Genomic DNA, 55939 nt, shown 5'->3' on the forward strand with positions numbered 1-55939 from the left:
GCGCACGATCTGGTTCAGCTTCACCGATGCCGACCTCAATAATCTCAGTGACTACGAATTCATCGGGTTCGAGAATTATCTCGCCAGTTACGACGGCGAGTGGCTCGGGCTCCTGACCGATCCGGACTGGTGGCAATCCGTTTGGAACACGGTGTGGTTCACTCTGGTCTCCGTGTCCATCGAGACCGTGCTCGGGATCGTCGTGGCGCTGATCCTCAACGCCGCTTTCCCCGGCCGGGGCCTCATGCGGGCCATCATCCTCATCCCCTGGGCGATCCCAACCATCGTGTCCGCCAAGATGTGGAACTGGATGCTGCATGACCAGTTCGGCGTCATCAACGACATGCTCCTGCGCGTCGGCCTGATCGCCGCGCCGGTCACCTGGACGGCGAATGCGGACACGGCTCTCTGGGCCGCCGTCGCGGTAGATGTCTGGAAGCACACCTCCTTCATGGCCCTGCTCATCTTGGCTGCCCTTCAGATGCTGCCGCAGGACATCTATGAGGCCGCGAAGGTGGACGGCGTTTCCCCCACCCGCGTGTTCTTCCGCATCACCCTGCCGCTGATCAAGCCGGCGCTGCTGGTCGCGGTGATCTTCCGCTCGCTCGATGCGCTTCGCGTCTTCGACCTCATCTACGTGCTGACTTCGAACTCGCGGGACACGGCCTCCATGTCGATCTATGCGCGCCAGCAGCTCGTGGATTTCCAGGAGGTCGGCTTGGGCTCCGCCGCCTCCACGCTGATCTTCCTCATCATCGCCCTCATCGTCGTCATTACCCTGGCGGCGGGACGCGTGCGCCTCGGGGAGGATCCGCGATGAAAATCCTCCCTCGCATCGGGTTCTGGCTGCTGGTGATCCTCATCGGAGTCTTCGCGCTCTTCCCGCTCTATTACGCGATCATCTCGTCCTTCCGTTCCGGCGCCGCGCTGTTCACCATCGCCTATCTGCCGGAGCGGTTCGATGTCTCGAACTACATCGCCGTCTTCGACCGCCAGCCCTTCGGCCAGAACATACTCAACTCGATCATCGTCGCTGGCTCCGTCGTGGCTATCTCGCTAAGCCTCGGTATGACGGCAGCCTACGCCTTCGGACGTATCGCGTTTCGCGGCCGGGCGCTCTTGCTCATGACCATTCTGGCCGTCTCCATGTTCCCGCAGGTGGCCGTGCTGTCCGGCATGTTCGAGCTGATCCGCAGCCTCGGGCTCTACAACACCCTGCCGGGCCTGATCCTCGCCAATCTCATGCTCACCCTTCCCTTCACGATCTGGGTGCTCACCACTTTCATGCGCGAGCTGCCGAAGGAAATCGAGGAAGCGGCGTTCGTCGACGGGGCGACGCCCTGGATCGTCGTGCGACGCGTATTCCTGCCGCTCATGGCCCCGGCCGCGGTCACGACGGGTCTCCTCGCCTTCATCGTGTCGTGGAACGAGTTCCTCTTCGCCCTCACCTTCACCCTGACCAACGAGCGCCGCACCGTACCACCCGCCATCGCGCTCATGACCGGCTCGACAGCCTATGAACTGCCCTGGGGCACGATCATGGCGGCGTCCGTCATCGTGACGGTGCCGATCATCGGCCTCGTGCTCGTGTTCCAGCGCAAGATCGTGGCGGGCCTCACGGCCGGCGCAGTGAAAGGCTAATCCGGGAAGACATGTATGGCTGATGTAGTCCTCAAGAATGTCCAGAAATCCTTCGGTCGAGCGAAGGTCATTCACGGAGTGGATCTCGACATCCGCGACGGTGAGTTCGTGGTCTTCGTCGGCCCCTCCGGCTGCGGAAAGTCGACCCTGCTGCGCCTTATCGCCGGCCTTGAGGACATCACGGCAGGCGATCTCTTCATCGGCGGCGAGCGGGTGAACGATCTGGTGCCGGCCAAGCGCGGCATCGCCATGGTGTTCCAATCCTACGCGCTTTATCCGCACATGAACGTCTACGACAACATGGCCTTCGGGCTGGAACTTGCGAAGTCCTCGAAACAAGAGATCGACCGAAAGGTACGCGAAGCCGCGCGTCTGCTGCAGATCGAGCAACTCCTCGACCGCAAGCCGCGCCAGCTGTCTGGTGGTCAGCGCCAGCGCGTCGCCATCGGCCGCGCCATCGTGCGCGACCCGAAGGTTTTTCTGTTCGACGAGCCGCTCTCCAACCTCGACGCGGCTCTGCGCGTGCAGACCCGCATCGAGATCGCCAAGCTCCACAACGATACGCGCGCAACGATGATCTACGTGACGCACGATCAGGTCGAAGCGATGACGCTCGCCGACCGGATCGTGGTTCTCAACGCCGGCCGCATCGAGCAGGTGGGCACGCCACTCGAGCTCTATCACCGGCCGGCGAACCTGTTCGTGGCCGGCTTCATAGGTTCGCCGCAGATGAACTTTCTCGAGTGCCAGGTTGCCGGCGTCGGACCGGGCGAGGTGCTGGTGAGCCTGCCCGGCGGCGGCAGCCTGTCCGTGCCTGTCGAGCCGGACGGCGTGCAGGCTGGGGACGCCGTCACCCTGGGCATCAGGCCGGACCATGTCAGGATCGGCCCGGAGGGAGCGCTGACGGGCCGGGTCGAGCTGGTGGAGGAGCTGGGCGAGAATCACCTGCTCTACGTGGATGCGGGCCAGGGCCGGCGCCTCACCGTGCGCGAGCCCGGCGACGCGCGGCATGAGGCGGGCTCAAGCGTCTCCCTCGACCTCGCGCGCGACTTCTGTCACCTGTTCCGGCACACGGGCGAGGCGCTGCGGCCACAGGCAGATGCCACGACACCTACCTCTCCCAACCTGACCAGCAGCGCCGCTTAACCCAAAGTGCCATTCCCGGCCGGAGCGCAGCGGAGGGAAAGGGAATCCATAGCGCTGAGCGTGAGTGTGGATCCCCTTCCCGCATTTCGTGCGCCGGGGACGACACGGAGTGCGCTCGACGCCAGCCAACTTCCTCTATACTGCCTGTGATCCGCGAGGCTGGTGAGGAGGCTGCCATGATTTCCAAGGACGACGAACTGGTCGCCTTCATCGACGGCTTGCCTCCGCGCGCGCGCCTCATGGGGCTCGACCTCGGCACCAAGACCATCGGCCTCGCTCTGTCCGACGTGGAGCGCCGGATCGCGACGCCGCTCGAGACGATCAAGCGCGTGAAGTTCACGCCCGACGTGGGCCGGATCAAGGATCTCGCCGCCCGCTACGAGGTCGGCGGCCTCGTCTTCGGCTTGCCGCTCAACATGGACGGCACCGAGGGGCCCCGCTCGCAAGCGACCCGCGCCTTCATCCGGAACATGAAGCCGCTCCTCCCCTTGCCCGTTCTGTTCTGGGATGAGCGCATGTCCACCATGGTGGTGACCCGCACCCTTCTCGATGCGGACACATCCAGGGCCAAGCGCGCCGACGCTGTGGACAAAATGGCCGCGGCCTACATCCTGCAAGGGGCTCTCGACCGTTACGAGCGGATCGCAAGCGACGCGGCGGATGCCGAGGACGAGGCCGCCGCAAGAGCAGGCCTCGACATGGAAACGCCGCCCGGAGGCGGCGCGATGGAGTGAGCACAACCGCCGGGTGGCTTGCTAAGCTATCCCCGGCGGGTCCTTTGTCGACCAATCAGAAAACGACGAAATCCTTGTAAGTCATCTTCAGGTTCTTATCGAGGATCGCAAACTGTTGCGCCGCCTTCGATCCCGTTCCATCCGGATCATAGGCAAGCGCGCCTGTGCTTTTGTCATAGAGGATGCGGTCACTTCGATCATGAGCCTTCGACCCGGCCCAGAAGGCACCTGACGAGATCACGCCGTTCGACGAGGCGGAAACCTTGAAGATGCCCTTCCAGAGCATGATCATGTCGTACTTCAGGTTGAAGTCCATCACGGTGTCGATGGAAGAATTCGACAGCTTGGACTCGAAGACGAAAAAGTCATAGCCCGCCCCACCGGTCATGGTGTCACGGCCGAGGCCGCCGCTCATGAGGTCGTTGCCGCTGTCGCCATAAATCGTGTCATTGCCTGAGAAGCCATCGATCACATCGTGGCCGCCAGCACCTCGAATGACGTCGTTGCCGGCACGCCCGTCAATGATGTTCGTCTTGCTGTTGCCGGTGATCGTATCTGCCCCGGATGTACCCACAGCATTGCCATTCGGATCGAGCCTAATTCTGAGCATTTATATTTCCTCTATCGCCACTTATCCTGATGGGAATTCATATGCTGTCGTAATAAAATCTACATCACCAAAAAGTAACCATATAACAAATTAGGCAATGCAAATCGTCCTGATCTGCGAATATTTGCATCATTGCTCATAAAGTCTCTTTGCGATCAAGATCTTTAGGATCTGCCTCTTCGGCAAGCTGTGCGGTTTCGCACGCTGCGGCCGTCTGAATCACTACGGAAGGGATAGCCTTAGGGGAAACTCTGATCGGCAATGCCGTCCGCTTGAAATGCCGGAGTGCATATGTCTGGATCAGACGCGCCAAAGTGCCGGACATACAGCGATTTCGAGGCTTGACGCAGCAATAAAAGCCCCCTATCTCAGCGCCACCACGAACGCTGATGGTCGGATACGAGCTTCGCCCCAGGGAAAAGCTTCGAAATTCCCAGACAAATCAGCAGCTTCGGTGGGGGATAGTTTAATGGTAGAACAGCGGACTCTGACTCCGTTAGTCTTGGTTCGAATCCAGGTCCCCCAGCCATTATGATTAGCCCGCGAGTTCAAGGACTTAGCGGGTTTTTTCATGCCTTGTTCGGCCAAAAATGCATTGTCTGGATTTCACCCAATTCCAACGCATTCCGAATTGCAACCTCCAGCTCCATGCAACACAGGCTTATGACCTGTGACCCGCCGTTTAAACACGGAGAAGAATGGATCATGCGCCCTCACTACAGCGGCCGCTAGGCGCTACTGATATGTGAGAAGACACCTCAAAGGGCATCATTGCCGCCTTGGCAGTTTCAGATTATGGATCGAAGCTCGCAGTTTACCTTAGGTAAGGCAACGTCAATTGGCTAAGTTCACCTGGTCTGGAAACAGTGGGTTCCATCTCTACGATTTCAACCTCAGCTGGCTCGCCGAAGCAGACAGCTACGAGCGTTCGTCGACAAGCTTCAAGGCCCTCTACGGGCAACTCAAGCGCTCTTGGGACAAGTTCGAGGGTTATGGCTTCATCTATGATGCCGAAGGCATTCCCACCGGCGGGACTGTCACCGGCTACACGGGTGTTGAAGGTGGCCGCAAAACCGCATCTCTCACCGGGGTCAAAATCTCGGTGACGAAGCTTGTCGATGCCGCTTCGACCTACTCGACCGGCGATGATCTCAGGGTCCTGCAGTCGGCACTATCAGGCCGCGACCAGATTACAGGCAGTCGCTACGATGACAATCTGAGCGGGTTTAGCGGAAACGATACCCTGACCGGCGGCGGCGGCGCGGACTGGCTTTCCGGCGGCAAGGGAGCCGATCGGTTCGTATTCAGGGCAGTTTCAGAGTCCAAAGGCTACGACAACGACTACATCATCGACTTCTCGCGATCTCAGGGCGACAAGATCGATCTCTCGAAGATCGATGCCAGGACTGCGGTTTCCGGCAATCAAGCCTTCACATTCATCGGTACGGCGGAATTCTCGAGCAGCAAAGGCGAGCTGCGCTACGATGAATTCGGTGGTGATGCCTATATTGAAGCCGATATTAACGGGGACGCAGTCGCCGATTTCGAGCTGACTCTCGCAAATGTCTTTGTGATCACAAAGAGCTACTTCATACTCTGAAACAGAACGGAGGGCGCACTATCGAGCGCCCTCCGTTAGCCTAAATGATGATGCCTCACTAAGTGAAAAGTTGAAACGAGTAATCACCGAGACCGCTGTCTCTTAACCTCAGCCTAATTGGCAAAGACAGGCTCAAACGTGCTTTTGAGCGGGTGCGGGTTCCAGTCTCTGTTTGAGGCCGGCGTCTCCCGTGACTCAACCGACCACCGCCGCTCGAATGCCTCGGCCGCTTGCTGATCCTTGACCCCGATCAGCCCGAAACCGGTACGGATCTGGAAGAAATCGTAAGCTGTGCCCTGGTTCTCAAGCCAGCGAACGACCTGAAGCTTAAGCGCTCTCTTGCTCCCGTTCCAGACATCCCAATCATTGACCAGGAAAACGAAGGGCCAGAGCCGGACATAGGCCTCGACTTCGTAGCAGGTCGCCGATGCCAGCTCCTCATCGCGTGTGGAAGCGGCAATAGCCTCGATGATCTTCTCCAACTCCATCACTGCCTCACCTAACGTTCGTCACATAGGGTGGTGCGGTCGAACCGGATCCCGGCGCCGCATAACGACAGGCATACCTCACATTAGGTAAACGATAGGTCATATGGGCAGTTCCAAAGGGATAGCGCTTGAAAGATAAGAGACTCGCGCTAGCGGCGGTATGCTCCCGCTTCTATGGGTCTGGAGGCCCGCCGGTTATCACTTTGGTCTGGGAATAACCGTTCAAACGCAAAGCAGCCTGCGCCATCTGTATGCTGTTCAAACCCATGGGGCATCGTCTTCAGCGGCCTCGCTGAGTTGCGCCGCAGACTGTACACTCGATAATTTGGAGTGCCCAAGAAGCTTTCCGAAGCGTGGCTCATGAAAACCCCTGACCCGAACTCGGCCGGCGATCAGGCCAACATGGATCGGCATCGAAGTGGTTGGAGTGATGGATCAGACGGGAGCTCTTGCGCGCTGGCTGGCCGATGAGGCGCCGCACGAGACTGTGCAGGGGCTGTTCGCCGGCTTCTGCGAGGAAATCGTGCGCTCCGGCATTCCCGTGTGGCGCGCCTCCCTAGGACTGGAGGTGCTGCATCCGGAGGTGAGCGGCTGGCAGCATGTCTGGACGAGCGAGAGCCTGTCGATGCGGGAAGCCGACCGGGCGACGGCGGCCACATCGCCGTCTTACCTCAACAGCCCGACCCGGATCGTCGATGAAGCCGGACGGCCGTTCCGCCGGCGGCTCAAGGCGCCCTGCCCCGACATGCCGCTCCTTGAGGAACTGCGCCTCGCTGGAGGGACGGATTACGTCATGTATCCCCTGCCCTTCCTGGACCGGACCCGGACCGCCGTGATCTCCTTCGCCACCCGGGATATACAGGGCTTTGACCCGGCATCGCTCGACCGGCTCGAACACGCCGTGAAGCTTATCAGCCCATATCTGGAGCGGCATGTTCTGCGCCGCATCGCGGTCGACCTTCTCGACACCTATGTCGGCCCGCGCACAGGGCAGCGCATCATTGAGGGCCGGGTGGATCGCGGCGCTGTCGAGATGATCGAGGCGGCGATCTGGCTTGCCGACCTGCGGGGCTTTACGCTCCTGTCCGAACAATCACCCATCCCGGCAGTGCTGACCCATCTGAACACCTGGTTCGGCATCATCGGCGAGGTGGTGGAGGCGCATGGTGGCGAGGTGCTCAAGTTCATTGGCGATGCCGTGCTGGCGATCTTTCCGACTTCGGCTGAAGGCGACCGTAGGGCGGCCTGCCGCAAGGCGCTGGCGGCCGCACAAGAGTTCTGCCGGAGGTCTGAGGCCGAGAATACTCTGCGCCGCACTTCCGGCCATCCGCCTCTGGAGCACGGCCTCGCGCTGCATGTGGGCGAGGTGGCCTATGGCAATGTCGGGGCCTCGCACCGGCTCGATTTCACGGTGATCGGCCCGGCCGTGAACCGAGCCAGCAGGCTCCTGGATCTGGCCAAGCGCTTGGACCGGTCCGTACTCGTCTCGCACGCCCTGGCCCGGGATGTGGATCATCCTCTGGTCGATCTCGGACGCTACCGGCTGCGAGACGTCGAGAAGCCCCAACGGATCTTTACCTTGCCTGCCCCGGAGCACCTCGTGAGGCCGGATCATGAGACCTGATAGCTCCCGTCACCCTCACCCAATCGCCAATGGCCTCTTCTGCTACGTCGAAGCGCACAAGTTCAGCTGTTAGTCGCATATAGGCGAGGTTGACACCGGCTCGTCCTGCCACACCTAAGCAACCGATGTTAATCTTACCGAGAGCTGTGTTTTGATGAGGCGAGCGCTGAACCGCAGAGCTGTGCCCGATGATCCCGTCGACAGGGGCCTCATCGCTACTGCTCTCGTGGCCGCCCTGACGGCGTTCCTCATTTGCTGCCAGCTCCCCTGACGTCAGGCTGTACGCCGGAAGCAGCGCGGCGCTCCACCCATCCCCGCCGAACGACGACGACGCAAAAGTGGATACCCTTTTGCCCTAGCCCTCCCGTTGGGACGTTCAGGGCCGAAAGCGGTTATCATTTCATGAAGTGAGCCGACTACTCACAACGTGAGCACCGATATGCGTTTTTCGACTTTGTGCGTCTTTGCTGCAGCGACTCTCATCTCCGCGAGCGCCTTGGCTCAGGAGGGGGGATGGGCCTCTACCCCGGAAGGGAAAGCACGCTGGGATGCGTGCTACAAGGAGACCCGCCTGATCCACAGAACCCGCAACCGGTCTGCCCTCGACTATCGAGAGATCATCAAGGAAGCGCGCCGGGACCACATGCGCGTGTGCATGACGAGAACACAGCCTCCGGCTCCGGTGCAGGTTGCAGTGCCGACCGACAGGTTTCCCGAGACTGCTCTGTCTGGTTGGGCCAGCAACAACTAATTTTGGTAAGATCCCAAGGCCCTGAGCTGTCCCTCAGGGCCTTGCCTCGTCCATTGGCGTGGTTGATAGCGTCTGTGCCGCACCCGGGACATGGCAGGGAGAAGGCTCGATACCAAGCTCACGTTTGTGTTCTCTAACCTTGCTTCAGGCGTGCGAGGATGAGGCGGCTTCAGGCTAGGCAGGTCCCGCAACGGGATCGCCGGCAGCGTTCAACGCTTTACCGTCTTGACGTCGGAACAGGGAATGATCAGCACTGGGCGAAGATCCTCACCCACGATTTCAATGAAGATTTCGTCCCTGTAGTTGGGCTGCATCGCAGCCCAGCTCCGCAGGAGATTTTGAATCACCTTCAAAGCTTCGGACTCGGCCGCCGCGATATCCGGCAAGTCGACGCCGCTCGGATCCTCATCGGTTCCGAAGTGGCTTTTGATATCGATATAATAGCGGGGCAAGCTGATCCCCCAACAACTCTCTAGACCTGAGGGGACACCCCTCATTATAACCACTTATGTTAAACGACAGCGTGCATCGCTGAAATTCACTCTGAATCGCCCTCACTCTTTCGAGCGAACCTGCTCTCAGGAGGGATGTGGTCCAACTTTCCAGAGTCGAGAGGATCAGATGCCGGCGCTCGATGTTATCAATTGAGAGAAGCGCCTCAGGAGTTTCGATGCTCTTACCTTGGATGAAGCTTGCCACGGACACCACGATGCTGGCCTTTGAAGCCCAAACGGTGATCTGGACCCGCCTGTCACAGGCCGCGATGGGCCGGGGATCTCACGCGGAGAACCTGCTCATGGTGACGGAGAAGATCTCCGCCTTCACAGAAGCCGCCGCCGTGCTTGCCGCCGGCGGTTCCGCTCACAAGATCGTCAAGGGATACCGCAAGAAGGTCCGAGCCAACGCAAAGCGCCTCAGACGGTAGGAGCGGCAAAAGCCATCCAGGAAGTGTTGCGCAGCATCTTCAGCCTTGGTGACCGAGGGAGCATTCTTTTTGGCGCGCCTCGCATTGATCACCAAGAAGCCTCCTGCAACGGTGAGGTGCGACACTTTGCGCCTCAAGAAGAGAAGCATCGATCTTCGAAGCGTGGCTTTTACTAAAGAGGCCGATGCCCCTGACGCCGATGGGACAGGAATCCGCGCATTTGAAGGCTTTAGAGCCTGTCCTTGGCCACATCAAGACGAATAGCCGAGCTTGTTCGGCAAGCTTTTCATACCGAAGTATAAGCTTCAACATGCGGATCTACGTAATTTCCACTATTTCCTTTGACGAGCAAATCAGCGTATAGATTTTTTCATTGATGCGGAACAATTATACATACGTTAACCAAACATATACTTTCTAAGACTTTCGTGTCGGTGGGGGCAGACACGGTGAGAGCCGCGAACCAGATATTTAAGCTGGGCGCGGCTTTTCTTTTTTGCTGAGCGATAGAGAAGTCGAAAGCTCTTTATAGCAGAACCGCGCCAATACTGTCTCGAGACGCTGCCATTCCACTTCGGTGCTTGGCAGGCCGAACCTCAACAGCTGCGAGCTATACTGAAATCGTCTGACCCAGATGCCATGCTCTCCCAAAGCCTGGAAGAGTTCAGGGGCCCTTGGGCTCTCCAGCAGGCGATAGAGGATCGTGCCCCGTAGGGACTCATCAGCAGCAGAACTCAGAAGAGCATCCAAGCGGCGGGCATCGGCCGCGCGGGCTGTCCGCGCCGCTTCAAGCCATTTCCGGTCTCCGAGAGCCGTCCGGCCAGTCTCGATGGCAGGTCCGGATACAGCCCAGGGGCCGAGCGCCGACCTCAGCTTCGTGGCGATCGGTTCCGGTGCCAACGCAAAGCCGATCCTCAGCCCCGCCAAGCCATAGGTCTTGCCGAAGGATCGCAGGACAACCGCATTGGACGGAAGCACAGGCGCAAGGCTCTCGCCGTCGTCGAAATCGGCAAAGGCCTCATCCACGACGAGCCAACCGCCCTGCGGGCGAAGGTCCTCGGCGAGGTCGAGCAGATCCTCACGCTTGAGAAGCCTCCCGTCGGGATTGTTGGGATTGACGACCACCACGACACTCGCACCATCGAGTCGATCCAGAGACGGAACCTCGATCACATCATGCTCAGCCTTGCGCCATGAATGGGCATGCTCCGCATAGGTCGGCCCGAGAACCGCCACGCGGGAGCGCGGCCGCAAATGTGGGAGAAGGCTGATCAGAACCTGCGTTCCAGGCGCCGCAACCACCATAGCGGCATCCGCGGCTCCATAGGCTTCAGCAGCGGCCGCTTCGAGGTCCCGGTGATCGGCCGGCGACGGCAGCCGCGTGAACAGGGAGGCTGGCAAGGGGGGCACCGGATAGGCTATGGGGTTGATCCCCGTCGACAGGTCGATCCACGGTTCGGGGGCCTGGGGAAACAGCCGCCGGGCCTCGTCCAGATCGCCCCCGTGCCAGATCCGCGCCTCACTCATCCAGTTCACCCATGGTCCTCTCCGACAGCCTGCTCATCTTAAGCCTCGCCCTCGCGGCAGAGGCGGCTGTCGGCTACCCCAACCGCCTTTACACGGTGATCGGGCATCCCGTCACCTGGATAGGACGGCTGATCAAGGCGCTGGACCGGGGCTTGAACCAGGAGGCATGGTCGTTCGGGCAGCGCCGCGCTGCCGGCATCATGGCCCTGCTGGTTCTTCTCACTGTGACAGGGCTAGCGGCCTGGGCACTGACCGCGCTCCTCCAACCGCTCGATCTCATCGGCATTCCTGTTCTGGCGATCATCGCCAGCAGTCTCATCGCCCAGCGCAGCCTGCACGAGCATGTAGCGGCCGTATCGCAAGGGCTGCGAGACGGCGGAATCGAAGGCGGGCGACAAGCCGTCTCGATGATCGTTGGACGCAATCCGCAGAGCTTGGACGAGGCGGGTGTCTCCCGCGCGGCCATCGAGAGCCTTGCGGAAAACTTCTCCGACGGGATCGTGGCGCCCGCTTTCTGGCTCGGCCTCGGCGGTCTCACCGGTGCTGTTCTCTACAAAGTGACCAACACGGCCGACAGCATGATCGGCCACCGCACGCCGCGGCTCGAGGCCTTCGGCTGGGCAGCGGCACGCTTCGATGATGTCGTGAACCTCCCCGCCTCGAGGTTATCGGCACTGCTCATTATTGCTGCCGCGTCCCTGAATCGGGGAACCTCGCGACCGGGCGCATGGCGCGCCGTCCGACGTGACGCCTCGCATCACCGCTCGCCCAATGCCGGCTGGCCCGAGGCCGCGATGGCGGGAGCGCTGGGCCTGCGGCTCGCCGGACCGCGCGTCTATGGCGACGTGCGTGTCGAGGATCGCTGGATGGGCAATGGGCGCGCGGAAGCAACGGCCGGCGACATCGATCTGGCGCTTGCGCTCTACCGCACGGCCTGCGGATTGCTGTTCGGCCTGGCCTCGAGCCTTGCGCTGCTGGCCTGGATCATCCTGCGCTGATCGCCAAGAGCCTTTTGCAGTCGAGATGCGCTTCCAGGTGATCGGCGAAGCGGTCGAGGATATCGTCGACGAGGGTTTCATAAGCGAGATCGCTCGTCGCTGCACCTAGCAGGTTGAGCCACCGCGCCCGCTGCCGGTCGTCCGCAAACAGGCCATGCACATAGGTGCCGACCACGCGGCCATCCGCCGAGACGGCACCGTCCGCCTGCCCGTTCGCCAGTCGAGCGAAGGGCTGCCGCGATGCGTCTGGTCCCGAGGTCTCCCCGATATGCATCTCGTAGCCGGAAAACGGCACGCCATCGGTTGACGTGCCTGTTACCGCTTCAAGCCGCTTCCTCGCCGTGAGCGTGGTCGCAACATCGAGAAGCCCTATTCCCTCAACGGAGCGGCCCGCCTCGCCCTCGATGCCGAAAGGATCGTCGATGCGCGTCCCCAGCATCTGGTAACCGCCGCAGAGGCCAATCACCCACCCGCCCCGGCGCACATGCGCCTTGAGGTCGATGTCCCAACCCTGCTGGCGGATGAATGTCAGATCGTCGATGGTGGTCTTGGAGCCGGGCAGCAGGACCAGCGCTGCGTCGGCCGGAAGCGGCTGTCCGGGCTCGACCAGAACCACCTCGACGCCCGGCTCCTCGCGCAGGGGATCGAGATCGTCGAAGTTGGAAATCCACGGCGTCACCGGCACGGCGATGACGACCGAACCTTTTTGCCCCTCGCGCCGCAATCCGAGTCCGTCCTCCGCCGGCAGACGCGCCGCATCGGCGAAATGCGGCACGAGACCCAGGGCCGGCCAGCCGGTGCGCTCGGCGACAAACTGCATGCCGCTGTCGAACAGGGCCGGATCTCCGCGGAAACGGTTGACGATGAAGCCGCGGATCATCGAGGCATCCGCCGCATCGAGCACCACCTTGGTGCCCACAAGGCTTGCGATGACGCCGCCCCGGTCGATATCGCCCACGAGCACCACGGGCACGTTGGCCGCGCTGGCAAAGCCCATATTGGCGATGTCGCCGGCGCGGAGGTTCACCTCCGAGGCCGAGCCTGCGCCTTCAACGAGCACGAGATCAGCCTCATTCGAGAGCCGCTCGAAGCTGTCGAGCACCGCCTCCATGAGGCGCGGCTTCCAGGATTGGTATTCCCGCGCCTTCGCCGTGCCGACGACGCGGCCCTGCACCACCACCTGCGAGCCGATCTCGCTTTGGGGCTTCAGCAGCACCGGGTTCATGTGCACGCTGGGCTCAACACCTGCTGCCCGCGCCTGCAGCGCCTGGGCGCGGCCGATCTCGCCGCCATCGGCCGTGACGGCGGCATTGTTGGACATGTTCTGCGGCTTGAACGGCCGGACCCTCAAGCCCCTACGCGCAAAGACCCGGCACAGGCCCGCCACCAGGAGCGACTTGCCCACATTTGAGCCGGTGCCCTGCACCATGAGCGCGCGCATCTAGAACTCCACGCCTTCCTGCGCCTTCACGCCGGCGGCGAAGTGATGCTTCACCAGGGTCATTTCGGTGACGAGATCGGCCGCCTCGATCAGCTCCGGCTTCGCATTGCGGCCGGTGACCACGATGTGGAGATCGGGCCGGCGCTGCTTCAGGGTCTCCACCACGTCAGTCAGCGGCAGATATTCGTAGCGCAGCGCGATATTGAGCTCGTCCAGCACCAAGAGGCGGATGTCCTCGCGGGCCATCAGCTCCTTAACCTTCTCCCAGGCGCGCTCGGCCGCTGCCACGTCGCGGGTGCGGTCCTGCGTCTCCCAGGTGAAGCCCTCGCCCATGGTGTGCCACTCCACCTGATCACTGAACCGGTCAAGCGCCATGCGCTCGCCGGTCTCCCAGGCGCCCTTAATGAACTGGACCACGCCGACTTGAAAACCGCGCCCAAGCGCCCGCAGCATCAACCCGAAAGCCGCCGTCGACTTGCCCTTGCCGGGGCCGGTATGGACGATGAGGAGCCCCTTCTCGACGGTCTTCGAGGCGACCTCCCGGTCCTGGACCTCCTTGCGTTTGATCATCTTGGCGCGGTGGCGCGCCTCTTCGTCCTGGGTCATCCCGGCCTGCTTTCCTGTGGAAGGGCTGCACCATGAACAGGCTCAGGCCTGATTTCAAGGCCGGCCATTCTCGATGCTCAGGCTTGAAACCTTCCCCCTTGCCGGATAAGCATGGAAGTGACGGTGCCCCGGCAACGGGGTGAAAAGGGAATGCGGTGAGACACCGCGGCTGCCCCCGCAACTGTAAGCGGCGAGCCTTCGCTCCACATGCCACTGGGCCTCAAAGCTCGGGAAGGCAGCGAAAAGCATCGACCCGCGAGCCAGGAGACCTGCCGTCAGCCTTAGCTTCTATCGGGTCTGTCGGACGGGGTGTGCCGACGGTGACCGTAGTCGAATGACCCTCGTCGTTCGGTTCCGTCCGTGGAAGCGCACCAGACTCGAACCATGAGTCTCCCGACGGAGAGAACGATGACCGCACTGATTCTGCCCAAGACCCGCCTTCTCGCCCTGACACTCGTAGGCCTTGCCGCTGCGACGCCTGTCCTTGCTCACCATCCCATGGGCGGAATGACGCCGGCCACCTTCACGCAGGGCCTGCTCTCGGGCTTCGGCCATCCGATCATCGGTCTCGATCACCTCGCCGCCCTCATCGGTGTCGGCCTCGTCGCCTCGCGCTTCGCCCGTGGCCTCACGCTCCCGGCCTTCTGGATCGTCGCCATGGCGGCCGGTGTCGGCCTGCACCTGATGAGCGCCAACCTACCTTACGCGGAAATCCTCGTGGCGCTCAGCGTCGTGGCCATCGGCCTTGCGGCGACGATCCGCATTACCCTGCCCTATGGTCTGATCGCGGTTCTGTTCGCCGCCGGTGGCGCCGTGCACGGTTATGCCCTGGGCGAATCCATCGTCGGTGCGGAAGCCACCCCGCTCGCCGCCTATCTCGTCGGTCTCGTGGCGGTTCAAACCGCGCTGACCACGGCCGTGGCTTTCGCTGCCCGCTCGCTTGCGAAGGGCTCGCTTGCCGCTCCCGCGCTGCGGCTCGCGGGTGTTGCGGTTGCCGTGACGGGCGTCGCGGCCCTGGCCCTGCCCGCCTTCGCCTGAGCTTATCGGCTTACAAGCGATGACCTCATCCCCTGAGGAGATCTGCCTGCATGTCTGCGTCACCTGCCGTCAGGCGGGTGGCCCGGACGACAAGGCGCTCCGGCCCGGCGCGATCCTTCACCGGGCGCTGACCGAGGCACTCGAGCAACCCGATGCGCCAAAGGTGCGCGTCGAGCCGGTCGAGTGCCTTTCGGTCTGCAAGCGCCCCTGCACCATCGCGGTCTCAGGCCCCGGTCGCTGGACCTACATTTACGGCGACCTGAGCCCTGACACCTCGGTGGAGACCATTCTCGACGGGTTGCGCCGCTATGCAGCAACCTCCGACGGGCTCGTGCCCTGGCGCGAGCGGCCCGAGGCGTTCCGCAAGGGCGTCGTTGCCCGCATTCCTCCGTTCAAGACAGACAGCGCGGCCTAAGCCGTCGAAAGGCAAGCCTTCATGAGCCATCTCTCGAAGATCCCCTGCACGATCATCACCGGATTCCTCGGCGCCGGCAAAACCACCCTGGTGCGTCATCTGCTGGAGAATGCGAAGGGGCGCCGCCTCGCGGTTCTCGTGAACGAGTTCGGCGATCTCGGCTTCGACGGCTCCTTCATCGAAGGCTGCGGCATCGAGGGCTGCACGCAGGACGACATCGTGGAACTGCCGAACGGCTGCATCTGCTGCACGGTGGCGGACGATTTCGTGCCGGCCCTGAACACCCTGCTCAACCGGCCCAATCCGCCCGAGCACATTCTCATCGAGACATCGGGCCTCGCGTTGCCCAAGCCGCTCGTGCGTGCCTTCAACTGGCCCGACATCCGCTCCCGCGTGACGGTTGATGGCGTGATTGCCGTGGTGGACGGTCCGGCCGTCGCATCGGGCGCCTTTGCCGATGATCCGGATGCGCTCGAAGCCCAGCGCGCGGCGGATACCTCCGTCGATCACGAGAACCCGCTGGAAGAGGTGTTCGAGGACCAGCTGCTCTGCGCCGACCTCATCATCCTCAACAAGACCGACCAGATGCAGGCCGGCGACAAAGGCAAGGTTCTGGCCGAGATCAACGAGCACCTGCCCCGCGCCGTGAAGGTGATCGAGGCCGCTCACGGCAAGGTGGACCCGACCGTGCTGCTCGGCATGGGTGCCGCAGCGGAGTCCGATCTCGACGCCCGTCCTTCGCATCACGAGACGGAGGACGATCATGACCACGACGATTTCGAGAGCATCGCAATTCACGTCGAAGCCGTAGCGACCCCTGAGGCGCTCGTCGCACGCGTCGAGCGCGCGGCGGAAGCCGCCGGCGTGCTGCGCATCAAGGGCTTCGCGCCGGTGAACGGCAAGCCCATGCGCCTCGTGGTGCAGGGCGTCGGCCAGCGCGTCGCGCATCACTTCGACCGGCCTTGGAAGGCCGATGAAGCGCGCGATGGACGCATGGTGGTGATCGGCCTGAAAGGCTTCGACGTGAAGGCCGTCGAAGCCGCCTTGCGCGCGGGATGACATGCATCTCCTTCCGGTCACAACGGTATCCCTTGAGGAAGGCCAGGAGGCTATCGACCTCCAGCAGCCTCCTGGCGATATCGTCGTCCTTTCATTTGCGGACAGTGACCTCGGCGCGCTCGCGGCTGCGCATCGGCTGAAGGCGGGCGGCCCCTCGCTCCGCCTCGCATCATTACGCCGCCTGCGCCATCCTCTCTCGGTCGATCTCTACATCGATAAAACCGCCGCGAAGGCGCGCTTCGTGCTCGTGCGCTGTCTCGGCGGCCTTGATTACTGGCGTTATGGGCTGGAGCGGCTGTCCGCAGCATGCCGCTCGCGGGGCGTGAAGCTCGCCGTGCTGCCGGGCGACGACCGCCCCGACCCGCGGCTCACGGCCTATGCCACCGTTCCCTCCACGCTCTGCGATGAAATCGAGGCCTATTTCCGGGCCGGCGGCATCGACAACATGAGCCGCCTGCTCGAGCGCATCGGCGCAGAAATCGGTGAGAGCGACGCCTTCGTTGAGCCGCCGCGCGCTGCTCCGCGAGCATTCGCTTGGACTCCCCCACTCAATCACTCTGACCTCATCCTGAGAAGCCGCGTCAGAGAGGTCTCGAAGGATCATCCAGGGCTCTCTGGAACATCCTTCGATACGCAGACTACGTCTGCTCCTCAGGATGAGGCTGATGGGATCGAAGGCGGCGGCATCGCAGATCCTGAACATGTGCTCGCCCGCCTTTCGCGCGAACGCCCACTTGCCTACCTTCTCGTCTATCGCTCGGCCGTTCTCTCAGGCGACACGCGGGCCATCGAGGATCTGTCAGCAGCACTGCAGGAACGCGGCATCGAAGCCCTCGTGCTCGCAGTGTCGAGCCTGAAGGATCCGGAAGCGGTGACGGTCGTTCGACGCGTGATCCAGGACTGCCGTCCTGACATCATCGTCACGACAACGGCTTTCTCGGCGCGAGACGATGAAAGCTTTGTGCTCGACGAAGCCAATTGCCCGATCTTGCAGGCGATCCCCGTCGGCAGCGGCAAGGATGCCTGGGAGGCCTCGCCGCGTGGCCTCTCCGCCGCCGATCTCGCCATGCAGATCGCTCTTCCTGAGTTCGACGGCCGCATTGCTGCAGGTCCCATTTCGTTCAAGGCTGAAGAGGCTGCCGATCCGGTCCTCGCGTTCTCGCGCCGGGTGCAGGCGCCGGACGCGGCCGGGATCGATGCCGTTGCCAGCATGGCCGCCGCATGGGTGCGCCTCGCCCGCACGCCGCGCGCCGAGCGGCGGCTTGCGCTCGTTTTGTCCGATTACCCGGCGCGCGGCGGCCGTGCCGGTTTTGCCGTCGGGCTCGATACGCCGGCGAGCGCCTGCGCGATCCTCAACCTGCTCCGCGACGCCGGCTACGACGCGAACTGGGATTTCACCGCCGACGAACTGATGCCGCGTCTCACGGACGGGCAGGAAATCTTCGAGGTTCCGCTCACCCTCTATCGTGCATGGTTCGATAGGCTGCCGAGCCAACAGCGCCATGCTATCGATGAGCGCTGGGGCAGCGTCCAAAACGATCCAGCCTTGACGAACGGCGCTTTCCGCTTTCGCACTATTCGTGCCGGCAACGTGCTTGTCGCCCTGCAGCCTGACCGCGGGCATGGACAAGACCGCAAGGGATTCTACCACGATCCCGAATGCCCCCCGAGCCACGGCTATCTTGCCTTCTATTGCGGCCTGAGGGCGCTGGAGAACATCCACGCCCTCGTTCATCTCGGCACGCACGGCACCACGGAGTGGCTGCCCGGCAAGGCGGTGGCACTCTCGTCCACATGCTGGCCGCGTCTCGCCATCGGCGCGATGCCGGTGATCTACCCGTTCATTGTCGATGATCCCGGCGAGGCGGCTCCTGCGAAGCGCCGTCTTGGCGCAGTCACCATCGGGCATCTCACGCCGCAGAGCGGCGAGGCTGGCCTGCACGGCGAGGCAGCGGCGTTGCGGGAACTCGTGGAAGAGTTCTCTTCGGCCCAGGTGCTGCACCCCGGACGCGCGGAGCTGGTGGCGAAGGAAATCCTGGAGCGCGCGCAAGCAAGCGGGCTTGCTGCTGCCTCCGGCGTCGATGACAGCATGCCGATGGAGGAGGCGCTCACCCGCCTCGATGCTCACCTGTGCGATCTTGGCGAGGTGACGATTCGCGATGGGCTCCACATTTTCGGTCATGCTCCCGAGGGTTTCGAGGTGAGCGCGTCGGGCGAGCGCGATGGGTTGTTGAAAGCCCTCGACGGCCGTTTCGTCGTGCCCGGCCCCTCCGGCTCACCCTCGCGCGGGCAAACGGACGTGCTGCCTACCGGTCGCAACCTCGCAACCCTCGACCCACGCGCGATCCCAACCCGCGCCGCCACCGAACTTGGGCAGCGCGCGGCAGCCGAGGTCGTGCGCCGCCACCTGCAGGAGCAGGGCGACTGGCCGCGCCGGATCGTGATGGATCTCTGGGCCTCGCCGACGCTCCGCTCAGGCGGCGAGGACATTGCGCACGCGCTCGCCCTCATGGGCGTGCGCCCGACCTGGGACAATGCCTCGACGCGTGTCACAGGCTTCAAGATCGTGCCGCAGCCCCTCCTCGACCGCCCCCGCGCCGATGTGACAGTCCGCGTTTCCGGAGCGTTCCGCGACACGTTCCCCGATCAGATTACCCTGCTCGATCAGGCGGCTCGCGCGGTAGCCGCTCTCGACGAGGATGACGAGTGGAACGAACTCGCCGCCGCGCGTCGGCGGGGCAAGACGCTGTCCCGCGTGTTTGGCTCCGCACCCGGCACCTATGGCGCGGGCGTGTCGGAGCGGGCGCTGGATGGTGAATGGGCAACGAGAAACGATCTCGGCCGCACCTATCTTGAAGGAACCTCCCATGCCTTTGGTGCAGGCGGTGAGGCGCACAGCGATGGAAGCTTCCCGCAGCGTGTGGAACAGGCGGAAGCCTTCGTGCATGTGAGCGATGTGGCCGAACGCGACATCCTGGATGGCGACTCTGCCGCAGATGCCATCGGAGGCTTCGCGGCGGCCGCGCAGGCGCTAGGCACGACCGCCGCTCTCTATAGCCTCGACACGAGCCGCCCGCAGGCACCCAAAGCCCGTACCCTCTCGGAAGATATCGACCGCCTCGTCCGCGGCCGCCTGACGAACCCGCGCTGGATCGAAGGCCAGCTGCGCCACGGCTGGCGCGGTGCAGCGGAGATCGCCCAGGGAGTCGATGCGCTCTTTGCTTTTGCCGCCACGACAGATGCCGTTCCGGCCATAACCCTCGACCTCGTCTTCACGGCCTTGATCGCTGACGAGCCTCACTGGCGGCAGATCGTCAGCGCCAACCCGGCCGCCGCGCAGGCGATCCGCGACCGCTTGGCCGATGCGCGCCGGCGTGGCCTGTGGGAGAGCCGCCTCAATTCCGTTGCAGCCCTCTTCGAGGATGACCGGAAGGAGGCCGCCGAATGAGCGCTCAGGCCGACATCCTGCGCCGGGGCTGGTGCCCGGGCGTGCGCCGCCCGATGACAACCGGCGACGGCCTGCTCGTGCGCCTGCACCCGTTCGCCGGCAGGCTGTCGGCGGATCAGGCGGGCCGCGTTGCGCAAGCTGCACGCGAATATGGCAACGGTCATCTCGACATCACCGCTCGCGGCAACCTGCAGATCCGCGGCGTGCGCGAGGATACCTATCCCACCCTGCTCGCCATCCTTGAGCGCGAAGGTATGGCCGAACCGGAGGGCGATGGACCGAACCGCCTCACGGTGTTGTCGCCCCTCGCCGGTATCGATCCGCTCGACAGGTGCAATGCGCTTGCCCTGGCGCAGGACATCGAGAATGCGGCGGGCGCCATCGACTTTCTGCCCGCGAAGTTCTTTGTCGCCATCGACGGCGGTGGCGGGATGCCGCTCGATGCTGTCGGTGCCGATCTTCACCTGTTGGCGAGGGATGAGGACAGTATCGCTTTCGGTATCTCCACTTCCAATGGACTGCACTGGATCGGCACATCGCGCCTCTCCCGAACGCCGGATGCCGTTCACACGATCCTCTCGGGCTTCGCGGATTTGGCACGCAAGGGCATAACCGAGGTGCGGCGTCTGCGCGATCTCGGACCCGATCTGGTGCAGGAGTTGGCAACCCGCGCGACCCTCGACGCAGCGGCTGAGCCACCCCGGCGGGCGGCAGCTCCTCGCGCAGGTATCCTGTCTCTTGAGAGCGAACGGGCCGTGCTCCTCGCCCTCCCTTTCGGCCGCTGCAGTGCCGAGCAGTTGCTCCAGGCCGCCGACTGGAGCGAACGCTTCGCCAGCGGTGAAATCCGCCTCTCCTTCACGCGCGGTCTCCTGCTGCCGAGGATCGCGGACGGGTACGTGCCTGCATTGATCGACGAGGCCAGCCGCGCCGGATTCATCACCGAGGCCGATGATGCGCGCTTGTCCCTGGTCGCCTGCCCCGGCCGGCCGGATTGCGGCAGCGCCCTCACGGCTGCTCCCGCCGATGCCGTGCGCATTGCGGAATCTTGCGGGAATCTGCTTCGTCAAGGCGCAACCCTTCACGTCTCGGGCTGCCCGAAAGGCTGCGCCCATCCCGGCAAGGCCGATCTCACCCTCGTCGGCCGCGCCGATGGCCGCTACGACGTCCTGCCGGATGGCTCGACCCGCGACGCCTCAGTCCTTGACTTATCCATTGACGAGATCATGCTCCGTTTATCACCATTGAACACCTTGGATGCCCTGCGCAGCGCTTTCCCGGAGCACCGGCGATGAGCGCCGCCCGCGATTACATCCGCGAAGGCGCAGAGATCTATCGCCGCTCCTTCGCAATCATCCGCGCGGAAGCGGACCTCTCACGCTTTTCAGGCACAGCCGAACGCGTTGCCGTGCGCATGATCCATGCCTGCGGCATGACGGATCTGCCCCGCGATATCGATCTCTCGCCCGCCTTCGCCGAAGCAGCGGAAAGCGCGCTGAGCCGCGGCGCACCGATCCTGTGCGATGCCAAGATGGTGGCGAACGGCATCACCCGCGCGCGGCTGCCAGCGAATAATGAGGTGATCTGCACCCTCGACGACCCGCGCGTTCCGGCGCTCGCAGCCGAGCTCGGGAACACCCGATCGGCCGCCGCCATGGAATTGTGGCGTGAGCGGATCGAAGGCGCGCTTGTGGTCTTCGGCAATGCGCCTACCGCGCTCTTTCATCTGCTCGAAATGCTGGATGCCGGCGCACCGAAGCCCGCCGCCGTGATCGGCATTCCAGTCGGTTTCATCGGCGCGGCGGAATCTAAGGAAGCGTTGGCCCGCGACGGGCGTGTGCCGTACCTCGTTGTCCACGGGCGGCGCGGAGGCAGCGCCATGGCGGCGGCCGCAGTCAATGCCCTCGCGAACCCGGTGGAGTGAGTGGACATGGCACAAGATTCCGTCCGCTTCTTCGGCTTAGGACTAGGTCCCGGCAACCCGGATTACATGACCGTGCGCGCCCGCAGGGTTCTGGAAACGGCGGACCGGCTGGCTCATTTCTGCAAGCGCGGGCGGCGCGGCAATGCGCGCACCATCGCCGATGCGGTCGTGGGCGCAAACCCGGAGCGGGAGATCGCCCTGGTGTATCCGGTGACCACGGAGATTCCCGCCGACCACCCGGATTATGCGGCGGCTCTCAACCCTTTTTACGAAGAGGCAGCGGCACAACTCCTCACCGAAATCGAGGCTGGACGAACGGTCGCTGTTCTGTGCGAGGGCGACCCCTTCTTCTACGGCTCCTTCATGCACCTCTGGTGGCGCCTCAAGGACAAGGTGCCGACTGAAGTCGTGCCGGCTGTCTCAGGCATGTCAGGCGCCTGGACCCGCGCGGGCGCGCCGATCACCTGGGGCGACGACGTGCTCACCATCGTGCCAGGAACGCTGCCGGAGGAAGAACTGACGCGGCGCCTGTCGGGCACAGATGCCGCCGTGGTGATGAAGCTCGGTCGCAACCTGCCGAAGGTTCGCAAAGCGCTCGCTACCGCAGGCCTCCTGGAGCGCGCGATCTATGTTGAGCGCGCCACCATGGCGGAGGAAAAGATCATTCCTCTGCCCGATCTGACTGAGGATTTCGACGCTCCCTACTTCTCGCTCATCATCGTGCCTGGGCAAGGGAGGCGCGTATGACGGGCCTCGTCACCATCGTGGGCCTTGGTCCCGGCGACCCGCGCTTCCTGACCCCCGCCGCTGTGGAGGCGCTCGCCGCCGCCACCGATCTTGTGGGTTATGGGCCTTATATCGACCGCGTTCCGGAGCAGGCAGGTCAGCGCCGTCACTCATCGGACAACCGGGTCGAGCTCGACCGGGCGCGCTTTGCGCTTGACCTTGCGGCGCAGGGTGCACGCGTGGCCGTGGTGTCTGGCGGCGATCCAGGCGTGTTCGCCATGGCGGCAGCCGTGTTCGAGGCTGTCGACAATGGCGATCCAGCCTGGCGCAGCCTCGACATTCGCGTGGAGCCTGGTATCACGGCGATGCTCGCCGCGGCCGCCCGCGTCGGCGCGCCACTCGGCGGTGACTTCTGCTCCATGTCGCTGTCGGACAACCTCAAGCCGTGGGAGGTCGTGGAGACACGGTTGCGCGCGGCGCTGAACGCCGATTTCGTGGTGGCGCTCTACAACCCGATCTCGTCCGCCCGGCCCTGGCAACTCGGTGCAGCCTTCAAGATCGTTGCGGAGATACGTGAGCCCGACACGCCGATTATCCTCGCGCGGGCCGTCATGCGGCCGGACGAGCGGATCAGAATTCTGCCGCTCTCTGAAGTGGAAGCGTCCATGGCGGATATGTCCACTGTCGTAATCATCGGCGCCAGCACCACCAAGGTCATCGAGCGGCCCGAGGGCGAAGCTCCTTACGTCTACACGCCCCGTTTCTACGGAGTACGGCCGTGACGGCGCTCGAGCCATTCGAGGGCCGCCTCGGCGCTCGCAACCTCCTCGACATCGCGGGGCTTTTCCGGGCGCGCCACGATGATGACGGGCAGCCCGAGTGCACGGGCCGCCGCGATCTTCGGATAAGTCACGGTCCCGCCGGAATTCTTCGTCACCACCACCTCGACGCGCTCGCGCTCCATCAACGACCTTTCGGCCACCTCATCGAAAGGCGCGCGATCCTGGATGGCAATGAGGTTAGCCACCGGCAGGGCATCGCCGATGGGCTCGATAGTGCGGACAAGATATGTGTGCTGCGGCGCGGCCGCGAAGGGCGGGAGTTCAAGACGCCCGACCGTGAGGAAGACGCGGCGGGATTCATCGCCCAGAGCATCGACAGCCTCTTCCATCGAGCTGACCTCGATCCAAAGGTCACCCGCCTGCACGGTCCAGGACGGACGGCGCAGGGCGAGCAGCGGTACGCGCGCTATCACGCAGGCCTCTGCCGCGTTGCGCGACATCACCGCGGCGAACGGATGGGTGGCATCGAGAACCGCCTCGATGCGCTCCTGCGTCAGGAAACGGACAAGCCCCTGCACGCCGCCGAAACCACCGATGCGGGTCGGGATCGGCAGGGGCCGCGGGTCGCTGGTGCGCCCGGCCATGGACAGAAGCGGGCTGAACTCGGTTCGTCCTGCCAGAAGCCTCGCGAGTGTGGAGGCTTCCGTCGTGCCGCCCAGAATGAGAATGCGCATGCGCCCCTTTTCCCCGAATTCTGAGAAGGAGTCGAGCATGACGAAGGCTCCCTGGCTTACGATCATCGGCATCGGCGAGGACGGACGCGTAGGGCTCTCCCCTGCGGCCCAGGCGGCCCTCGACCAAGCAGAGTTCGTGATCGGCGGTGCGCGCCACCTCGAACTTGTGGCGCCCTTGTCCGCGCAGGCTCAGACTTGGCCCTCTCCCTTCGCCGAGGGCTACCCAATAATCCTCGCCCGCCGAGGCCAGCCCACCTGCGTGCTCGCAACCGGCGATCCTTTTCATTATGGCGTGGGAGCCGAACTCGCGCGTCTTGTTCCGGCGGATGAGATCGTCTGCCATCCGCAGCCCTCCGCCTTCAGCCTTGCAGCCACGCGCCTCGGATGGTCGCTGCCGGATTGCGACTGCGTGAGCTTGCACGGGCGGGCACTGGAGCGGATCGTTCCCCATCTGCAACCGGGCGCCCGCATTCTCGCCCTGTCGTGGGATGGTTCGACGCCGGGCAGGCTTGCCGAGTTGCTGAGGGCGCGCGGCATGGGCGCCTCGACGATCACGGTGCTGGAAGCCATGGGCGGCCCGCGCGAGCGGATCCGCTATGCGGATGCGGATCTGTTCGAGATCCGCGAGATCGACCCGCTCAACACCGTCGCAATCGAAACCAAGCCATCGCGCGATGCCCGTGTCGTTCCGCTCACGCCCGGCCTTCCCGATTCCTGGTTCGAGAATGATGGCCAGCTCACCAAGGCGGAGATCCGCGCACTGACCCTGGCTGCCCTTGCGCCAAAGGCCGGCGAGCTGTTGTGGGATATTGGCCTGGGCGCGGGCTCGGTCGGCATCGAATGGTGCCTGCGCCATCCGCGCAACCGCTGCATCGGCATCGAGGAGAGGCCGGAGCGCGCCGAGCGGGCGCGGCGCAATGCACAGGAACTCGGCGCAACGGCGCTCGACACTCGCATTGGACAGGCGCCGGAAGCGCTGGCCGACCTGCCGGTGCCTGATGCCATCTTCATCGGGGGCGGCGCATCGAAGCCCGGCGTTTTCGAGACCGCCTGGACGGCGCTGAAACCCGGCGGCCGCCTCGTCGTCAATGCGGTGACTCTGGAGACAGAGACGCTGCTCGGAACACTCTATGGGCGCCACGGCGGCACCATGCGGCGGTTGGCTCTCGCGCGCCTCGAAGCCGTCGGCGGCATGCATGGCTGGCGCGCCGCAATGCCCGTGACGCAATGGGTGGTGGTAAAGCCATGATCGTGGCAGGCGTAGGATTCAGGCGCAGCGTCGAAGCCGGCGAGATCGTGGCTCTGGTGGAGCAGGCGCTGGAGCGCGCTGCGATTGCGCGTGATGCGTTGAAAAGTCTTGCGACCATCGAAGCACTCACCGCCTTGCCTGCCTTCAGGGAGGCCGCCCGTCGGCTTGATGTTGTGGCGACGACAGTTGCGCAAGCTACTCTCGTGGAAACAGCGCCGCATGTGCGCACGCAATCAGCCCGCTCCATCGCTGCGCATGGAGTTGGATCGGTCGCCGAAGCTGCAGCGCTCGCCGCCGCAGGATCACACTCAAAACTTATTCTGGAGCGCATTGCATCAGCCTCCGCCACCTGCGCCCTTGCGCGTTCGGAGACCAGCTCATGACCGTTCATTTCATCGGAGCGGGTCCCGGCGCCCCTGATCTCATCACCGTGCGCGGGCGCACGATCATCGAACGCTGCCCGGTCTGTCTCTATGCCGGCTCCATCGTGCCGCCGGAGATCCTGTCCTGGTGCCCGTCCGGAGCGCGGCTCGTGGACACGGCCCCCCTCGATCTTGACGCCATTACGGCAGAATACGTGCGCGCGCATGAACAAGGCCAGGACGTAGCGCGGCTCCATTCCGGCGATCTCTCGATATGGAGCGCCATGGGCGAGCAGCTGCGGCGGCTCGATGCGCTTGGCATTCCCTACACCATCACCCCGGGCGTTCCCGCCTTCGCGGCGGCCGCTGCTGCCCTCGGGCGCGAGCTGACCGTGCCCGAGGTGGGCCAGTCGGTGGTGCTCACGCGAACCTCCGGCCGGGCGTCAGCCATGCCGGAGACGGAGCGGCTTGCCACCTTCGCGCAAACCAGGGCGACGCTCGCCATTCACCTGTCGATCCACGTGATCGAGCAGGTAGTCGAGGATCTGATCCCTGCTTACGGCGCCGACTGTCCAGCCGCCGTGGTCTGGCGCGCCTCCTGGCCGGACGAGCGGGTGATCAAGGGAACGCTGTCCACGATCGCCGCCATGGTGCGCGCCGAGAATCTGGAACGCACGGCGCTGATCCTGGTGGGGCGCACGCTGGAGGCAAAGGATTTCCGCGACAGCGCGCTCTACTCAACCGATTACGACCGGCGCTTTCGCCCCAGCGCCCGTGAGGGCGGCCAATGAGAACCGCAGCGTCAGGCAACCGGATGGAACGGCACGCGGCCCACGAGCTGACCGTTGCGGTCGAACACGATGATTTCAAGCGCGATCTCGGCACCACGCAGGGCTTTAGAGGCCGTCTGCCATGCATGCTGCGCCACCACGTCGGCCAACGGAAGGCCAAGACGCTTGGCGGTCTCCAGCACTTCGAGCGCGGTGTTGGCGCCACGCGCCTGCTCCGCGATGAAGGGCTCGGCACCGACCTCGCACAGTCGCTCGGCCAGCCATGCGAGATCGACGGCACCGGAGCGCGAATGCAGGTCGAGCAAGCCCTGACCGAGCTTGGTCATCTTGGCGAAGCCGCCCGCGATGGTGACTTTGGGGACCGGGTTGCGGCGCAGGTATTTCAACATGCCGCCAGCGAAGTCACCCATGTCGATCAGCGCATGGTCCGGCAGATCGTAGAGCGCCTGAACGGCCTTCTCGGAGGTCGAGCCGGTGGCGCCTGCCACATGATCGAGGCCTCCGGCGCGGGCCACGTCGATGCCGCGATAGATGCTGTGGATCCAGGCCGAGCAGGAATATGGCACCACCACGCCGGTGGTGCCGAGGATCGACAGGCCGCCCAAAATGCCGAGGCGCGGGTTGAGGGTCTTCAGGGCGATGGCCTCGCCGCCCGGGATGGATATCTCAACCTCGATGTCTGTCGCCCCACCGAGGCTGCGCGCCGCCTCCTCCAGGTTGTCGCGGATCATCTGGCGCGGCACCGGATTGATGGCGGGCTCACCGGGAGGCAGGGGCAACCCTGCCCGGGTGACGGTGCCCACACCCTCACCGGCCCGGAACGTCACGCCGGAATCCGCTCTCCCCGCCCGAACGGTCGCGATCACCAAGGCGCCGTGGGTCACATCCGGATCGTCGCCCGCATCCTTGACGATGCCGACCCGCATGCCACCTTCGATGGCTTCGGTGAGCGCGAGGGAGAAAGCAGGCCGCGCCCCGCCCGGCAGCACGATCTCGACGGGGTCGGGACAATCGCCTGTATGCCAGCCAAGATACGCCGCCTTGGCCGCCGCCGTGGCGCAGGCGCCCGTGGTCCAGCCACGGCGCAAGGTTCCGGCGGGTTTACTCTCGTCCATAAGCCCTCTTACAACGTCCCCATGAATTCCAACAGCCATCTCGGGACGGCTCGTCACGCCGGGAGACCCGCATGACCGCCCTCTCCCGCCTCACGCCGCCCTTCGCGCCCGGCACGGTCTGGCTCGTCGGCGCAGGCCCGGGCGATCCCGGCCTGCTCACGATCCATGCCCTGAACGCCCTCGCGAAGGCGGATGTCATCGTCTACGACGCCCTCGTCGATCCTGCCGTTATCTCCTTCGCCCGCGAGGATGCCGCCCTGGAATTCGCCGGCAAGCGCGGCGGCAAGCCCTCGGCCGTGCAGCGGGACATCTGCGAGCGGCTGATCCAGCTCGCCCGCGAGGGCAAGCGGGTGCTGCGACTCAAGGGAGGCGATCCCTTCATCTTCGGGCGCGGCGGCGAAGAGGCTTTGGCCCTGGCGGAGGCCGGCATTCCCTTCCGCATCATTCCGGGTGTATCGAGCGGCCTTGCTTCGCTGGCCATCCATGGCGTGCCCGCAACCATGCGCAAGACGAACCACGCGGTGATCCTGGCCACCGGCCACCCTGCGCCGGATTCGGAAATCGAGTGGGCGTCGCTTGCCCGCACGGGCGCGCCCATCGTGCTCTACATGGCAGTCTCGAACCTTCCCTCCATCGTGCAGGGTCTCGTGGAGGGCGGGCTCTCTGGCGACACGCCAGCGCTCGTGGTCCATGGCGCAACGACCGCCAAGGAGAGCGTCGTTGAGGGCACGCTCGCGACCCTGCCGAAGCTCGCCGAGGACGGGCTCATCCGCTCGCCCGCCATCGTGGCCATCGGGGCCATTGCGGCCTTCCGCTCGGCCATCGCCAATCATCTGCTCGAGTTCGGCAGCGAGGCGGCCCAGTGAAGCTCAGCCCCGGTCTGCTGATTGCCGCGCCCCGGTCGGGCTCGGGCAAGACGACTGTCGTGCTCGGCCTGCAACGGGCGCTCGCCCGCAGAGGACTCAACGTGCGCGGCGTGAAATGCGGCCCTGATTACATCGACCCGGCCTTCCACGCGGCGGCCACCGGCGCACCAAGCTTCAATCTCGATAGCTTCGCCATGAATCGGCCCCTGCTCGAATCCATCGCATCGCAGGCTGCCGGCGACGCCGATCTCGTGCTTGCGGAAGGCTCGATGGGCCTCTTCGACGGCATCCGTCAGGAGCTCGGCCGCACGGGCGCGAGCGCCGACATAGCGGCTCTCTTCGGCTGGCCGGTGATCTTGGTGCTGGACGTGTCGGGACACGCGCAATCGGCAGCCGCCGTCGCGCTCGGCTGTGCCCGCTTCGACCCGCGGATCCATGTGGCCGGCGTGGTGCTGAACAAGGTCGCGAGCGAACGGCACCGCCGGCTGGTGGAGGATGGGATGGCCCGCATCGGCCTTCCGGTCCTCGGCGCGCTCATGCGCAACGCGGATCTCGCCCTGCCGGAGCGCCATCTCGGCCTCGTTCAGGCGGGCGAGACCGAGGAACTGGAGGCGCGGCTGGAGCGCCTGGCGGATGCGGTGGAACGCGCGATCGATCTCGACCGCCTCATGGCATTGGCCGGCCGGACGCAGCTCAACAGCCATGACGACGTGATTGCCCTGCCACCGCCGGGCCAGCGCATCGCGCTGGCATCCGACCAGGCCTTCTCCTTCGTATACCCGCATGTCGTTGCCGCATGGCGCAGGGCGGGTGCCGAGATCGTGACCTTCTCGCCTCTCGCCGACGAGGCTCCACCCTCGGATTGCGACGTCTGCTGGCTGCCTGGAGGCTATCCTGAGCTTCACGCCGGACGTATCGCGAATGCCCGGTGTTTTCTCGAAGGGCTGCGCAGCTTTGCGGCGAACAGGCGGGTCCACGGCGAGTGCGGCGGCTATATGGTGCTAGGCCAATCCCTGGAGGACGGGGATGGGCATGTGCATGCCATGGGGGGTCTCCTGCCGGTCGAGACGAGCTATGCCAAGCGCAAGATGCATCTCGGCTACCGGGTCGCTCATCTTCTTCATGACGGTGTTCTAGGATCGGCCGGGCAGCGTCTCGTCGGTCATGAGTTCCATTATGCCTCGGTCACGCAGAGCGATACGGCCGCAGAGGCCGCTTTCGCCAGGACGGCAGATGCCGAAGGGAACGACCTGGGCGTCGCCGGCCATCGACGAGGCCATGTGACAGGCAGCTTCTTCCACTTCATTGCACGCAGATAATCGGCCTCCAAACCTCTCACCCGTCCGTGAACCACCCGGAGGCAGAAGAGTTGAACAGGACCAGACATGGAGACCGACATGCGCCTGAAATTGATCCTGCCTCTCGCTGCCCTGCTCGCCTTGTCCGCCTGCGGCGACGATGGGCCGGATGAGACCGGAAGCGCGGGCACCGACAACCAGCCCGCTCAGACGACTCCTGCCAATCCTTCCAATCCTAGTCGTCCAGCCGGACCGCCTGCCCAGTAAACCGACGGCTGTTTCTCGGCATCGGGAACGCTCCTGGGGCGACGACGCCGAACGTGCGCCTTGGGACTTATCTCATGTTAATGCGCCCATAAGGGATCTGCGGTCTCTTGATTCTTGTCATGTCCGGAACGGCATCATGTCGCGGATGGGAGTCAAAGGGCAAAATGTCATCCTTTTGCCGCAGCCTTCCTTCCTGATCTGGTCAAAGCGTGGAAGAACGCGAGCGGACGTTCGAGCTTGGCAGCTTTATCCGGGAGATCGCATTGCGCTCCTGGCGCATTCAAGCTCACTCCCCTCGCCGCCAAGACGGTGGAGGCGCCCATGAATGAGGCATTCCATATCGGGCAGCTTGTCCGGATCAGCAGACCGGCCTCGGGCTATGCGGATCACCGCACCTATTGCATCGTATGCCTCGTGTCGAAGGCAGACGGTTACGCCGTTTACCGGGTCAAGAACACGGTCGGCGCCGAGCGTCTCGTCAGAGCCGATGAGATCGAGCCGGCAGCTCTCACCGCCGTACCGTAGCAATACCGCCTGACGTCCTGATCGAACAATGCCGCCGTCGGAAACAATGTCCGGCGGCGTATTAGCCCATGGTAGCGGGTGGTGGCACCTTGCCCTCCCTAGGTGGGCGCGACAGTATACATCCCCAACGAGGCCTGAAACGGGCAGCCGGCAAAAAGACCGGCAGGTGCTTGCGCCGGCACGGCCATGCATCAAGAGGGAACGTAGCCATACCGCGCCAGAAGACGCGCGGGTGCCAGGGAGATTGACGTCTTTGACGACGGCAGCAGATGCGCGCGCGGATACATTTCCAAAACTGCTCGTGCGCAACGCGCGCACGCGTCCGAACCGCACGGCGTTTCGGCACAAGGACTTAGGAATCTGGCAGTCCTGGACATGGGCCGAGGTGCACGAGATCGTTCGCGCCTATGCCAGCGGGCTGCAGTCGCTTGGACTGAAGCGCGGCGGCAAGATCGCCATCATCGGCTACAACCGCCCCTATCTTTATTGGAGCATCGCCGCCGCGCAGTGGATCGGCGCGATCCCGATCCCGGTCTACGCGGACTCCGTCGCGGACGAGATGGCCTATGTGCTGGCCCATGCGGAGGTGACCCATGCGGCCGTGCAGGACCAGGAGCAGGTCGACAAGCTTCTCTCCGTGTCCGAGCAACTGCCCCAGCTTCAGCATGTGCTCTATGACGAACAGAAGGGCCTGAGGGATTACGACCACAGCCACCTGCACTCCATCGAGTCCGTCGTGGAAGAAGGCCGCGCCCGGCTGACAGATGATCAGGAGGCGGAGGCCATCGAGCGTGCCCTTGAGGACGGCAAGGGCGCGGATCTCGCGATCATCCTCTACACCTCCGGCACCACGGGCCGCCCCAAGGGCGTGATGCTCACCTCGGACGCGGTGATCGCAGCAGCCAAGATCGGTTGCGACTTCGACAAGCTCGACGAGACCGACGAGATCATGGCCTACCTGCCGATCGCCTGGGTCGGCGACCACATCTTCTCCTATGCGCAGGCCTTCCTGGCAGGCCTGTGCGTGAACTGCCCCGAGAGCCCGGAGACGGTAGCGGACGACCGTCGCGAGATCGGCGCCACCTATATCTTCGCTCCGCCGCGCATCTTCGAGAGCATGCTGACGCTGACCATGGTGCGCATCGAGGATGCGAGCGCGCTCAAGCGGCGCATGTTCCACACCTTCATCAACCACGCCAACAAGGTCGGCGAGCGGATCCTGAACAGAGAGCCGGGCGTCGGGCTATGGGATCGCTTTCTCTGGCAGCTTGGCAACGTGCTCGTCTATGCGCCGCTTCGCAACCGCTTCGGCATGACGCGCGTGAAGGTGGGCTATACGGCGGGCGAGGCCATCGGTCCCGAGATCTTCCGCTTCTACCGCTCCATCGGGGTGAACCTGAAGCAGCTCTATGGACAGACGGAAGCCTCCGTCTACATCACCATGCAGCCCGATGGCGAGATCCGCGCCGACACGGTGGGCCGCCCTGCCCCGCAGGTGGAGATCCGCATCGCGGAGAATGGCGAGGTGCTCTATCGCTCGCCCGGCGTCTTCGTGGGCTACTACAAGGACGATGAGAAGACCGCCGAGACGAAGACTCCGGACGGCTTCGTGCATTCGGGCGATGCCGGCTTCTTCGACCAGAACGGTCACCTCAAGATCATCGACCGCGCCAAGGACGTGGGCAAGATGCGGGACGGCGCACTCTTCCCGCCGAAATACCTTGAAAACAAGCTGAAGTTCTACCCAAACATCAAGGAAGCGGTCTGCTTCGGCGACGGTCGGGATTATGTGGCGGCCTTCATCAATATCGACCTCGTGGCGGTGAGCAACTGGGCCGAGCGGAACGGCGTCACTTATGCCTCCTATCAGGAGCTCGCCGGTCATCCTCGCGTCTACGAGATGATCGAGAAACACGTGGACGAGGTCAACCGCTCGCTGGCCTGCGAACCCCGCATGGGCGGATCGCAGATCAAGCGCTTCCTCATCCTGCACAAGGAGCTCGATGCCGACGATGGCGAGCTCACGCGCACGCAGAAGGTGCGCCGCGGCTTCATCGCCGACCGCTACGCTCCACTGATCCAGGCGCTCTACGACGGCTCGGCCGAGGCGGACATCTCCACGGAGGTCACCTTCGAGGACGGCCGCAAGGGTGTGATCTCCGCAAGGGTCAAGATCAAGGACATGAAGCTCTATCCGGCCGAGAATGGGCATGTACTGGAGGCGGCTGAATGAGAGCCCCCGACAATCCCGTCTTCGCCAAGGGCGACGTGCTGCTCGCCGTGGACAACGTCTCGCTCGGCTTCGGCGGCGTGAAGGCGCTCACTGATGTGTCGTTCGACATCCGCAAGGGTGAGATCCGCGCCATCATCGGGCCGAACGGTGCCGGCAAGACCTCGATGCTCAACTGCATCAACGGCTTCTACTACCCGACGGAAGGGCGCATCACCTTCAAGGGTGTCAAGAGGCCGAAGATGCGACCCCATGAGGCAGCTCGGGGCGGCATCGCCCGCACCTTCCAGAACGTGGCCCTGTTCAAGAGCATGTCGACGCTCGACAACATCATGGCCGGCCGCTCGATCAAGATGCGGTCGAACTTCTTCTGGCAGCTCTTCCGCCATGGCCCGGCCATGAAGGAGGAAGTGGAGCATCGCCGCTTTGTGGAGGAGATCATCGACTTTCTCGAGATCCAGCACATCCGAAAGGCCCCTGTTGGAAAACTGCCATACGGCCTGCAGAAGCGGGTCGAGCTTGGGCGGGCGCTCGCCATGGAGCCGGAGCTTCTGCTGCTCGACGAGCCCATGGCCGGCATGAACCTGGAAGAGAAGGAGGACATGTCCCGCTTCATTCTCGAGGTGAACCAGCAATACGGCACCACCATCGCGCTCATCGAGCACGACATGGGCGTGGTGATGGATCTCTCCGACCGGGTCGTGGTGCTGGAATACGGGCGCAAGATCGCCGACGGGACGCCGCAGGAGGTCAAGAGCGACAAGCGGGTGATCGATGCCTATCTCGGCGTGGCGCATTGAGGACGGGCGATGGACATTCTCTATAAGGTTTTCATCGAACCCTTCGTCTTCATGGGCGAGGCGCCGGATCTGCTGATCCAGACTCTTTGGGAAGGGCTCGTCTCCGGCGTGCTCTATGCGCTGATTGCGCTCGGCTTCGTGCTCATCTTCAAGGCATCGGGCGTCTTCAACTTCGCTCAGGGCATTATGGTCGTGTTCGCGGCCCTGACCCTGGTGGGGCTCTATGAGAAGGGCGTGCCGGCCTTTCTGGCCCTGATCCTCGCGGCCTTGACGATGCTCGTCCTGGCCGTGGTGGTGGAGCGGGTGGTGCTGCGCCCGCTCGTCAACCAGCCCGACATCATCCTGTTCATGGCGACCTTCGGGCTCACCTACTTCCTCATCGGCTTCGGCGAGCTGATCTTCGGCGGCAACCCGAAGGAAATGATCACCGGGGCATTGTTCCTGCCTCAGGGAACGACGGAACTGGACATGCTGGGCGGAATGGTGCGCTTCCAGCACCTCGACATTGCCGCCGCCGTCATCGCCTCCATCATGATCGGCCTGCTGGCGGTGTTCTTCTCCAAGACCCGCATCGGGCGGGCGCTCCGCGCAGTGGCGGACAGCCACAAGGCGGCCCTCTCGGTCGGCATCTCGCTCAACCAGATCTGGGTCATCGTCTGGTTCGCCGCAGGCCTCGTGGCGCTGGTCGCGGGCATCATGTGGGGCGCACGCTCAGGCGTGTCCTTCTCGCTCCAGATCATCGCCCTGAAAGCTCTCCCCGTTCTCATCCTCGGCGGCTTCACCTCCATTCCCGGGGCCATCATCGGCGGCCTCATCATCGGGGTGGGCGAGAAGATCGGCGAGTTCTACTGGGGGCCTCTCGTGGGCGGCGGCGTCGAGACATGGCTTGCCTACGTGATCGCCCTGCTCTTCCTGCTTTACAGGCCACAAGGACTGTTCGGCGAGAAGATCATCGAACGGATTTAAGAGGGATTGTTCAGTGCTCTACCGTGAGGCCGGCCAGTTCAAGACCAGCTACGTCGCAGACAGCGCGATCTTTCCCCTGCGCCAGGACAGGATCGGGCTCGGCCTCATCATCGTCGCCGCTTATGCCTTGGCGTTCATCGGCAACAGCTTCCTACTGCAGGCGGTGATGATCCCGTTCCTGGTGTTCTCGCTCGCCTCCATCGGGCTCAACATCCTCACGGGCTATACGGGCCTGCTGTCGTTGGGCACCGGTGCCTTCATGGGCGTGGGCGCGTATGCCTGTTACAAGCTGATGACCGCCTTTCCGGAGGTGAACGTCATCGTCTGGATCCTCATGTCCGGCTTTTTCTCTGCCGCCATCGGAGCCCTGTTCGGGCTGCCGTCGCTGCGCATCAAGGGCTTCTATCTGGCGGTTGCGACGCTTGCCGCGCAGTTCTTCCTGCAATGGTGCTTCATCCGCATCCCATGGCTCGTGAACTACAACGTCTCAGGCGCCCTCGATGCGCCGTTGCGCACCCTGTTCGGCACGCCGATCATGGGTCCGAACGCAACGCCGCAGACGCGCTATCTTGTAGTGCTGACCATCGTGATCCTGCTCACTTGGCTCGCCTCTAACCTCGTCCACGGCCGCATCGGGCGCATGTGGATCGCGATCCGTGACATGGACCTGGCGGCGGAGCTCATGGGCATTCGGCCGCTCCAGACCAAGCTTTTGGCCTTTGCTGTGTCGTCCTATTATTGCGGCGTCGCCGGCGCGCTCCTCGTGTTCCTCTGGTACGGCGGCGCGGAATACGACGTGTTCAACATCAACCAGTCCTTCTTCATCCTGTTCATGGTGATCATCGGGGGGCTCGGCAGCCTCATCGGCTCGTTCTTCGGCGCGGCACTCATATTTATTCTTCCCATCGTGTTGGGCATCGTGCTGCCAGCAATGCTCTCGCCCTTCGGCATCTCGGTGGGCGCCGACGTGATCGAGCACCTGCGCTTCATGATCGTGGGGGCGCTCATCATCTTTTTCCTGATTGTCGAACCGCACGGCCTCGCGCGGCTCTGGCAGATCGGCAAGCAGAAGCTCCTGGTCTGGCCGTTCCCCTACTGACGGCGGACCGCAAGGAGACGAAAACGGAACAAGAATTCGGCCACCGGTCGATACAACGGGAGGAAACGCAACCATGTCGTTTCGCAGAATTGGTCTTGGATTAGCCGCCGCGACGATGCTCGCGGGCATGGCCCTTCCTGCTTTCGCGCAGGACTCGGTCTATGTTCCCCTCTTCACCTACCGCACCGGCCCATTCGCCGGATCCGGCACCCCCATTGCCGACGGCATGCACGATTACCTGCGCATGCTGAACGAGCGCGACGGCGGCATCGGCGGCGTGAAGCTCGTTCTCGAGGAATGCGAGACCGGCTACGATACCAAGAAGGGCGTCGAATGCTACGAGTCGGTGAAGGGCAAGAACCCGGTCATTGTGAACCCGTGGTCGACGGGCATCACCCTACCACTCATTCCGCGCGCTTCCGTGGACAAGATCCCGATCCTATCCATGGCCTACGGTCTCTCGGCTTCGGCCCGTGGCGACATCTTCCCCTGGGTCTTCAACCCCCCGGCCACCTACTGGGACGGCCTGTCGATGATCATCAAGTACATCGGCGAGAAGGAAGGCGGCCTGGAGAAGCTCAAGGGCAAGAAGATCGGCTTCCTGCATCTCGACGCCGCCTTCGGCAAGGAGCCGATCCCGCTGCTCCAGGAACTGGCAAAGGATATCGGCTTCGAAGTTGCGCTCTATCCCGTCGCAGCCCAAGACATGCAGAACCAGGGCTCACAATGGCTCAGCGCCCGTCGCGACCGGCCCGACTACATGATCATGTGGGGCTGGGGCTCCATGAATGGCGCAGCCGTAAAGGAAGCGGTCCGCTCCGGTTATCCGATGGACAAGTTCTACTCGGTCTGGTGGCCGGGTGAGGACGACGCCCGCTCGGGCGGCGCCGGCGCCAAGGGCTTCAAGATGCTGAACTGGCATGCCGTGGGAACGAACTTCCCGGCCATCCAGGACATCCAGAAGCATGTAGTCGACAAGGGTTTCTCGAAGGCTCAGAAGGACAAGGTCGGCGAGCTTCTCTACAACCGCGGCATCTACAACTCGCTGCTGATTGCCGAGGGCATTGCCCAGGCTCAGAAGGTCACCGGCAAGAAGGCCGTGACCGGCGAGGATGTGCGCCGCGGCATGGAGAACATCAAGCTCGATCCGGCCCGCCTGAAGGAGCTCGGCCTCGAAGGCTTCACCGACCAGCTCGTTCTCTCCTGCTCGGACCACAACGGCCACCGTGCCGCCTTCATGCAGGAATGGGACGGCACCAAGTGGGTAAAGATCTCCAACCCCATCGAGCCGATGACCGACCGCGTCAAGGGTCAGCTCGAAGCCGCTGCGAAGGACTACGCCGAGAAGAACGCCGGCTGGCCCAAGCGGACCGAGGCTTGCGACAAGGCAAGTTAGTTCGAACGCATCTCACCCTCTCCTCCCTGCGGGAGAGGGTGGCGAACGCAAGTGAGCCGGCAGAGGGGCAGTTCGATTGAGCACGGCCCCTCTCCCACCCTGCTTCGCAGGGCACCCTCTTCCGCTCAGGGGAGAGGGCTTGGAGATTGAAATGACCGCCGCCGTTCAACCTGTCTCAGCCGCCGAAACCGTCCTCACGGTCAACAACATTGAAGTCGTTTACGACCACGTGATCCTCGTGCTCAAGGGCGTCTCGCTGAATGTGCCCAAGGGTGGCATCGTCGCGCTGCTCGGGGCGAACGGCGCAGGCAAGACGACGACGCTCAAAGCCATCTCCAACCTGCTGCACGCCGAGCGCGGCGAAGTGACGAAGGGCTCGATCGAGTTCAATGGCGAGCGCGTCGACAAGCTCTCACCGAACGAGCTCGTGCGCCGCGGCTGCATCCAGGTGCTGGAGGGCCGCCATTGCTTCGGCCATCTCACCATCGAGGAGAACCTGCTCACCGGCGCCTTTACACGCAAAGACGGCAATGCCGCCATTCGCCGTGACATCGAGGCGATCTACGAATACTTCCCGCGTCTCAAGCAGCGCCACACGTCGATGGCAGGCTACACCTCCGGCGGCGAGCAACAGATGTGCGCCATCGGGCGCGCCATGATGTCCAAGCCCTCGATGATCCTACTGGACGAGCCTTCCATGGGACTCGCGCCGCAGATCGTGGAGGAAATCTTCGAGATCGTGCGCAAGCTCAATGCGACGGAGGGCGTCTCCTTCCTGCTGGCAGAGCAGAACACCAACATGGCTCTCAAATACGCCACCTATGGCTACATCCTTGAGACCGGACGCGTGGTGATGGACGGGCCGGCGCAGATGCTGCGCGAGAACGAGGACGTGAAGGAGTTCTACCTCGGCGTTTCGGAGGGCGACCGCAAGTCGTTCCGCGCCGTGAAGAGCTACAAGCGGCGCAAGCGCTGGCTGGCTTGATAGGTGCGGTAGATGGTAAGTCTTGAAGACTGGCTGCGAGAAGAAGACGCCCAAACTCTACAGGAACGAGTAGATCGCGCTGAGAAGCTGTTGAAATTGTTTCCAGATACAGAAACAGGTATCTTATTTTTCGGCGGCACAGAGTCCTATAGAGCCTTTGTAGAGGCGAAGCTGGCATACATAAATGGGCTCTACCTATCAGCAATTTTAACTGCGCTGGCTACAATAGAGAGGCATTTTGCCGGCGTATTTTACGCATCCGGCCTTGATAGTGCCAAGAGGATGAGTTTCGAAAACTTATTAAAACGGGGTCAGAAAACGGGTTTGTTTAGCGACGACCATGCGGAAGATTTCGAGAAATTTAGATTGATCAGAAATTCATACGCTCACTTCCGAGAGCCTCTCCACGAACTTTCGAGCATCAAGCGTATGATGCAAGAAGAAGCAGGCTTTGAGACTATTCTTCATAATGATGCGTTAGACGCGCTGCGCGTTATGGGACGGTACTTCAATGAGTACCCTTACCCAGGAGTAAGAGTAAGCTCAAAAGAAGCAGAAGTTAAAAAGAGTGCTGATGTCTGATTTTTATGACGCTCTCGAAACCCGTGATCCCGCCGAGCGCGAGGCTGCCCTCTTTGCGCGGCTGCCCGAGATCCTGAAGCATGCACTCCATTCGCCGGCCTATGCCGAGCGGCTGAAGGGGATCGACCCTGCCGGCATCACGAGCCGGGAGGCTCTGGCGAGGCTGCCCGTGCTGCGCAAGGCCGAACTGCCGGAGTTGCAGAAGTCCGCTCTGCCCTTCGGCGGCCTCATCGCCGATGTGCCCGGATCCTTCGGACACCTCTTCACCTCACCGGGGCCGATCTTTGAGCCTGAATCCGCCACCTCCGATCCCTGGCGCTCGGCGCGCGGGCTATTCGCAGCAGGCTTCCGGCGCGGCGATGTCGTGCTCAACACCTTCAGCTATCACCTCACGCCCGGCGGCTTCATCATGGATTCCGGCGCACGCGCCCTGGGCTGCGCCGTCATTCCCGCCGGCCCCGGCAACACCGAGCAGCAGTTCGAACTGATCGAGGCCTACCGCCCGGTCGCCTATTGCGGCACGCCGGACTTTCTCAAGATCCTGCTCGACAGCGCTGCGGCATCGGAACGGGATGTATCCTCCATCCGGCGTGCGCTCGTGTCGGGGGCGGCCTTTCCGAAATCGCTTCAGGAGGAATTCTCCTCCAGGGGCATCGAGGCCTATCAGGCCTATGCCACGGCGGATATCGGCTTCATCGCGTATGAGACCCTTGCCCGCGATGGGCTCGTGTTGAACGAGGACATCATCGTGGAGATCGTGCGGCCAGGCACTGGCGATCCCGTGCCTGAGGGCGAAGTCGGCGAGATCGTCGTCACCACCCTTGATCCGTATCACCCCTTCGTCCGCCTTGCCCTTGGCGACCTCACGGCTGTCATGGCCGGCGCGAGTTCCTGCGGGCGCTCCAACACGCGCATCAAGGGCTGGATGGGCCGGGCCGATCAAGCCACGAAGGTGAAGGGCATGTTCGTGCGTCCCGAGCAGGTAGCAGAGATCGGCCGCCGCCATCCGGAACTGGGCCGTCTGCGCCTGAGAGTAACCCGGGAGGGCGAAACGGACGTGATGACTCTGGTGGCGGAAACAGCCAGGCCGGGCGATGATCTCGCCGCAGCTGTTGGCGTGACGTTGCAGAACATCGCCAAGCTGAAGGGTGCCGTGACTTTCGTCTCACCTGGAGGCCTTCCCAACGACGGAAAGGTCATCGCCGACGAGCGCACATACGACTAAGCCATTCCGCTTTCATCCCAGCAATTAGGCTTTGCGTGAATGCAATGACAGCCAAGCTTCCGTCGCTTGAACCCCTGACTCGCAATTCATAGGCTCAAGCTCGACAGTGATTCGCAAAATCGGGAAAAAGATGAAGGATTACAAAAAGAAAGAGCACCCCAAAGGGTGCTCTAAGGTGTCCGGCCGTAGGGGCAAAAGTGACCGGAGATGCGTGTAAACGCAGGTACTAGAAGTTAGTTCCAAAGTTTTTTGAAAAATTTTATGGCCTGAACAACGCCTCAATCAGGTCACGTTTTCCAGGTCTAGAGCTGAGCTTCCCGTGGGGGCAACTACGGGCCGGGGCCGCGACCAAAGATCCTTCAAGGACGGGTCGCGGCCAATTTCCCTCTTCCATTCATATCTGTGCCTTCGCCCATTCGAGACTCTGAAGGCTTAGAAGGGGTCCGAGGCTTCCCGGACCCCACGGGCACAAGGTCTGTTGGCTCTCAGTAAGTGCCGAACTTGAAGTTCAGCTTGGCCCTGGCGACGAAGAAGTCGTTGTCATCGTTGCCAATGTCGGGCGCAACCACTGGGATGGCAGCCCCTCCACCAGCCGGGGTAAAGGTTCCGACCGTGCCGCCAAAGTCATCATCTTCATCGAAGCTAAGCCATAGCCCTTCGACGCCGAAGGTGACTGCCGAGGAGCCGAACCAGTTTACCGGTAGCGCCCATTCAACACCGCCGCCGGCCACCCAGCCGGTGTTGTCGTCGGTATAGGCCAAGCCGCCGGTGGCGTAGATCAGCACCCGGTCGAAGGCCACACCCGCCCGCGCACGCACAGTACCGAACCAATCCGAAAGGTTGTTGTCAAACGTGCCCGGCACAAAGGTGCCAGGCGCCCCAGCTGGGACGAAGGCCACATCCACGTTCTGATCGGTGTCGGCCCACTGGATGTCGGTCTCGAGACCAATGACGAAGGAGCCGATCTGGTAGTTATAGCCGATTTGCGCGCCGCCCGTGAAGCCGCCGTCGCTGTTGTTGTCGAAGTTCAGCGTGCCTGGCGTGGCCCCGCCGAGGATAACGGTTTGCTGGTCGTCACTGCGCCAGCCCCAACCGGCGTTCACACCGGCATAAAAACCAGTCCAGGTGAAGATCGGAGCGGCTGCGATGATTGGAGCTGGAGGAGCAGCGCGGGCCGGGAGGTCCGCAGCAGAGGCAGCGGCTGCAGCAAGCGTTATGCCGGCAACCCCTGTCAGGAGACTAAGTACACACTTTCTCATGACCGTAACCCCTTGATGTGAGGATTCACGGGCAAAACTTACGCCTCTTACGCCGAGGAATGCTATGGCAGATCAGCAACACCTGAGCAAACCTCAAGTATTCAAGTGGCAAAAAAGTAGTACTACTTTCGTACTTGAGAATATTATCTATAGATGATGAAAATAAGTCTCTTAATAAATGATTGAAGACCGATTGACATTGCTGATTGTGAATGCACTAATATCTGCGTTTTCGGCTTGACAACCGAAGGCGAGGAGATCACTCACCCTGCCCTCACCGGGCGGGGTTTTTTCTGGAAATGACGCTCCAAGCAATTCAGCGGGACTATAGGTCGCCGAGTAGCAATTGAGCCTGACTGCTTGCCTTCGGGCCAGGGCGTTTCTTGTCCGGAGACGCGGATGCGCGAGTGTCGCGGTTCACGGCGCGCTTTGGAGCATCCGGACTGACCATCCGTGCCTTCGCCTTGTCTCTCGCGATCGCTTCTGGAGCTGCCGGATTTTCGTCCAACCACTTTCCACGCTTGATGACCTCATTGACGCGGCCCTGGTTGACACCAAGCTGGAAGGCGATCTCCTGCTGGGTCATCTCTGTCGTCGCGTGAAGCTCCAGGATGCGCCTGGCAAGTTCCGGCGTCATCTTCCGCCCAGCAATGCGTCGCGCTGGCGCCACCGAACGCTTCGTGCGGTCACGATCCCTCAGCTTCTGCAGAATGGCGAGCGCCATGTTCATTCCCTGCTCGCGCAGGGCATCCTCGAATTCTTTGAGCGTGGTCAAATCGAACGCACTCCTTCAGAGACAAGGAAGATAGATAGGCGCCCGGCTCCGGGCCTGAACGTCCTTCAATGGACAACGGCTACGCTCAGGCTTGGTTTCAGCCACGGCCGGACGATCAATCTTCCTCTTCCTTACAGGGCCAGGATTTGGGCTGGGACAGACCGTCCGGAAGCTTGGTCTGCGCAGTGCCGCAGGCGATGTCGACTTGGCTTTGGGTCAGGCCGACGGCGCGGCTCAGGTCCGAGCCGCCGATCTGGGCCAGAAACATGTATGTCCCGGAAAACTTCGCTCCCTGAAGGTCTAGCCCGGTGAGGCGTGCGCGGGACAGATTGGAGTAGCTGAAATCCGCGCCCGTCACCTTGGCGCTCTGAAAGAGCACGCGGGCGAGTTCGGCCTTGGCCAGGTTTGCTCCCGTCAGATCGGCGCCGCTGAAATCGGACCGGTTCAGCTCGGCCTTATTGAAGTTCGCCCCCGCGGCTTTGGCTTGAGCGAAGTTCGAACGGCTCATATCCGATGAGACGAACAAGGTCCCGGTCAGATTGGCCTGTCCGAAATTGGCCCGCCAACCCAGGGCCTTGGTAAAGTCGGCGCGTGACAGATCCGCTCCCTCGAAGCGTGTGCGGCTCACTTCGGTCTCGGCAAGGTTAGCCCCTGCCATCTTTGAGGACGCGAAGTCGCTTAAGGTCAGCAGGGAGCGCTGAAAAATAGTTCCGGTCAGGTCCTCGCCGGTGAGGACGAGGCGGGCCTTGGAGCATCCGGACCAGTCGGCACCGGGAGCGGGCGCATCCTGACACTTGGCCACCGCCGCTCCTCCGAAGAACACAAGGAGGATAAAGCCACCCACGATCCGGCTCCACACCTCTACCGCCAGCAATGACGCCCGAATCTGCACGCGATCATGACCCTCCATTAGTGCCTCTCAAGTCTTTGACTGATAACTAGGCTTCACGCCTATGCCGAGGAGACCCGAGCCGCAACTTTCCTTGATTGTGCAAGACTCGACTTCCTTTTCCTATGGTCTAGCTTCTGCATCGATTCTTGTGGAGCCACACATGCGTAACACCCTCACCATTTCTGCATTTCTTCTCGCCGGCTTCACCCTAGGCGGCTGCGTCGCCTCCACAGGTCCCGTCGGCGTGCTGCCCCGCGATCCTGTTCCGCCCCCGCCTTCCGTCTCCGGCCAAGCACCACGAGGCAACGTCGCCAACCCGAATGCGCGCACGACGACTCAGCGGCGGACCTTGAGCGTGCCGGGCCAAGCGGCTGCACCCCGTTCGTAATCAAATCAACGACGCAGCGCCGCCTATGCAGAGCCCCTTCTTAAGGGGCTTCTATCCTGCGCCAATGCGTAGCTGGCGCAGATTCCTATTCCGATGGTATATGCCCTAACGTGACATACGAATGCGGGTGAGTTTCCATGACTTGGGTTGAGGCCATCGGCTGGTTTGGGGCGGCCCTTGCCATCACGGGCAGCGCGATGAAAACAATCATCCCGCTGCGCTGCATCGGGATCGGGGCCAACATCTGCTCCCTCATCGTCTCGGCTTTTCTCGGCAATATTCCCGGCGTCGTGGCCAATCTGATACTGCTGCCGATCAACAGCGTGCGGCTCTATCAGATGCTCGGCCTGATCAAGCGCGTGAAGGAGGCCTCCAAGAGCGACCTGTCGATGGAATGGCTCAAGCCCTTCATGACCCGCCGCAAGACAAAGGCCGGCGAGGTGTTGTTCGCCAAGGGCGATGTCGCCACCTGCATGTTCTACACGATCTCCGGGCGCTATCGCCTGAAGGAGATGGGGATCGAGCTGGTTCAGGGCCACGTCGTCGGCGAGATGGGTTTTCTCTCCCCCAACAACACCCGCACCCAGACCCTGGAATGCATCGAGGCCGGCGAGGTCCTGAGCATCTCTTATGACGAGGTTCGCCAGCTCTATTTCCAGAACCCGCAGTTCGGATTCTATTTCCTCCGCCTCGCCAGCGAGCGGCTGTTTAACAACATGGAGAAGATGGAAGACGAGATCGTCCGCCTTCGCACCGCCCTGCCGGAGGTCGCGACGGTCCGGAAGGCCGCCTCAGCTTAGAAGAACTATAAGGAATTCTTAGTTTAGAATTCTTATAAGTTATTGATTTCCATTTGGTTTTTGATTGACCGCAAAGTGCCATCATGGTTCTTGCAGCATCAATGGGGCACGGCACCATGCCGCCCATGATCAATTCTGAAGGAACCTATGATGGCGAACATCTCGTTTGCGCGCGGCATGCTCTATGGGGCGGCTGCTCTTGGTGCCCTGGCCGGTTCGGGTCTCTCCGCCTCGGCCGAGGAAGTGCTGAACATCTACACCACCCGCGAGCCCGGACTGATCAAGCCGGTCCTTGATGAGTTCACCAAAGAGACCGGGATCAAGGTCAACACGATCTTCATCAACAACGGCCTCGAAGAGCGCATCCGCACCGAGGGCGCGAACAGCCCGGCCGACGTGATCATCACGGTCGATATCGGCCGCCTGGCAGCCGCCAAGGACTACGGCGTGACTCAGGCCGTGAAGTCCGAAGCGCTCGAAAAGGTCATCCCGACGGCCTATCGCGATCCGGAAGGTCACTGGTTCGGCATCGCCCTGCGCGGTCGTGTCGTCTATGCCTCGAAGGAGCGCGTGAAGCAGGACAAGATCACCTACGAGGAGCTCGCCGATCCCAAGTGGAAGGGCAAGGTCTGCATCCGCTCGGGCCAGCATCTCTACAATATCAGCCTGATCGCTGCGATGATCGCCCATAAGGGCGAGGCGAAGGCCGAGGAATGGCTGAAGGGCGTGAAGGCGAACCTCGCCAAGAAGCCCTCAGGCGGTGACCGCGAGCAGGCCAAGGATATCCTGGCCGGCGTCTGCGACATCGCAGTCGGCAACACCTACTACGTCTCGCTCATGCTCAACGGCACCGACGCCGAACAGAAGAAGTGGGGCGAGGCGATCAACGTGATCCTCCCGACCTTCGAAGGCGGCGGCACGCATGTGAATGTCTCCGGCCTCGCGCTGGCGAAGAACGCTCCGAACAAGGCCAATGCCGTGAAGTTCATGGAATATATGGTCTCGGACGCATCCCAGCAGATACATGCCGAGCTCAACTCCGAATACCCGATCAAGGCCGGCATCAAGATCCACCCGACCATCGCGTCCTTCGGCGAGCTCAAGGCCGACAACGTGCCGATTGCCGAGATTGCCAAATTCCGCAAGAAGGCCAGCGAGCTGGTCGACAAGGTTGGCTTCGACCAATAAGACAAAGGGCGGCTCAATGAACCGCTCTCTCCTTTTTAAGAGAGGCGCTGCCGGCAACGGCGGCGCCATTTCCGTTTGACCGTGATCGCCAGAACCCAGACAGCCATCGGCCTCTCGGCCCGCACGAAGGCGAAGCGCATCCCATGGTGGCTGTCCGCCGCCGTGGCGGCTGTCGGTCTGCTGGTTTTTCTGCCGGTGGCCGCCCTGATCGGCATTGCGGCCGAGGGCGATGCGGAGATCTGGCCGCATCTCATTGCCAATGTGCTTCCGGCAAGCACCATCGACACGCTCTCCCTGCTTGCCGGCATCGCCATCGTCGCGGGCTCCATGGGGATCACGACGGCCTGGCTCGTCACCGCGCATCGCTTCCCCGGCCATAATATCCTGGTCTGGCTCCTGCCGCTGCCGCTCGCCGTGCCGACCTACATCACGGCCTATATCTATGTGGAGATCTTCGACTCCGCTGGCCTCGTGCAGATGGCCTTGCGCGAGTTCATGGGCTGGCGGTCACGCACCGATTACTGGTTTCCGGAAATCCGCTCGCTCCCCGGCTGCATCCTCGTCATGTCCGCGGTGCTCTATCCCTACATCTACATCGCCGCGCGGGCGATGTTCCTGACGCAGAGCGCCAGCATGCTGGAGGTGGCGCGCACCCTGGGCGCGAGCCGCATCAAGCTCTTTCGCATCATCGCGCTACCGCTGGCCCGCCCTGCGCTGGCCGTCGGCCTGTCGCTGGCGTTGCTGGAGGCGCTCAACGATATCGGCGCGAGCGAATATCTCGGCGTGCGCACGCTGACGGTCTCCGTCTACAACACCTGGCTCAACCGCGGCAGCCTCGCGGGTGCGGCGCAGATCGCCTGCGTCATGCTGGCCTTCGCCGTAGGGCTGATCCTGATCGAACGATACGGCCGGCGGGACAGGCGCTATGCCCTTTCGCCAAAACGCCATCGCACGGTGCATCCGGTTCCGCTCAAAGGCGGACGCGCCTGGACGGCCTCCGTGCTCTGCGCCCTGCCGGTCCTGCTGGGCTTCATCCTGCCGACGGGCTTTCTTCTCCGCGAGACTCTGCGCGGCGGCCTGTTCGGTCAGTTCGACACGGACTTCCTTGCGCATTTCATGACGACCATCGGGTTGTCGGTGGTGGCGACCGTTGCGGTGCTGGCCATCGCCGTCATGCTGGTTTCAGCCGTGCGGTTGTCCAAGAACTCCCTTACCAAGGGAGCCGTCTTGGTCGCGGGTCTCGGATACGCCTTGCCGGGCACCGTGCTGGCGCTGGGGCTGATGACGCCCCTGGTCGGCTTCGATAACTTCATCGGCACGATCTGGCGCCACCTGACAGGTGAGCGTCTCGGCCTCCTGCTCATGGGCGCTGCGGGCGGCATCGTCATTGCCTACGTGATCCGCTTCCTGTCAATTGCGACGGGCTCCCTCTCGGCCGGCCTCGACCGGGTGTCGCCGAGCCTTGAGGATGCGGCACGCACGCTCGGTGCCTCCCAGCGGGAGATGGTTTGGAAGATCCAGATCCCGCTCATGCGCCCGGCCTTGGCAAGCGCCGCTCTGCTGATCTTCGTCGACTGCATCAAGGAGCTGCCCGCAACCCTGCTGCTGCGGCCCCTCAATACGGAAACGCTCTCGACGCTCGTCTACACCTATGCCTCGCGCGGCCGCTTCGAGGATGGATCGCTGGCCGCGCTGGTCATCGTGCTGGTCGGCCTTGTTCCGGTGATTCAGCTGATGCGTAGCGCCGAGGCTCGCCCGAAGGTGGCGGTGGAAAGCACGAACTCATCGGGAGCAGTCAGCCCATAAGAAAAGCGGCCTGGAAGGGCCGCTTTTCTTATTCGTTTGAGATGCAGGCTTTATGCCGCGTTCGACTGACCGCCGTTCAGGGCAACCTTGAAGTCCGCTGCCGTCTTGGCCTTGATCTCCTCGACCGTTACGCCTTCCGCCAGCTCGATCAGAGTCATGCCGGAGCCGCCTTTCTTGTCGATGGCGAATACACCGAGATCGGTGATCACCAGATCCACCACGCCGGTGCCGGTCAGCGGCAGGTTGCACTCCTTCAGGAGCTTGGGATCCTCCGAGCCGTCCTTGGCCCTCGCCACATGTTCCATGACCACCACGACGCGCTTCACGCCCGCCACGAGGTCCATGGCGCCGCCCATGCCCTTCACCATCTTGCCGGGGATCATCCAATTGGCGAGATCGCCGTTCTGAGCCACCTGCATGGCGCCGAGGATCGACAGGTCGATATGACCACCGCGGATCATGCCGAAGGAATCGGCAGATGAGAAATAGCTCGTGGTCGGCAGCTCGGTGATCGTCTGCTTGCCGGCGTTGATCAGGTCCGCATCCTCCTCGCCCTCCAACGGAAACGGGCCCATGCCCAGCATGCCGTTCTCCGACTGGAGCTGCACGCGCATGCCCTTGGGGATGAAGTTGGACACGAGCGTCGGGATGCCGATGCCGAGATTGACATAAAAGCCGTCGCGCAGCTCCTTGGCGGCACGAGCGGCCATCTGTTCACGGGTCCAGGCCATCAGACTTCCTCCCCTGCTCCCGCCGGCACGGCGGCTTCCGCGCGCTTGCGGGTCGTGCGTTGCTCGATGTGTTTGACCGGGTTCGGCACATGCACCATGCGCTTCACGAAAATGCCTGGAGTGTGCATGCAGTCCGGGTCGATCTCGCCAGCCGGCACCAAATGCTCGACTTCGGCGATGGTCATCCGCGACGCAGTGGCCATCATCGGATTGAAGTTGCGGGCGGTCTTTCGGTAGACGAGATTGCCTTCCGTGTCGCCCTTCCAGGCATGGACGATGGAGATGTCGGCAAACAATCCCGTCTCCATGACGTACTTCTCGCCGTTGAACTCACGCACCTCCTTGCCCTCGGCGATGAGGGTGCCCACACCGGTCTTAGTGTAGAAAGCCGGGATGCCGGCGCCACCAGCGCGGATGCGCTCGGCCAGCGTGCCCTGCGGGTTGAACTCGAGCTCCAGCTCGCCGGAGAGGTACTGCTGGGCGAAGAGCTTGTTCTCGCCGACGTAGGACGAGATCATCTTGCGGATCTGACGGGTCTCCAGAAGGCGGCCGAGGCCGACCCCGTCTACGCCCGCATTGTTGGAGATGAAGGTCAGCTCCTTCGCCCCCGAATCACGGATTGCCTCGATCAGCGCCTCGGGAATGCCGCAGAGGCCGAAACCACCGGCCATGATGGTCATGCCATCCTTGACCAGACCAGCCAGCGCCGAGCTTGCGTCGCTGTAAACCTTATCCATCAAATCCTCTCCTTGTGGGCAGGTGCCTGCCCGTTCGAAGTGTCGCGGTTCGAATGGCGGCCACCCTGCAACCTGGCCTCAATTTAGACAATCCCTTCGTATGGATATATGGATAGTATTCATGAATTCGGCCCTGCCTGAGGACATCCCGTCTTCACCGCTTGCGAGGCAGCGCCCAAGGTTTACAACATTCGCTCAATGTCCCGCCGCGTTGTCTTTCTCATCGCCTTGATCTCGCTTGCCGTTCTCGGGACGGCGGCCTCCCCCTGGACGCTGCCCGGAGGTGGCCTGTCGGCGGAGCTGAAGGAGCATGTGAGGAGCCGGTACGGGCTGGATCTGACGGTCAGGGGCCGGAGCACCTTCGCGGTGCTTCCCATCCCGCGGGTCAAGTTCGAGAATGTAGCGCTTGAGTTTCCGAATGGGGCGCTCAAAGCCGAAGGTGGCATCCTAAGGGGCGAGCTGCGCATCCTTCCGCTGCTCTTCGGGCGGGTCGACCTCTCCGATTTCGACCTGACGGAAACCCGCATCACCGCCTCGGCCCAGAAGCTCCAGGCCGTCAAATGGACGGAGATTTTCAAGGACCGCGCGACCGAAACCCATGCCCGCCGGCTGGTGGTGACCAAATCCTCGGTGCGCTGGACCGACCTAAAGAGTGCCCATCTCGACGACCTCAATGCCATCATCCGCTGGGTGGATCCATCCGAGCCGATGACGATGTCGGGATCCGCCCAGTGGCGGGACGAAGTCGTCTCCCTGGAGCAGGCCTCGTTCTTCCCCGACCTGCTGGCCGCCAACAAGATCAGCCCGTTCTCCCTCACCCTCTCCGCGCCCGGCGCCCGGCTCACGGCCGAAGGCGAGGCACATCTGGGAGATGGCCCTAGCCTCACGGGAGAAAGCACCATCAAGACTGCTTCGGTGCGCGACTTCACCCGCTGGAGCGGGATGGATCTTCCCTTCGGATCCCTTCTGCGGGCCCTTTCGATCAGCGGCGACTTCTCCATGGACCGCCGCCGCCTGTCCTGGCCTGCGGTCTCCATCGCGCTAGGCTCCGACACGCTGGAGGGTACCCTGGGCGTCCGCTTCGATACGGAACGGCCGGTCGTCACCGGCACCCTGGCCGCCGATACGCTCAACCTGTCAGACCTTTTCGCCCCGTTCAATCAGACACGAACCTCCTCGGGCGCATGGAGCGAAGAGACAATCGACCTGGCCGGGGCCACAGGTGCCGACCTCGACCTTCGCCTGTCGGCTTCAAGCGCCAGCGTCGGGCGCCTCAGCCTGGACGACATGGCGGCCAGCGTGCTGGTCCAACCCGGCCGCATCGAGGCCTCCATCGGGCGGGCGGACTTCTATGACGGCACGTTGAAGGGGCGGCTGTCTCTGGCGGCTCAGGACGGCCTTGTCGACTTCAAGAGCCAAGGAACCTTCTCAGGAGTGAAGATCGCCACCTTCCTGGCCGCGGTCGGCGAGCCCCGCTGGATCACCGGCCGGGCCCAGGGGCAGTTCAGCTTTGACGGCGAAGGTCGCAACCCTGCGGACGTGATCCGTCAGGCAGCGGGCCGCTCCTCGGTCGAAATAACTGATGGAGAACTGGTGGGGATCAATCTTGAGGATGCCCTTCGACGCGTGGATAAGCGCCCTCTTCTCGCATCCCTGAACTGGAAAGGCGGTCGCACGCCTTTCAGTAAGGCCGAAGCCCAAGTCATGATGCGGGACGGCGTCGGTGAGATCGTCGAGGGTAAGCTGAAAGGACCCGCCGTGCAGGCCGACCTTCGCGGGCAGGTGCTGATGGTCGACCGGACGCTCCAGGTCACGGCAGGCGTTGCAGCGGTCGATGCGCCAGCAGGACAAGCCCCTGCCCTTGCCTTCGACGTGACAGGCGATTGGGACAATGTCGCCATCAGCCCTCAGGTCCGCTCGCTGATCGAGCGGTCGGGCGCGGCGAAGCCGCTCTTCCCGTCGCAGCGTGTTCCCGCCGGCGAGCAAAGGCCGCAGGCCACCGCTCAGTGAGAGTTACGGCGCGAGCGCAGTACCGAGCGCTTGCTCAGCAGAGTCGCTGAAATCACGCCGACGGTTACAATCCCGATCAGGATGGCTGAGGCCGCATTGACCTCCGGCGAGAGCCCGAGCCGCACGGCGCTGTAGATCTTGATCGGCAGCGTCGTAGCCCCAGGGCCTGTGTTGAAGCTCGCGATCACGAGATCGTCCATCGACAGGGTGAAGGCGAGCAGGAAGCCCGCCACGATCGAGGGTGCGATCAGCGGCAGCGTCACCGAGAAGAACGTGCGCAGGGGCGGTGCGCCGAGATCCATCGCGGCCTCCTCGAGCGAGCGGTCGAAGGTCATGAGACGCGACTGCACCACCACGGTCACGAAGCACATGGTGAGCGTGGTGTGGGCGAGCGTGATGGTCCAGAAGCCCCGGTCGAAACCGACGGCGACGAAGAATAGCAGCAGCGACAGCCCGGTGATCACCTCCGGCATGACCATGGGCGCATAGACCATTCCGGTAAACAGCGTCCGCCCGGGAAAGCGTCCGTAGCGGGCGAGTGCCAGCGCCGCGAGGGTGCCGAGGAGGGTGGCCAGCGTTGCTGACAGGAACGCGACACGCAACGTCACCCAGGCCGCTTCCATGAGCGCCTCGTTCCGGAACAGGGCGCCGTACCAATGCGTGGAGAAGCCGCCCCACACGGTGACGAGCCGCGACGCGTTGAACGAATAGATCACCAGCAGCAGGATCGGCAGGTACAGGAACGCGAACCCGATCACGAGCGAGGTGACGTTGAAGACGCTCAGGCGGCGCATCGTCATCGATGTGCCTCCAAACGGCGGGCCTCGACATCGCGATAGATTACGATGGGCACCACGAGAACGATCAGAAGCAGGATGGCGACCGCGGAGGCCAGCGGCCAGTCGCGGTTCGAGAAGAACTCGCTCCAGAGCTGCCGGCCGATCATCAAGGTCTCCGAACCTCCGAGGAGGTCCGGGATCACGAACTCGCCCACCGCCGGGATGAAGCACAGGAGCGAGCCTGCAATGATGCCCGGCATGGCAAGCGGCACAGTGATCGTCCAGAATGAGCGCCATGGCGTCGAGCCAAGGTCGAGCGCCGCCTCGAGCAGCGTGTCGTCCATCTTCTCCAACGTCGCGAAGAGCGGTAGCACCATGAAGGGCAGATAGGCATAGACGATGCCGATATACACAGCCGTCTCGGTGTTCAGGATGTCCAGCGGTTCGGAGATCAGGCCGATTGCCACGAGCACCTGCGTCAGCAGCCCTTCGGGCTTAAGGATCGCCACCCAGGCATAGATGCGGATGAGGAAGCTCGTCCAGAACGGCAGGATAATCGCCGCAACTAGGAGCGCTCGATAGCGCTCCGGCGCGCGCGCCATGCCGTAGGCGATGGGAAAGCCTACGAGGAGCAGCAGCAATGTCGAAACGGCGGCGATGCGCACGGATGAGATGGTTGCGCGGAAATAGAGGTCGTCCTCGGTGAGCAATATGAAGTTCTCGAAGTCGAGCGCGCTGAAGAAGCCGGCGATGTCGCTCCACTCGAAGACCGGCTTGTAGGGCGGCTGCGCCACCGCCGGGTCCGAGAGGCTGATCTTGAGAACAATGAGGAACGGCACGAGAAAGAGCACGCCGAGCCAGAGGTAAGGCACGGCGGGCACGAGACCCGCGGAGAGGCGCCGCGTAAGGGTGCGATCCGTCATGGCTATTCCGCCAGGATCACCGCCGCATCCGGCGCGAAGGTGACATAGACTTGCTCATCCCACTCAATGGGGTTCTCGACAAAGCGGGAGGCGTTGGCACGGGTGACGCGCAGGATCTCGCCGGTGGCGAGCTTCACCCGATAGACGGTCCAATCACCGAGATAGCCGATGTCCCACACCTCGCCGGTGAGCACATTGATGGCGCTAGGCCCCGGCGGATCCCGTTGGATCACCATCTTCTCAGGGCGTACGGCAATCGCCACGGCCTGGCCGGAATGCAGCACCTCGTCAGGATCGTCGATGGTGAGCGGTACTGCGGCCGAAGACGTCTTCACACGCCAGAGGCCGTTTTCCTGGCCCTGCACATGACCTTCGATGATGTTCACGTCGCCGACGAACTCAGCGATGAAACGGGTCTTCGGCTGCTCGTAGATCTCGCCGGGCGTGGCGACCTGCACGATCCGGCCGTGATCCATGACGGCGATACGGTCGGCCATGGTCATGGCCTCTTCCTGATCGTGGGTGACGACCACGAAGGTCATGTGGAGCTCATGCTGGATGTCCATGAGCTCGAACTGGGTTTCCTCCCGCAGCTTCTTGTCGAGGGCGCCGAGCGGCTCATCGAGGAGAAGAACCTTGGGCTTCTTGGCGAGGGCACGGGCGAGCGCCACCCGCTGACGCTGGCCGCCGGAGAGCTGGCTCGGGTAACGGCGGGCGAGCTTCTCGAGCTGGACGAGGCGCAGCATCTCGCCGACCCGGTCGGCGATCTGGTCCTTGGACATCCCATCCTGCTTGAGCCCGAAGGCGATGTTCTTCTCCACGCTCATGTGCGGGAAGAGTGCATAGGATTGGAACATCATGTTCACAGGCCTGCGATAGGGCGGCACGCCGGCCAGGTTCTGGTCGCCTAAGGTGATCGTGCCCTTGGTCGGGGTCTCGAAGCCGGCAAGCATGCGCATCAGGGTCGTCTTCCCGCAGCCGGAAGGGCCCAGCAGGCAGAAGAACTCGCCTTCGAAGATATTCAGGGAAAGATGATCGACCGCCGTGGAGTCGCCAAAACGTTTCGTGACGTTCTCGAAGCGGATCAGCGGTTTGGCATCAGGCTTCACCCAAGGGGCGAAGGAACGGCGCACCGCGCCGACGGAGGCGGATTGACGGGCTGGAGGAGGCAAGATGCTTGAACTTCACCTGTCTGAGGAAAAACCAGGGCGCAAGCTATGATGTTCAGGCTCCAAGAACAACATCTTAAAACCCCCGCGTCCCCACCCTCTTTGTGACCGAAGGGCGGAAACAGGGGAGAGGCTGCTTCCTTTGACCCCAGAGGCTGAAAAACAGCCACCCAAGAAAAAGCCCGGCATGAAGCCGGGCTGAAGTTTGGAGGTTAACTCAATGACCGCCGCCACCGCCGGCGGGAGCCGCCCGGGGCTTCTTGATGAACGGCAAGGCGAGGATCAGGCCTAGGAACAGGATCGTCAGCAGAAGGAACACATCCCCGAAGGCCATGACCATCGCCTCGCGGTGGACCATGTTGGACAGGGTCTTGATCGCAGCCGTGCCGGCATCCGGACCGAGGGACTGGAACTTCATGGTCATGGCGTTCAGGGTCTCGACCGCCGTCGAGCGGCCCCAGTTCACGCTCTCACGCAGGCGCTCGACGTGGAGGTCCAATCGATTGTTGATCCCCGTGTTGATGAGCGCCAGTCCGACCGCGCCGCCTAAGTTGCGGGTGAGGTTATAGAGGCCGGACGCGTTCTTGATCCTGTCTGGCGGCAGCGTACCGAGAGCGATGTTGTTGATCGGCACCATGCAGATCATCAGGCCGACACCGCGGAAGATCTGAGGAACGAACAGCTCCCAGAAATCCCAGTCCTTGGTCAGGCCGCTCATCATCCATGTGCCGAAGGCGAAGGCGGCAAAGCCGATGCCCATCATGACGCGCGGGTCCATCTTGCGGGACAGGATACCCGCCACCGGCGCCATCAGGAACATGGTCGCGCCTGACACGAACATGGTCTCGCCGATCTGCAGGGACGAATAGCCCCGCACGCTCCCCAAATAAACCGGGTAGAGATAGGTCAACCCATAGAGCCCGATGCCCATGACGAAGCTGAAGGACGAGCCTGCGAGGAAGTTGCGGTCGGCAAACGCACGCAGGTCGACGATCGGCTGCTTCGCCGTGAAGGCCCGGTAGAAGAAGCCCAAGCCGCCAACCACGCACACGATGGTGAGGATCAGCACCAGCTCATCCTGGAACCAGTCGTTCAGCGGCCCCTCTTCCAGCACATATTCGAGGCTGCCGAGAAAAGCCGCCATGAAGCCGAGACCCGCCCAGTCGAAGCTCTTGAAAAGGCCTAAGTTAGGCTCGTCGAAATCGACCAGCAGGTAGGTTGAGATCGTGACGAGGATGCCCGGCACGATGTTGACCAGGAACAGCCAGTGCCAAGAAAATATGTCAGTGAGATAGCCGCCGAGGGTCGGTCCGATGGTGGGTGCCAGCGTCGCCACGAGGCCGATGATCGGCGAGATGACCGGCCGCTTCTCCGGCGGAAAGATCGTGAAGGCCGAGGCAAAAACGGTCGGGATCATGCCGCCGCCGATGAAGCCCTGCAGCGCGCGATAGACGATCATCTGATCGATGTTCGTGGCCGTCGCGCACATGAAGCTCATGAAAGTGAAGCCGCCTGATGCGATCACGAACATCCAGCGCGTGGAGAGCACGCGCGAGAGCGTTCCCGACAGCGGGATCATGATCACCTCGGCGATCAGATAGCTCGTCTGGACCCAGGAGATTTCCTCCGACGATGCGGAGAGACCGGCCTGAATTTCCGCCAGCGAGGCGGAGACGATCTGAATGTCCAGAATCGCCATGAACATGCCGAAGACCATGCAGAAGAACGCGAAGGTCCGGCGCCCGCTCACAGGCGCCGGCTTTGCGGCTAGCATGGGTCCTTGCTTGGTCGGGATGGCAGCCGATGCGGCCATGGGTGCTTACTCTTTGAGGCTGGCGGTCTTCTCAGTGTCGGCCGATGTGCGCGTATCCACATCGACCACCACGGACAGGCCGGGACGCAGGATGCCCTGCTGGACGATCTCCGGGTTGACGGAGACGCGCACGGGCACGCGCTGAACGATCTTGGTGAAGTTGCCGGTGGCATTCTCCGGAGGCAGCAGGCTGAAGACGGCGCCCGAGGCCGGCGAAACGCTCTCGACTGTTCCGACGACATCGGAATCCGGGAACGCATCGACCTCGATATGCACCTTTTGGCCAACCTTCAGGGAAGCTATCTGCGTCTCCTTGAAGTTGGCGTCCACATGCACGCTCGTCAGCGGCACGAGGGCCGCAAGCCGAGCGCCGGGCTGCACATAGGTGCCGACCTCCATGGCCTTGTTGCCGATCACGCCATCGACCGGGGCGCGGATCTCCGTAAAGGTGAGGTCACGCTCCGCCTTCTGGACAGAAGTCTGCTCCTCGGCCGCGACGCGCTGGGCCTCGTTCTGCTGTGCGGCCAGAACATCGACATTCGACTTGGCAGCGGCAAGTGCGGCTTCTGCGCTCTGCACATTGGCCTGTGCCCGATCACGGGTGGCCTTGGCGTTCTCGAGAGCGGCCCGGCTTGTGAAGTCGGAGCGGGCGAGTTGCTGCTGGCGGGCATAGTCGCTCTCGGCGCGCTCGGCCTCCGC

General features: G+C 63.1%; 55 protein-coding genes, 1 tRNA gene and 1 riboswitch (2 of these 57 only partly in view). Of the genes, 38 read left to right on the plus strand and 18 right to left on the minus strand.

All coding sequences use genetic code 11. The features are described 5' to 3' along the window. The 4 genes from I2H36_RS11715 to ruvX form a co-directional block, all read left to right on the plus strand. Positions 1-820, plus strand: the 3' portion of a protein-coding gene (locus I2H36_RS11715) for a carbohydrate ABC transporter permease (RefSeq protein WP_196264083.1). The gene continues 152 nt to the left of window position 1, outside the view; the window shows 820 of its 972 coding nt (coding positions 153-972); its start codon lies beyond the left edge, outside the window; the stop codon is at positions 818-820. Then, complete coding sequence (locus tag I2H36_RS11720) at positions 817-1641, plus strand: carbohydrate ABC transporter permease (RefSeq protein ID WP_196264084.1); 825 nt, start codon at positions 817-819, stop codon at positions 1639-1641. Before I2H36_RS11715 ends, I2H36_RS11720 begins: the two co-directional genes overlap by 4 nt. 15 nt (positions 1642-1656) lie before the next feature. Next, on the plus strand, positions 1657-2787 hold the full coding sequence (locus I2H36_RS11725) for an ABC transporter ATP-binding protein (protein WP_196264085.1): 1131 nt from the start codon (positions 1657-1659) through the stop codon (positions 2785-2787). 176 nt (positions 2788-2963) lie between these two features. Beyond that, positions 2964-3521 carry a Holliday junction resolvase RuvX gene (gene ruvX / locus I2H36_RS11730; RefSeq protein ID WP_196264086.1) on the plus strand — a complete coding sequence of 186 codons (558 nt, stop codon included), beginning with the start codon at positions 2964-2966 and terminating at the stop codon, positions 3519-3521. A gap of 55 nt (positions 3522-3576) precedes the next feature. Here ruvX and I2H36_RS11735 read toward each other — a convergent pair whose 3' ends face one another. Continuing rightward, positions 3577-4131, minus strand: a complete 555-nt coding sequence (locus I2H36_RS11735; protein ID WP_196264087.1) for a calcium-binding protein — start codon at positions 4129-4131, stop codon at positions 3577-3579. 455 nt (positions 4132-4586) lie between these two features. Here I2H36_RS11735 and I2H36_RS11740 point away from each other — a divergent pair. Together I2H36_RS11740 and I2H36_RS11745 are read left to right on the plus strand one after the other, a co-directional pair. Next, a tRNA-Gln gene (locus I2H36_RS11740) sits at positions 4587-4660 on the plus strand. A gap of 309 nt (positions 4661-4969) precedes the next feature. Next, positions 4970-5731, plus strand: a complete 762-nt coding sequence (locus I2H36_RS11745; protein WP_196264088.1) for a M10 family metallopeptidase C-terminal domain-containing protein — start codon at positions 4970-4972, stop codon at positions 5729-5731. Positions 5732-5844: 113 nt separating this feature from the next. Here the strand turns inward: I2H36_RS11745 and I2H36_RS11750 are convergent, their stop codons facing one another. Beyond that, entirely contained in the window at positions 5845-6219 is a 375-nt protein-coding gene (locus I2H36_RS11750; RefSeq protein ID WP_196264089.1) for a hypothetical protein, read from the minus strand. A 430-nt stretch (positions 6220-6649) separates the two neighbouring features. Between I2H36_RS11750 and I2H36_RS11755 the strand changes: the two genes are divergently transcribed. Both I2H36_RS11755 and I2H36_RS11760 read left to right on the plus strand, forming a co-directional pair. Continuing rightward, positions 6650-7843 (plus strand): adenylate/guanylate cyclase domain-containing protein, encoded by a 1194-nt coding sequence (locus tag I2H36_RS11755; protein WP_196264090.1) that lies wholly within the window; start codon positions 6650-6652, stop codon positions 7841-7843. A gap of 439 nt (positions 7844-8282) precedes the next feature. Further along, entirely contained in the window at positions 8283-8594 is a 312-nt protein-coding gene (locus I2H36_RS11760; protein ID WP_196264091.1) for a hypothetical protein, read from the plus strand. A gap of 209 nt (positions 8595-8803) precedes the next feature. Here I2H36_RS11760 and I2H36_RS11765 read toward each other — a convergent pair whose 3' ends face one another. Then, entirely contained in the window at positions 8804-9046 is a 243-nt protein-coding gene (locus I2H36_RS11765) for a DUF6894 family protein (RefSeq protein WP_196264092.1), read from the minus strand. Between the two features lie 218 nt (positions 9047-9264). Between I2H36_RS11765 and I2H36_RS11770 the strand changes: the two genes are divergently transcribed. Then, complete coding sequence (locus tag I2H36_RS11770; RefSeq protein WP_196264093.1) at positions 9265-9519, plus strand: hypothetical protein; 255 nt, start codon at positions 9265-9267, stop codon at positions 9517-9519. 471 nt (positions 9520-9990) lie between these two features. On the opposite strand, the gene cobD is transcribed toward I2H36_RS11770, so the two are convergent. Beyond that, a complete protein-coding gene (gene cobD / locus I2H36_RS11775; RefSeq protein WP_196264094.1) occupies positions 9991-11046 on the minus strand; it encodes a threonine-phosphate decarboxylase CobD in 1056 nt (351 codons plus the stop codon). An 11-nt stretch (positions 11047-11057) separates the two neighbouring features. Here cobD and cbiB point away from each other — a divergent pair, with 11 nt between their 5' ends. Continuing rightward, positions 11058-12044, plus strand: coding sequence for an adenosylcobinamide-phosphate synthase CbiB (cbiB, locus tag I2H36_RS11780; protein WP_196264095.1), 987 nt, complete (start codon positions 11058-11060; stop codon positions 12042-12044). Here the strand turns inward: cbiB and I2H36_RS11785 are convergent. Both I2H36_RS11785 and cobO read right to left on the minus strand, forming a co-directional pair. Continuing rightward, positions 12031-13473, minus strand: a complete 1443-nt coding sequence (locus I2H36_RS11785) for a cobyric acid synthase (protein WP_196264295.1) — start codon at positions 13471-13473, stop codon at positions 12031-12033. The genes cbiB and I2H36_RS11785 overlap by 14 nt on opposite strands. A gap of 12 nt (positions 13474-13485) precedes the next feature. Beyond that, positions 13486-14091 (minus strand): cob(I)yrinic acid a,c-diamide adenosyltransferase, encoded by a 606-nt coding sequence (gene cobO, locus I2H36_RS11790; protein ID WP_196264096.1) that lies wholly within the window; start codon positions 14089-14091, stop codon positions 13486-13488. A gap of 104 nt (positions 14092-14195) precedes the next feature. Further along, a riboswitch (cobalamin riboswitch) is annotated at positions 14196-14382 on the plus strand. Positions 14383-14499: 117 nt separating this feature from the next. Here cobO and I2H36_RS11795 point away from each other — a divergent pair. From I2H36_RS11795 to cobJ, 8 genes are read left to right on the plus strand one after another with little or no spacing between them, the layout of a single operon-like run. Continuing rightward, entirely contained in the window at positions 14500-15129 is a 630-nt protein-coding gene (locus I2H36_RS11795; protein ID WP_196264097.1) for a HupE/UreJ family protein, read from the plus strand. Between the two features lie 19 nt (positions 15130-15148). Beyond that, positions 15149-15544, plus strand: coding sequence for a DUF1636 family protein (locus I2H36_RS11800; RefSeq protein ID WP_196264098.1), 396 nt, complete (start codon positions 15149-15151; stop codon positions 15542-15544). A gap of 21 nt (positions 15545-15565) precedes the next feature. Further along, positions 15566-16603, plus strand: a complete 1038-nt coding sequence (cobW, locus tag I2H36_RS11805; RefSeq protein ID WP_196264099.1) for a cobalamin biosynthesis protein CobW — start codon at positions 15566-15568, stop codon at positions 16601-16603. 1 nt (position 16604) lies between these two features. Next, positions 16605-20051 (plus strand): cobaltochelatase subunit CobN, encoded by a 3447-nt coding sequence (gene cobN / locus I2H36_RS11810; RefSeq protein WP_196264100.1) that lies wholly within the window; start codon positions 16605-16607, stop codon positions 20049-20051. Continuing rightward, complete coding sequence (cobG, locus tag I2H36_RS11815) at positions 20048-21343, plus strand: precorrin-3B synthase (RefSeq protein ID WP_196264101.1); 1296 nt, start codon at positions 20048-20050, stop codon at positions 21341-21343. The genes cobN and cobG overlap by 4 nt, the downstream gene beginning before the upstream one ends. Further along, positions 21340-21972 (plus strand): precorrin-8X methylmutase, encoded by a 633-nt coding sequence (locus tag I2H36_RS11820; protein ID WP_196264102.1) that lies wholly within the window; start codon positions 21340-21342, stop codon positions 21970-21972. The genes cobG and I2H36_RS11820 overlap by 4 nt, the downstream gene beginning before the upstream one ends. A gap of 6 nt (positions 21973-21978) precedes the next feature. Beyond that, complete coding sequence (locus I2H36_RS11825; protein WP_196264103.1) at positions 21979-22719, plus strand: precorrin-2 C(20)-methyltransferase; 741 nt, start codon at positions 21979-21981, stop codon at positions 22717-22719. After that, positions 22716-23480, plus strand: coding sequence for a precorrin-3B C(17)-methyltransferase (gene cobJ / locus I2H36_RS11830; RefSeq protein ID WP_196264104.1), 765 nt, complete (start codon positions 22716-22718; stop codon positions 23478-23480). Before I2H36_RS11825 ends, cobJ begins: the two co-directional genes overlap by 4 nt. Here cobJ and I2H36_RS11835 read toward each other — a convergent pair. Further along, on the minus strand, positions 23462-24214 hold the full coding sequence (locus I2H36_RS11835) for a cobalt-precorrin-6A reductase (protein ID WP_196264105.1): 753 nt from the start codon (positions 24212-24214) through the stop codon (positions 23462-23464). The two genes, cobJ and I2H36_RS11835, sit on opposite strands and share 19 nt — an antisense overlap. A gap of 37 nt (positions 24215-24251) precedes the next feature. Between I2H36_RS11835 and cbiE the strand changes: the two genes are divergently transcribed. The 3 genes from cbiE to cobM are packed head-to-tail and all read left to right on the plus strand — an operon-like array spanning position 24252 to position 26616. Then, positions 24252-25463 carry a precorrin-6y C5,15-methyltransferase (decarboxylating) subunit CbiE gene (cbiE, locus tag I2H36_RS11840; RefSeq protein WP_246718766.1) on the plus strand — a complete coding sequence of 404 codons (1212 nt, stop codon included), beginning with the start codon at positions 24252-24254 and terminating at the stop codon, positions 25461-25463. Beyond that, the gene (locus tag I2H36_RS11845; protein WP_246718767.1) at positions 25460-25846 is read left to right on the plus strand and encodes a cobalamin biosynthesis protein; all 387 of its coding nucleotides are present in this window, start codon (positions 25460-25462) and stop codon (positions 25844-25846) included. The genes cbiE and I2H36_RS11845 overlap by 4 nt, the downstream gene beginning before the upstream one ends. Then, entirely contained in the window at positions 25843-26616 is a 774-nt protein-coding gene (gene cobM, locus I2H36_RS11850; RefSeq protein ID WP_196264108.1) for a precorrin-4 C(11)-methyltransferase, read from the plus strand. The genes I2H36_RS11845 and cobM overlap by 4 nt, the downstream gene beginning before the upstream one ends. An 11-nt stretch (positions 26617-26627) precedes the next feature. Here cobM and I2H36_RS11855 read toward each other — a convergent pair whose 3' ends face one another. Further along, positions 26628-27731 carry a cobalt-precorrin-5B (C(1))-methyltransferase gene (locus I2H36_RS11855; protein WP_196264109.1) on the minus strand — a complete coding sequence of 368 codons (1104 nt, stop codon included), beginning with the start codon at positions 27729-27731 and terminating at the stop codon, positions 26628-26630. 71 nt (positions 27732-27802) lie between these two features. Here I2H36_RS11855 and cobA point away from each other — a divergent pair, with 71 nt between their 5' ends. From cobA to I2H36_RS11915, 12 genes are all read left to right on the plus strand, one after another. Continuing rightward, positions 27803-28597 carry a uroporphyrinogen-III C-methyltransferase gene (gene cobA, locus I2H36_RS11860; RefSeq protein WP_196264110.1) on the plus strand — a complete coding sequence of 265 codons (795 nt, stop codon included), beginning with the start codon at positions 27803-27805 and terminating at the stop codon, positions 28595-28597. After that, a complete protein-coding gene (locus I2H36_RS11865; RefSeq protein WP_196264111.1) occupies positions 28594-29916 on the plus strand; it encodes a cobyrinic acid a,c-diamide synthase CobB in 1323 nt (440 codons plus the stop codon). Before cobA ends, I2H36_RS11865 begins: the two co-directional genes overlap by 4 nt. Before the next feature lie 78 nt (positions 29917-29994). Then, positions 29995-30162, plus strand: a complete 168-nt coding sequence (locus I2H36_RS11870; protein ID WP_196264112.1) for a hypothetical protein — start codon at positions 29995-29997, stop codon at positions 30160-30162. A gap of 321 nt (positions 30163-30483) precedes the next feature. Beyond that, a complete protein-coding gene (locus I2H36_RS11875) occupies positions 30484-30687 on the plus strand; it encodes a hypothetical protein (protein WP_196264113.1) in 204 nt (67 codons plus the stop codon). A gap of 253 nt (positions 30688-30940) precedes the next feature. Beyond that, positions 30941-32920, plus strand: coding sequence for an AMP-dependent synthetase/ligase (locus tag I2H36_RS11880; protein ID WP_246718768.1), 1980 nt, complete (start codon positions 30941-30943; stop codon positions 32918-32920). Beyond that, on the plus strand, positions 32917-33717 hold the full coding sequence (locus I2H36_RS11885) for an ABC transporter ATP-binding protein (protein ID WP_196264115.1): 801 nt from the start codon (positions 32917-32919) through the stop codon (positions 33715-33717). Before I2H36_RS11880 ends, I2H36_RS11885 begins: the two co-directional genes overlap by 4 nt. A gap of 9 nt (positions 33718-33726) precedes the next feature. After that, positions 33727-34683, plus strand: a complete 957-nt coding sequence (locus tag I2H36_RS11890; protein ID WP_196264116.1) for a branched-chain amino acid ABC transporter permease — start codon at positions 33727-33729, stop codon at positions 34681-34683. A 13-nt stretch (positions 34684-34696) separates the two neighbouring features. Further along, complete coding sequence (locus tag I2H36_RS11895) at positions 34697-35782, plus strand: ABC transporter permease subunit (RefSeq protein ID WP_196264117.1); 1086 nt, start codon at positions 34697-34699, stop codon at positions 35780-35782. Between the two features lie 73 nt (positions 35783-35855). Then, entirely contained in the window at positions 35856-37178 is a 1323-nt protein-coding gene (locus I2H36_RS11900) for an ABC transporter substrate-binding protein (RefSeq protein WP_196264118.1), read from the plus strand. Between the two features lie 151 nt (positions 37179-37329). After that, the gene (locus tag I2H36_RS11905; RefSeq protein ID WP_196264119.1) at positions 37330-38163 is read left to right on the plus strand and encodes an ABC transporter ATP-binding protein; all 834 of its coding nucleotides are present in this window, start codon (positions 37330-37332) and stop codon (positions 38161-38163) included. A 12-nt stretch (positions 38164-38175) separates the two neighbouring features. Further along, complete coding sequence (locus I2H36_RS11910; RefSeq protein WP_196264120.1) at positions 38176-38745, plus strand: hypothetical protein; 570 nt, start codon at positions 38176-38178, stop codon at positions 38743-38745. Beyond that, complete coding sequence (locus tag I2H36_RS11915) at positions 38738-39970, plus strand: phenylacetate--CoA ligase family protein (protein WP_196264121.1); 1233 nt, start codon at positions 38738-38740, stop codon at positions 39968-39970. Before I2H36_RS11910 ends, I2H36_RS11915 begins: the two co-directional genes overlap by 8 nt. 485 nt (positions 39971-40455) lie before the next feature. Here the strand turns inward: I2H36_RS11915 and I2H36_RS11920 are convergent, their stop codons facing one another. From I2H36_RS11920 to I2H36_RS11930, 3 genes are all read right to left on the minus strand, one after another. Next, complete coding sequence (locus tag I2H36_RS11920) at positions 40456-41229, minus strand: outer membrane protein (protein WP_196264122.1); 774 nt, start codon at positions 41227-41229, stop codon at positions 40456-40458. A 325-nt stretch (positions 41230-41554) separates the two neighbouring features. Next, complete coding sequence (locus tag I2H36_RS11925) at positions 41555-42004, minus strand: sigma factor-like helix-turn-helix DNA-binding protein (RefSeq protein ID WP_196264123.1); 450 nt, start codon at positions 42002-42004, stop codon at positions 41555-41557. Positions 42005-42119: 115 nt separating this feature from the next. Further along, on the minus strand, positions 42120-42848 hold the full coding sequence (locus I2H36_RS11930) for a pentapeptide repeat-containing protein (protein WP_196264124.1): 729 nt from the start codon (positions 42846-42848) through the stop codon (positions 42120-42122). Positions 42849-43056: 208 nt separating this feature from the next. Between I2H36_RS11930 and I2H36_RS11935 the strand changes: the two genes are divergently transcribed. The 4 genes from I2H36_RS11935 (at position 43057) to I2H36_RS11950 (ending at position 47078) form a co-directional block, all read left to right on the plus strand. Next, the gene (locus tag I2H36_RS11935) at positions 43057-43284 is read left to right on the plus strand and encodes a hypothetical protein (protein WP_196264125.1); all 228 of its coding nucleotides are present in this window, start codon (positions 43057-43059) and stop codon (positions 43282-43284) included. Positions 43285-43421: 137 nt separating this feature from the next. Continuing rightward, positions 43422-44084 (plus strand): Crp/Fnr family transcriptional regulator, encoded by a 663-nt coding sequence (locus tag I2H36_RS11940; protein ID WP_196264126.1) that lies wholly within the window; start codon positions 43422-43424, stop codon positions 44082-44084. Between the two features lie 147 nt (positions 44085-44231). Then, on the plus strand, positions 44232-45272 hold the full coding sequence (locus I2H36_RS11945) for a Fe(3+) ABC transporter substrate-binding protein (protein WP_196264127.1): 1041 nt from the start codon (positions 44232-44234) through the stop codon (positions 45270-45272). 81 nt (positions 45273-45353) lie between these two features. Continuing rightward, on the plus strand, positions 45354-47078 hold the full coding sequence (locus I2H36_RS11950) for an ABC transporter permease (RefSeq protein ID WP_343234444.1): 1725 nt from the start codon (positions 45354-45356) through the stop codon (positions 47076-47078). Between the two features lie 50 nt (positions 47079-47128). Here the strand turns inward: I2H36_RS11950 and I2H36_RS11955 are convergent, their stop codons facing one another. After that, positions 47129-47809: a 3-oxoacid CoA-transferase subunit B gene (locus tag I2H36_RS11955; protein WP_196264128.1), complete on the minus strand. Its 681-nt coding sequence runs from the start codon at positions 47807-47809 to the stop codon at positions 47129-47131. Next, positions 47809-48546 carry a CoA transferase subunit A gene (locus tag I2H36_RS11960; RefSeq protein WP_196264129.1) on the minus strand — a complete coding sequence of 246 codons (738 nt, stop codon included), beginning with the start codon at positions 48544-48546 and terminating at the stop codon, positions 47809-47811. The genes I2H36_RS11955 and I2H36_RS11960 overlap by 1 nt, the downstream gene beginning before the upstream one ends. Before the next feature lie 198 nt (positions 48547-48744). On the opposite strand from I2H36_RS11960, the gene I2H36_RS11965 reads away from it, so the two are divergent. Next, on the plus strand, positions 48745-50556 hold the full coding sequence (locus I2H36_RS11965) for an AsmA family protein (RefSeq protein WP_196264130.1): 1812 nt from the start codon (positions 48745-48747) through the stop codon (positions 50554-50556). Here the strand turns inward: I2H36_RS11965 and I2H36_RS11970 are convergent. The 5 genes from I2H36_RS11970 to I2H36_RS11990 all read right to left on the minus strand — a co-directional run. Beyond that, positions 50550-51350 (minus strand): ABC transporter permease, encoded by an 801-nt coding sequence (locus tag I2H36_RS11970; RefSeq protein ID WP_196264297.1) that lies wholly within the window; start codon positions 51348-51350, stop codon positions 50550-50552. The two genes, I2H36_RS11965 and I2H36_RS11970, sit on opposite strands and share 7 nt — an antisense overlap. A gap of 2 nt (positions 51351-51352) precedes the next feature. After that, positions 51353-52258 carry an ABC transporter permease subunit gene (locus I2H36_RS11975; protein WP_196264131.1) on the minus strand — a complete coding sequence of 302 codons (906 nt, stop codon included), beginning with the start codon at positions 52256-52258 and terminating at the stop codon, positions 51353-51355. Between the two features lie 2 nt (positions 52259-52260). Beyond that, positions 52261-53430 carry an ABC transporter ATP-binding protein gene (locus I2H36_RS11980; protein ID WP_210331054.1) on the minus strand — a complete coding sequence of 390 codons (1170 nt, stop codon included), beginning with the start codon at positions 53428-53430 and terminating at the stop codon, positions 52261-52263. A gap of 214 nt (positions 53431-53644) precedes the next feature. Continuing rightward, positions 53645-55240, minus strand: coding sequence for a DHA2 family efflux MFS transporter permease subunit (locus I2H36_RS11985; RefSeq protein ID WP_196264132.1), 1596 nt, complete (start codon positions 55238-55240; stop codon positions 53645-53647). A gap of 6 nt (positions 55241-55246) precedes the next feature. Continuing rightward, on the minus strand, positions 55247-55939 hold the 3' portion of the coding sequence (locus I2H36_RS11990; RefSeq protein ID WP_196264133.1) for an HlyD family secretion protein. The gene runs 495 nt beyond the window's last position; the window shows 693 of its 1188 coding nt (coding positions 496-1188); the start codon falls outside the window, past its right edge; the stop codon is at positions 55247-55249.

This window comes from Microvirga terrestris (genome assembly GCF_015694425.1).
Taxonomy (GTDB): domain Bacteria; phylum Pseudomonadota; class Alphaproteobacteria; order Rhizobiales; family Beijerinckiaceae; genus Microvirga; species Microvirga terrestris.

What these genes read in the sequence shown, in the direction of transcription:
- I2H36_RS11720 (WP_196264084.1), top strand. Translation starts at nt 817, where the DNA reads ATGAAAATCCTCCCTCGCATCGGGTTCTGGCTGCTGGTGATCCTCATC.
- I2H36_RS11725 (WP_196264085.1), top strand. Translation starts at nt 1,657, where the DNA reads ATGGCTGATGTAGTCCTCAAGAATGTCCAGAAATCCTTCGGTCGAGCG.
- ruvX (WP_196264086.1), top strand. Translation starts at nt 2,964, where the DNA reads ATGATTTCCAAGGACGACGAACTGGTCGCCTTCATCGACGGCTTGCCT.
- I2H36_RS11735 (WP_196264087.1), bottom strand. Translation starts at nt 4,131, where the DNA reads ATGCTCAGAATTAGGCTCGATCCGAATGGCAATGCTGTGGGTACATCC.
- I2H36_RS11750 (WP_196264089.1), bottom strand. Translation starts at nt 6,219, where the DNA reads ATGGAGTTGGAGAAGATCATCGAGGCTATTGCCGCTTCCACACGCGAT.
- I2H36_RS11755 (WP_196264090.1), top strand. Translation starts at nt 6,650, where the DNA reads ATGGATCAGACGGGAGCTCTTGCGCGCTGGCTGGCCGATGAGGCGCCG.
- I2H36_RS11760 (WP_196264091.1), top strand. Translation starts at nt 8,283, where the DNA reads ATGCGTTTTTCGACTTTGTGCGTCTTTGCTGCAGCGACTCTCATCTCC.
- I2H36_RS11770 (WP_196264093.1), top strand. Translation starts at nt 9,265, where the DNA reads ATGCTCTTACCTTGGATGAAGCTTGCCACGGACACCACGATGCTGGCC.
- cobD (WP_196264094.1), bottom strand. Translation starts at nt 11,046, where the DNA reads ATGAGTGAGGCGCGGATCTGGCACGGGGGCGATCTGGACGAGGCCCGG.
- cbiB (WP_196264095.1), top strand. Translation starts at nt 11,058, where the DNA reads ATGGTCCTCTCCGACAGCCTGCTCATCTTAAGCCTCGCCCTCGCGGCA.
- I2H36_RS11785 (WP_196264295.1), bottom strand. Translation starts at nt 13,473, where the DNA reads ATGGTGCAGGGCACCGGCTCAAATGTGGGCAAGTCGCTCCTGGTGGCG.
- cobO (WP_196264096.1), bottom strand. Translation starts at nt 14,091, where the DNA reads ATGACCCAGGACGAAGAGGCGCGCCACCGCGCCAAGATGATCAAACGC.
- I2H36_RS11795 (WP_196264097.1), top strand. Translation starts at nt 14,500, where the DNA reads ATGACCGCACTGATTCTGCCCAAGACCCGCCTTCTCGCCCTGACACTC.
- I2H36_RS11800 (WP_196264098.1), top strand. Translation starts at nt 15,149, where the DNA reads ATGACCTCATCCCCTGAGGAGATCTGCCTGCATGTCTGCGTCACCTGC.
- cobW (WP_196264099.1), top strand. Translation starts at nt 15,566, where the DNA reads ATGAGCCATCTCTCGAAGATCCCCTGCACGATCATCACCGGATTCCTC.
- cobN (WP_196264100.1), top strand. Translation starts at nt 16,605, where the DNA reads ATGCATCTCCTTCCGGTCACAACGGTATCCCTTGAGGAAGGCCAGGAG.
- cobG (WP_196264101.1), top strand. Translation starts at nt 20,048, where the DNA reads ATGAGCGCTCAGGCCGACATCCTGCGCCGGGGCTGGTGCCCGGGCGTG.
- I2H36_RS11820 (WP_196264102.1), top strand. Translation starts at nt 21,340, where the DNA reads ATGAGCGCCGCCCGCGATTACATCCGCGAAGGCGCAGAGATCTATCGC.
- I2H36_RS11825 (WP_196264103.1), top strand. Translation starts at nt 21,979, where the DNA reads ATGGCACAAGATTCCGTCCGCTTCTTCGGCTTAGGACTAGGTCCCGGC.
- cobJ (WP_196264104.1), top strand. Translation starts at nt 22,716, where the DNA reads ATGACGGGCCTCGTCACCATCGTGGGCCTTGGTCCCGGCGACCCGCGC.
- I2H36_RS11835 (WP_196264105.1), bottom strand. Translation starts at nt 24,214, where the DNA reads ATGCGCATTCTCATTCTGGGCGGCACGACGGAAGCCTCCACACTCGCG.
- cbiE (WP_246718766.1), top strand. Translation starts at nt 24,252, where the DNA reads ATGACGAAGGCTCCCTGGCTTACGATCATCGGCATCGGCGAGGACGGA.
- I2H36_RS11845 (WP_246718767.1), top strand. Translation starts at nt 25,460, where the DNA reads ATGATCGTGGCAGGCGTAGGATTCAGGCGCAGCGTCGAAGCCGGCGAG.
- cobM (WP_196264108.1), top strand. Translation starts at nt 25,843, where the DNA reads ATGACCGTTCATTTCATCGGAGCGGGTCCCGGCGCCCCTGATCTCATC.
- I2H36_RS11855 (WP_196264109.1), bottom strand. Translation starts at nt 27,731, where the DNA reads ATGGACGAGAGTAAACCCGCCGGAACCTTGCGCCGTGGCTGGACCACG.
- cobA (WP_196264110.1), top strand. Translation starts at nt 27,803, where the DNA reads ATGACCGCCCTCTCCCGCCTCACGCCGCCCTTCGCGCCCGGCACGGTC.
- I2H36_RS11870 (WP_196264112.1), top strand. Translation starts at nt 29,995, where the DNA reads ATGCGCCTGAAATTGATCCTGCCTCTCGCTGCCCTGCTCGCCTTGTCC.
- I2H36_RS11875 (WP_196264113.1), top strand. Translation starts at nt 30,484, where the DNA reads ATGAATGAGGCATTCCATATCGGGCAGCTTGTCCGGATCAGCAGACCG.
- I2H36_RS11885 (WP_196264115.1), top strand. Translation starts at nt 32,917, where the DNA reads ATGAGAGCCCCCGACAATCCCGTCTTCGCCAAGGGCGACGTGCTGCTC.
- I2H36_RS11890 (WP_196264116.1), top strand. Translation starts at nt 33,727, where the DNA reads ATGGACATTCTCTATAAGGTTTTCATCGAACCCTTCGTCTTCATGGGC.
- I2H36_RS11900 (WP_196264118.1), top strand. Translation starts at nt 35,856, where the DNA reads ATGTCGTTTCGCAGAATTGGTCTTGGATTAGCCGCCGCGACGATGCTC.
- I2H36_RS11905 (WP_196264119.1), top strand. Translation starts at nt 37,330, where the DNA reads ATGACCGCCGCCGTTCAACCTGTCTCAGCCGCCGAAACCGTCCTCACG.
- I2H36_RS11910 (WP_196264120.1), top strand. Translation starts at nt 38,176, where the DNA reads ATGGTAAGTCTTGAAGACTGGCTGCGAGAAGAAGACGCCCAAACTCTA.
- I2H36_RS11915 (WP_196264121.1), top strand. Translation starts at nt 38,738, where the DNA reads ATGTCTGATTTTTATGACGCTCTCGAAACCCGTGATCCCGCCGAGCGC.
- I2H36_RS11920 (WP_196264122.1), bottom strand. Translation starts at nt 41,229, where the DNA reads ATGAGAAAGTGTGTACTTAGTCTCCTGACAGGGGTTGCCGGCATAACG.
- I2H36_RS11935 (WP_196264125.1), top strand. Translation starts at nt 43,057, where the DNA reads ATGCGTAACACCCTCACCATTTCTGCATTTCTTCTCGCCGGCTTCACC.
- I2H36_RS11940 (WP_196264126.1), top strand. Translation starts at nt 43,422, where the DNA reads ATGACTTGGGTTGAGGCCATCGGCTGGTTTGGGGCGGCCCTTGCCATC.
- I2H36_RS11945 (WP_196264127.1), top strand. Translation starts at nt 44,232, where the DNA reads ATGATGGCGAACATCTCGTTTGCGCGCGGCATGCTCTATGGGGCGGCT.
- I2H36_RS11955 (WP_196264128.1), bottom strand. Translation starts at nt 47,809, where the DNA reads ATGGCCTGGACCCGTGAACAGATGGCCGCTCGTGCCGCCAAGGAGCTG.
- I2H36_RS11960 (WP_196264129.1), bottom strand. Translation starts at nt 48,546, where the DNA reads ATGGATAAGGTTTACAGCGACGCAAGCTCGGCGCTGGCTGGTCTGGTC.
- I2H36_RS11965 (WP_196264130.1), top strand. Translation starts at nt 48,745, where the DNA reads ATGTCCCGCCGCGTTGTCTTTCTCATCGCCTTGATCTCGCTTGCCGTT.
- I2H36_RS11970 (WP_196264297.1), bottom strand. Translation starts at nt 51,350, where the DNA reads ATGCGCCGCCTGAGCGTCTTCAACGTCACCTCGCTCGTGATCGGGTTC.
- I2H36_RS11975 (WP_196264131.1), bottom strand. Translation starts at nt 52,258, where the DNA reads ATGACGGATCGCACCCTTACGCGGCGCCTCTCCGCGGGTCTCGTGCCC.
- I2H36_RS11985 (WP_196264132.1), bottom strand. Translation starts at nt 55,240, where the DNA reads ATGGCCGCATCGGCTGCCATCCCGACCAAGCAAGGACCCATGCTAGCC.